This window comes from Ancylobacter sonchi (genome assembly GCF_018390695.1).
GTDB lineage: Bacteria > Pseudomonadota > Alphaproteobacteria > Rhizobiales > Xanthobacteraceae > Ancylobacter > Ancylobacter sonchi.
The window spans coordinates 1-56,262 of record NZ_JAHBGF010000046.1; the positions used below are offsets into that span (position 1 = coordinate 1).

Here is a 56,262-nt window from a genome sequence, read left to right on the forward strand (position 1 = left end):
CTCGCGGAAGTGGAAATCCTCGATCAGGCTAGGACCGCGCGGACCGACCTTCAGCGTGTTCTGGTCGTCGGCGACCGGCCCGCCCTGGGCGGTGGTCATGACCGGCGTGTCGCCCTCCGCCACTTGGTGCAATTCGCCGCCGATCCCTCGAAGAAGCGTCTGATCGTGAATCGCCGCCGCTGATCTTTGCGTTGCCGTAGCTTTCCGTGCCATGCGCGTGCGCTCCCTAAGCGTGCGGGGACGTCCGGCCGACCCCGCATCGTCCCACTAACCCTCGGGACCGGCTTTCGTTGCGCGGGGGGTGCCAACGCCATCGGGATGTGGGCGGGCGCCAGAAAACTCGCCGCGTCAGCTCGAGAGCACTTCGCTCACATAGGGCGGGCCAGGAGATCGGCGCGACGAAAGCCATGCTCAGACGAGCCTCGTAACCCAGGCGTCAGGCTCGGAGCGGCTTGTTGGAGATGCGGATACGCGATCAGCCGGCGACGTCTGCGCGAAGCGGACACGGGCTTTGTGATGCAAGACAATGGTACGAGATGCGATAGAAACCATCAGGAGGCCATGGCAGGTAACACTCTTTTCCGATCATCATTCTGATTACCGCCGCGGCGGCCCCCTCGGGTTTTATCAATGCCGACGAGCAACCCTCTGGCATGGGACGCCGACAGTCTGCGAAGGGCAATCCGCGCGGCCGGCGTGGCGCTCTGGTCATGGAACGTAGACAACGACCAGTTCGCAATGGACGAACAAGCGTTTCTGCTGTGGAGCGTACCGCAAAGCGACGAGGTGAAATTTGAGGACCTGTCGACCCATATTCACCCGGCCGATCGCGACCGTGTGTGGCGCCAGGTTGCCGACGCCGTTGCCGAGCGTCCCGACGAGATCAGTGATCGCGGCGAGGTTCGATTTATGGCCGTAGAGGTTGCACATGGGCCCTACGGTGACGCGCGCTCTCTGACACTACGGCTCGCGCGCATGCCGTCCAGCCATATCTCCACGGTGGGCATTATGCGCGAGACGATAACGTCTACCCCAGCAGCATTTGGGTGTATGCCGTCGCGAAGGTTCAATGAAGGGTTTGCCGCTACTCCGGCAAGGAAGAAGGGATAGAGCGCGACAGCGTGTTTTTCCGCCAAGCGTGGGTAGATGGCATGGAAATCGGCCATGAACAGCACCCCTCTGCTGGACGGTGCCCACATGCCCGCCAGCAGAACGGGAATTCCTCTCGCCTTCAATCGCGCAATGATCGCGTCAAGCGCACGTTCGGTCAGATGGACGTCAATCCCACGAAGTGCGTCGTTAGCACCAAACTCAACAATCACGCCGTCTGTGCCCTGGGGCACCGATCGGTCTAGCCGTTCGAGGCCAGAGGTCGCGGTATTGCCGGGCGCGCCAGCATTGGCCACGGTGACGTCGTATCCACGCGCCTTCAATGCCGCCTGCAATTTCGCAGGGAAGGAAGCCTCCGGCGGCAGGCGATATCCGGAAGTGAGGCTGTCGCCGAAAGCGACAATGCGAAGTGGCTCGGCCTCGGCGGTCGCAAGGGACAGAATGGCGATTATCATCAAGGCCGCGAAATGTCGGCAACAGAGCGCAGTCTTCAGCGCGCTGGATTGGTAGCCATAGGGACCGCACATGCGGATCAGCCGGGAGGCGCGCCGACGCTGTCCTTGACGCACTTGGTCGTGAAGCTGGTCTTGGCTGCGCCGGCCAGTTTCTTGGTTGTGGCCTGCGCATCGCATGCGGTCTGAGCATCGCGCTCGCACTTGCCAAGGAAGCTGGTGCGGGCCGCGCCCGCGAGCTTCTTGGCATCGGCATTCGCAACGCAGCTATCGGCGAGGGCGGGGCCGGCGAAGGCAACCAGAACGGCGAGAGTGATGAGCGACTTCATCGAACCGTCTCCTCTTCAGGTGCCGGGAGCTAAACATGGCTGAGGAGCGGCGTCGAGGTGGGCCCAGTATGAGTTTTCTCAGCAGCGAACCGGACCCGCCACGATGTTGTTGGCTTCCGCCCACCAGAGGAATGCGTTGCCCGCTTCAATGACATCGTCGTCATTTGCAGCGCTTTCCAGACGACGGATCAACCCGTCGTAGTCGCCTCCGGGATGCGGATTGGCCAGGGCGAAGGACAGTGCCTCATCGAGGGTGGCGATATCGAAGGTGGCGGAGCCGGCATGAACTCTGACGACCGGGATCGTCGCGGACTCGGCTGTGTACACATGATCGAGGATCGGCATGGTTATTCCTCCATTGCTCCGATTCCAACGCTCCGCACAGGCTCACGTTCCAAGCGTCTGCCCCTTACCCTCCGCCTCCCCGAGAGCGACGCGGCCGGCGGGGGTGATGCTGAAACGAGAACACACTGCCCACCACGTGCTCGACGTCACCTTCTCGATCCGGGCAACGACGGCATCGAGGCGCCCCCCTGGCCTGAGCTTGGCCCAGCCTCGCTGTAAATGGTTAAGCCACCAACAACCTGTAGACGCGCCGAGCATCCAATGCCACGTTAGTTGCGAGTGCAAGCCGCGAGAACGTAATGCTATGGCGAGAGGCTTCGGGAGCGGGCGTCTTCCGATCTTGAACGTATCGATTGTTTTTTCGGTTGTTCTCGTTGCCTGCCTTTTTGGCATTCTGACACGGCCCTATGGTTCACTCGCTGCCTTCTGGCCGGCCAATGCGGTACTCCTCGGGCTCTTCGTTCGGCATCCTCCATTGGTATCCCCGGCCGGCTGGTTCGCCGCAATCGCGGGCTATTTTACTGCTGACATCCTTACGGGCGGCTCTCTCCTGCTCACCATCTGGTTGACAGCAGGGAACCTGGCGGGCGTCGGCGTCGGGGTTTTGCTCTATGCTCGTATCAATGATGCTCATCGCACCTTGGGCCAACCGTCCTCCGTCCTTTACTTATTGGGGGTGCTCAGTTGTGCCGCCGCTGGGTCGGCCGTTGTTGGCGCGGGAGTCGCGCCCGTTTTCTTCGGTCGGGATTGGGTTTCCGGACTGGCATTCTGGTTCACGACCGAGTTGGTAAACGGCATCATCGTCCTGCCCGTCATCCTGACGGCGCCTGCCGGGCCATTCATCTCGGCGTTGGATCTACGACGCGGTGGGAAGGACAAGGCGGCTTTTCTCACAGGAGCTCCGATTGTTGCCCTCGCGCTCTCACTTGTCGTCGGGCACCTCGTAGGAGGAATGGGGGCACTTGCGTTCCCCTCGCCAGCACTCCTTTGGTGTGCCCTTGTTTACCCGCTGTTCCCCACCGTTCTGCTCACGATGCTGGTGAGCATATCCCATCTGATTGCCGTATCGCTCGGCGTGGTCGGCGAGCCCGCTGGGCATATCGATGCGATGACGATGACAGATCGCCTCAGCATCATGTTACTGGCCTTGGGTCCATTGACCGTCGCCAGCATCAACGCGGCGAGAGTGGAGCTGACGAGCACGCTTACTCGGCTCGCAACCTACGACGCATTGACGGGTGCCCTTACGCGAGCAGCATTCTCGGCACAGGCGAGCTCCGTGCTCTCGGCGCGGCCCGGTCCTCTTGCCGTCATGACCATCGACATCGATCACTTCAAGCGCATCAATGATACCCACGGCCATGCGGCAGGTGACAGGGCGCTCGCAGCCTTTGCAGACGTTGTGGGCAGGGCTCTCCGCAAAGACGATCTTTTCGGTCGCATCGGTGGGGAAGAGTTCGCGATCCTCACGCCAGCCGTAAGCGATCAGGGAGCGAAGGGTATTGCAGACCGCTTGCGAGCGGAGATCGAGGACCTGTCGTGTGCGCTTCCCAGCGGGGACATGCTGCGCTTCACTGTCAGTGTTGGCTTTGTACACGTGCAGGGCAATACGCAGCTATCTCTCGAGAACCTTCTCGCTGCAGCGGATGACGCTCTCTATCGGGCCAAAGGGGCGGGTAGAAACCAGGTCGTTGCCGCTTAGTGGCCAATATGCGCCAACCCTGTTCCCCTTGTTCCCCAAGCCCTATCGAGTTGGGGAACAGCCGGGGAGCGTCGCAAGTCATTGATTTTTCTAGTATCTGAGGCCTGTTCCCCCTGTTCCCCACCGTTCCCCTCGAAATGAATGTAGGCGAGAATGAAATGAGGGCGGTCGTGGGTGCGTGATGCGTCTAAAGTAGGTGAAAATAGACGCCGAGAGCAGCTCGAGACCAATGCGCACGAGCGCGGCGCTGGAAGCGACGGGATGGCGCCAAGGCTCATCCGCATAGCATTCTGTCCGCGGCAATACATGTTGGGCCGCGTAGGTCGTGTACTGGAGCAAATGGCTTGCGAGATCAGCGCGACAAATGAGGAGCCGGCCGAACTCTTCGGTGTCAACATCCACATCATTGCAAGATGGAAATCCGTTCATGACGAGTTTTGTCAGGCCCTAAAAGCCGGTAAGGGCGCTTTGATCAGCAATCAACCGAATCGAAGCCGATAGATCGAACCGCGGCCATCTTGAATAACAATCAAGAATTCAAGTCTGTGGCTAGGCGAGCGACGGATGGACGGGCATGCCCTGCATCGGTTGAAAACAATCATAGGAAATCAAAGGCTGGGCCGTTCTCGCCCAAACTTGAAAACAATCAAGATATTCAAGATGGGGTATCCTGGTCGCATTGGGCTCGTCAGCCCGGGTTCTGCTGCCGATGAAGACAGCACTCTCCTAGCGAGGCGGGGTAAAATACGAAACCGCAACGCCGCCAAGCGCCTACCGCACGAATGTTGACCTTCAAGTAGACGATCAACTCCTTTCCGAGTCCTTCTCTAGGCCGGCTTCTTTGGCTTGGTGGCAGGCTTCCGCTTCTTGGCTCGGCGAACCCGGGCGAGCGAAGGCGATGGCCGCAAGGGTGGGAGGCGCTCCAGCAATCGCACCAGATAGCTCCCACCACCCTCGCGCGACCGCTCCTCCCTCTGAAGGATGTACTGCTCGACTGCATGATCGAAGTCGCTTCGGCGCTGAGAGGCGCGGCCGCGAGCGAACCCATCCGTCGCGATGGTCTCCGCCGCTAGTCGTAGAGCGCTCTTCAACAGCCAGGGGAGTTCGTCGTCCCAATTATTGGGAGTGTCCGGCAGTAGCCGGCTGTTCGCACTTCGAAGGCCGGAATCCATGGTGGCATAGAGGCGCACTTTTATCGCTTCGGGCGTGAGGTGCTCATATAGATCCCGAACCGCGGTGCCCACGCGGTACGAGTTCTCGGGCCCACGAGCGACGCCGCGAAGAATCTCCACTGCAAGACGCTCCAACGCTTGAGCGGCCATTTCCTCTGCCCATTGCGCCTGCTTGTCGCCTCGTTCGCCACCGCCGCCGTCGATCACTCGTAAGTCAACCATGAAGGCCTCCTGCACGAGGGGAGCCTACATCAGTGCGCGAGCGACGGTCTAGTTAAACGGAGGGGTTGTATTGCAAGGGAGAGCGCTGCGTAGAAGGCGCCGCCATCGGCCCTACCGGCGTCAGCTGTTGGGGTGATTGTTGGGGTGAAGCTTCGATGGTTGATTTTTTCTTGAATAAAATCAACGATTTAGGCTAAAGATTTGGCGGAGAGAGCGGGATTCGAACCCGCGATACGGTTTCCCGTATACACACTTTCCAGGCGTGCGCCTTCAACCACTCGGCCACCTCTCCCCAGCATCCACCGTTGCCGATCGATGCACGTCGTCCCATGGGGACGGTGGCGCCGAATATAGTGAAGCGGGCCGCTTGGCAAGCCGTTCCGTGGAAACCGCGGCGCCCGCAGGTTCAGTTCGCCGCCGGGGCTGTGGACGAAATGGCGCAGCGGGCGGCGTCGGCCGTGCCGCCCATGAGATGGACCTGGTCCTTGCCGGTGCTGCCGGCGACGATGTTGTAGATCGTGGTGCTCGCCGTCCCCACGGATTTGCCCGCGGCGGTGAACTCGCAGGTTACCACCGCGGCACCGATCGTCGCGGATCCCTCATTCGCCACCGACACGTCCATCACCGAGCCGACCGGATCGGAGAAGATGTCGCCCTGCTTCACCTTGAGCGCCGGATTGGCGGCGGCGCACACCGTGCCGGCGCCGAGGGCGGCGAGGGCGAGCAGTCCCCGGACCCGCCGGTGCCGAATCGGAAGGGGACGGGCGGGCAGCTCGCGGGTGGAGGTCGTCGTCGTCATGCTGGGTCTCATGGTTCGGATGCCGTCCGGAGGATGCCGCAGCGTCGGCGGAAATCAATACGGTCTGCGCGCCGGCGATGCCAGAGAATAGCACGCGCCGCGCGGTCGCACGCCTTCCGGCCCGTGGCGGAGGTTCACGAAAAAGTTCAATAACTTCGGTAATCTAGACAAGCCCCATGTCCTCAATATAGTCCAATGGGTGGGGATAGTTTGCGGGGGTGGCCTATGAGGCCGATGAGGTGGCGCGTGACGGGGCCGGCGTTGATCGGTGCCGTGGGACTCGCTCTGGCAGTATCGGGCTGCACGGAGAAGAACGAGTACGTGCCGCCTCCGCCGCCCAAGGTCTCGGTGGCCGCGCCGTTCGAGCAGCCGGTCATCCGCTATCTCGAACTGACCGGCAACACGGCGTCCATCAATTCCGTCGACCTCGTCGCGCGCGTCGAGGGCTTCCTGATGTCGATCGACTACAAGGACGGCGCGACGGTGAAGAAGGGCGACCGGCTCTTCCTCATCCAGCAGGACACCTACCAGGCCGATCTCGACCAGGCCAAGGCGTCGCTCGCCTCCGCCAACGCCCAGCTCACCAACGCCCAGGCGGAATATCAGCGCCAGGCGACGCTCGGCCAACAGGACTTCTCCTCGCAGGCGGTGGTCGACAAGGCACGCGCCGCGCGCGACCAGGCGCAGGCGGCGGTAGATTCGGCCAAGGCGAATGTCGAGGTCGCCACCATCAATTATGGCTACACCACGGTGGTGGCGCCGTTCGACGGCATCGTCACCCGTCATCTCGCCGACGTCGGGCAGCTGGTCGGCCAGGGGCAGCCGACCAAGCTGGCGACCATCGTGCAGATGGACCCGATCTACGCCTATTTCAGCCTGAGCGAGAACCAGGTGCTGCGCATCAAGCAGGCGCTGGCCGAATCGGGCCGCACCATCGAGCAGGTCAAGGAGATCGAGATCGATATCGGCCTGCAGAACGAGGACGGCTACCCGCACCAGGGCCGGCTGGACTACGTCTCGCCGGAGGTCGATCCCTCGACCGGCACGCTGCTGGTGCGCGCATTGTTCGAGAACAAGGATCTCTCCTTGCTGCCGGGCCTGTTCACCCGGGTGCGGGTGCCGGTGCAGCGGCTGCCCAATGCGCTGCTGGTGCCCGATACCGCCATCGGCTCGGCGCAGCAGGGCAGCTACGTGCTGGTGATCGGCAAGGACAACGTGGTCGAGCAGAAGGTGGTCACCACCGGGCAGCTCGTCGGCTCCTACCGGGTGATCGAGAGCGGGCTCTCCGCCGGCGACAAGATCGTGGTGGGCGGCATCCAGCGCGCGGTGCCCGGTTCGAAGGTCGAGCCGGAACCCGCGCCGCCTTCCGCGCCTCCGCCTGCCGCCTCCGCGCCCGTGGCGCCCGCCGCAGCGAAGCCCGCCGCGCCTGCCGCCGCGCCGCCCGCCGCCAAGCCCTGATACGTTCCGGCACGTTCTCCGCCCGACGTCGGGCGGTACCTGACATCGCTACCGGCAGACCCGCAACAAGGCACGAGCCATGATCTCCCGCTTCTTTATCGAACGGCCGGTTCTGTCGAACGTCCTGGCGCTGGTCTTCGTGCTGATCGGCGCGGTGGCGCTGTTCAAGCTGCCGGTCTCGCAATATCCCAACGTCGTGCCGCCGACCGTGCAGGTGACGACGCTCTATCCCGGCGCCAGCGCCCGCACCCTGGTCGATACCGTGGCGCTGCCGATCGAGCAGCAGGTCAACGGCGTGCAGGGCATGCTCTACATGCAGTCGACCAGCGCGTCGGACGGCACCTACACGCTCACCGTCACCTTCGCCATCGGCACCGATCCCGATCTGGCGCAGGTGCTGGTGCAGAACCGGGTCGCCATCGCCATGGCCTCGCTGCCACAGGCGGTCCAGGTGCAGGGCGTGACGACGCAGAAGAAGTCCACCGCCATCCTGCAATTCGTGGCGCTATACTCGCCGGACGGGCGCTATGACAGCCTGTTCCTCGCCAATTACGGCATCATCAACCTGCAGGATGAGATCGCCCGCCTGCCGGGCGTCGGCAATGTCAACGTGTTCGGCTCCGGCCAGTATGCGATGCGCATCTGGCTGAATCCCGACGAGATGCAGGCGCGTGGGCTGACCCCGAGCGACGTCATCTCCATCGTCCAGCAGCAGAGCCAGGAGGTCGCCTCGGGCGTCGTCGGCATGCCGCCGGTGCCGAAGGGACAGAATTTCCAGTACACGCTGAACATCGCCGGGCGGCTCAACGACGCCGCCGACTACGAGAACATCATCGTCAAGGTCGACAACGCCAATGGCGGGCGGATCACCCGTCTGCGCGACGTCGCACGGGTGGAGATCGGGGCGCAGACCTACAGCCAGGTCTTCACCTTCAACGGGCGGCAGTCCGCCTCGCTCGGCATCTATCAGCTGCCCGAGGCGAACTCGCTGCAGGTGGCGGAGGAAGTCCGCGCCAAGATGGCGGAGCTCGCCAAGGACTTCCCGCCCGGCCTGGCCTACGCGGTGCCCTTCGATACCACGGTGTTCGTCAACGCCTCGATTACCGAGGTGTACAAGACGCTGTTCGAGGCTGGCATCCTGGTGCTGATCGTCATTCTGGTCTTCCTGCAGGACTGGCGGGCGACGCTGGTGCCGGCCACCACCGTGCCGGTCACCATCATCGGCACCTTCGCCGCCATGGCAGCGATGGGTTTCACGGTGAACCTGTCGACGCTGTTCGCCATCGTGCTCGCCATCGGCATCGTGGTCGACGACGCCATCGTCATCGTCGAGGGCGTGGCGCGGCATATCGAGCGTGGCCTACCGGGGCGGCAGGCGGCCGAGAAGGCGATGGACGAGCTGTTCGGCCCGATCATCGGCATCACGCTGGTGCTGATGTCGGTGTTTATTCCGGCCGCCTTCATGCCGGGCCTCACCGGACAGCTCTACCAGCAATTCGCCCTTGTCATCGCCGCCACCGCCTTCATCTCGGCGATCAACGCGATGACGCTGAAGCCGACGCAATGCGCGCTGTGGCTGCGCCCGCCGGTGCCGCCGGAGAAGCGCAACTTCTTCTATCGCGGCTTCAATGCAGTCTACGAACGTGCCGAGCATTGGTACGCCGGCCTCATCCGTCGCATGGTGAAGGTGAGCGCCTTCACCGCCCTTGTCGGGCTCATCCTGATCGGCGTCTCGATCTGGGGCATCACCCGGGTACCGACCGGCTTCTTGCCGACAGAGGACCAGGGCTATGTGCTGATCGGCGCGCAACTGCCCGACGCCGCTTCGCTCGAGCGCACCCAGGCGGTGATGGAGAAAGTCTCCAAGATCGCCCAGGACACGCCCGGCGTGGAGAACGTCATCACCATTTCCGGCGTCTCGGTGCTCGATAACAATGCCACCTTGCCCAATGGCGGTGTCGCCTATGTCATGCTCAAGGACTGGGACGTTCGCGACAAGGCCGGGCAGGGGCTGCTGGAGATCTACACCTCGCTGAACCGCGAGCTGCAGCAGATCCAGGAGGCGGCGACCTTCGTGCTGGTGCCGCCGCCGATCCAGGGCATCGGCAACGCCTCGGGCTTCACCATGATGGTGGAATCGCGCGATGGCAGCTTCGACTTCCCCAAGCTGCAGAGCGTCACCCAGCAGATCAGTGCGAACGCCGAATCGCAGTCGGCGATCCAACACCTGAGCACCTCGTTCCGTGCCAGCGTGCCGCAGCTCTTCATGACCATCGACCGGGTGAAGGCCGAGACGCTGGGCGTCACCGTCGGGCAGGTGTTCACCACCATCCAGGGCTATGTCGGGTCGAGCTACGTCACCCAGTTCAACCAGTTCGGCCAGACCTTCCAGGCCTATGTGCAGTCGGACAGCGAGTTCCGCCGTACGCCGGAACAGATCCTCGGCATGAAGATCAAGACGCCGTCCGGCGAGATGGTGCCGATCGGCACGCTGGCGACCATCAAGCCGGTGTTGGGCCCGCCGCTGATCACGCTCTACAATCTGTACCCGGCCTCCACCATCGTCGGCGTTCAGTCCACCGGCTTCTCGTCCGGCCAGGCGCTCGACATCATGAAGCAGGTGGCCGACGACACGCTGCCGCCCGGCATGGGCTTCAACTGGAGCGCCATGTCCTATCAGGAGGTGGTGGTCGGTAACGAGATCTACTTCGTGTTCGGCCTCGCCATCCTGCTGGTCTATTTCGTGCTGGCCGGCCAGTATGAAAGCTGGATCCAGCCGCTTTCCGTGCTGCTCGCCGTGCCGCTGGCGCTGCTCGGCACGGTGGCCGCTCTGACCGGCCTCGGAGTGGCCAACAACCTCTACACACAGATCGGCCTGATCCTCCTCATCGCATTGTCGGCCAAGAACGCCATCCTGATCGTCGAATTCGCCCGCGAGAAGCGCGCTGAAGGGATGGAGATCGCCGAGGCGGCGGTGGAGGCGGCGCGGCTGCGCTTCCGGCCGATCCTGATGACCTCCTTCGCCTTCATCCTCGGCGTGCTGCCACTGGTGCTCGCTACCGGCGCCGGCGCCAATTCGCGGAAGTCGATCGGCATCGCGGTGTTCTCCGGCATGCTGGCCTCGACCTGCCTCGCCGTGCTGTTCGTGCCGTCCTTCTACGCGGTGCTGCAGCGCTTCGAGGAGCGCGGCAAGCGCAAGGCCAAGCCGGGTGCCGTCCCGGAGGCGTCGGTCGGGCCGGAGCCGGGCGAGGGCGGGGCGAAGCCGGTCGCCTGAGCGGCATCGCAGTAGGGCAGGGCGCGGTATTGTTCGCCTGCCTTGATAACAGGCATGAGGCTGGTGCTTCCCTGGGCGTCCATGGCCGCCGAGAGTGCCATTGCCTGCCGTTGGGCCATGCCGGGCGCGGCACGATTCCTGCGTTGACGGTGCGACGGAAGCCGTTCGCCCCTTCCGGGCGGGCGGATCGTCGGCGTAGTCTGGCGTCCCGTGTCCGCGTTGTTAAAGTTCAGTTGGTGCCATGACCATTTTCGCCAGCCTGCATCACGTCACGGCCTACAAGTATGATCGCCCGGTCGTGCTGGGTCCCCAGATCATCAGGCTGCGTCCAGCGCCGCATTGCCGCACGCCGGTGAAGAGCTATTCGCTCAAGGTCACGCCCTCGAACCATTTCGTGAACTGGCAGCAGGACCCGTTCGGCAACTGGATGGCCCGCTTCGTCTTCCCGGAGCCGGCGACGGAATTCCGCGTCGAGGTCGACCTCATCGCCGACATGACCGTCTACAATCCCTTCGACTTCTTCGTCGAGGAATATGCCGAGACGCTGCCCTTCGCCTACACACCCGAACTCGCCAAGGAACTCATCCCCTATCTGGAGCCCGAGGAGGGCGGCCCGCTGCTCGACGCCTATGTCGAGAGGGTGCGGCCCAAGGATGGCGAGAAGACCGTCGACTATCTGGTGCAGCTCAACCAGCAGCTCCAGTCGGATGTGAACTATCTCATCCGCATGGAGCCCGGCGTGCAGGCGCCGGACGAGACGCTGGGCCTCAAGGCCGGTTCCTGCCGCGATTCCGGCTGGCTGCTGGTGCAGATCCTGCGCCGGCTGGGCCTAGCCGCCCGCTTCGTCTCCGGCTACCTCATCCAGCTCAAGCCCGATGTGAAGGCGCTCGACGGCCCGACCGGCACCGATGTCGACTTCACCGACCTGCACGCCTGGTGCGAGGTGTACCTGCCCGGAGCCGGCTGGATCGGCTTCGATCCCACCTCCGGCCTGCTCTGCGGCGAGAGCCATCTGCCGCTCTGCGCCACGCCGAGCTACCGCTCGGCAGCGCCGATCTCCGGCGGCTTCAGTGCCGAGGAGAATACCAAGACCGAGTTCGACTTCGAGATGAAGGTGACGCGCGTCGCCGAGAAGCCGCGCGTCACGCTGCCCTTCTCCGACACGGCCTGGACCGCGCTCGACGCGCTGGGCGACAAGGTGGATGCCGACCTCGCCGCGCAGGATGTGCGCCTCACCATGGGCGGCGAGCCGACCTTCATCTCCATCGACGACTATCAGAGCGCCGAATGGAACACCGCGGCGGTGGGCCCCACCAAACGCATGCGGGCGGACGACCTGATCCGGCGCCTGCGCAAGCGCTTCGCGCCTGGCGGCATGCTGCATTACGGCCAGGGCAAGTGGTACCCGGGCGAGAGCCTGCCGCGCTGGACCTTCTCGCTGTACTGGCGCAAGGACGGTAAGCCGATCTGGCGCGACCCGGCACTGATTGCCGCCGAAACGCTGACCGGTGCGGTGATCGATGAGGCCAAGTCCTTCACCGAGAATCTCGCCGAGCGGCTAGGCCTCGCCAAGGTCTATGCCCAGCCGGCCTTTGAGGACGCCGCGCACTGGATCCTTAAGGAAGGCGACCTGCCGGAGAATGTCGACGCGCTCGATTCCAAGCTGGAGAACCCGGAGGAACGCGCCCGGCTCGCGCGCGTGTTCTCGCGCGGGCTCGGCCGGGCGAGCGGCTACGTGCTGCCCATCCAGCGCTGGCAGGCGCGCGGCCATCTCGGCTGGATCAGCGAGCTCTGGCAGTTCCGGCGCGGCAAGCTGTTGCTGGTGCCGGGCGACAGCCCGGTCGGCTATCGCCTGCCGCTTGCCAGCCTGCCCTGGGTGCCGCCGGCGCTCTATCCCTATGTGAACCCGGCCGACCCGATGACCATCACCGGCGACCTGCCGGACGTCGAGGCGCTGCACCAGCGCTACCGGCGGGTCGACAATGAGGAGGGGCATCAGGAGAAGGTCGACCAGATCCTCACCGGTACCGGCTCGGTGCGCACGGCGCTTTCCGTCGAGCCGCGCGACGGCCGCCTCTGCATCTTCATGCCGCCGACCGAGCGGCTGGAAGACTATCTGGAGCTTCTGGCCGCCATCGAGGTGAGCGCCGCCGAGCTGAAGCTGCCGGTGCATATCGAGGGCTATGCGCCGCCGGTCGATCCGCGGCTGAACGTCATCCGCGTCGCCCCCGATCCCGGCGTCATCGAGGTCAACGTCCATCCGGCGGTGAACTGGAAGACCTGCGTCGAGATCACCCGCGATCTCTATGAGGATGCCCGCCAGACCCGGCTCGGCACCGAGAAGTTCATGGTCGACGGCCGCCACACCGGCACCGGCGGCGGCAATCACGTCGTGGTCGGCGGCGCCACCCCGGCCGACAGCCCGTTCCTGCGCCGGCCGGACCTGTTGAAGAGCCTGGTGCTCTACTGGCAGCGCCACCCCTCGCTGTCCTACCTGTTCTCCGGCCTGTTCATCGGCCCGACCAGCCAGGCGCCGCGCATCGACGAGGCCCGGCATGACAGCCTGTACGAGCTGGAGATCGCGCTTTCCAACGTGCCGGCGCCGGGCAAGGGCTATGCGCCGCCGCCCTGGCTGGTCGACCGGCTGTTCCGCAACCTGCTCACCGACGTCACCGGCAACACCCACCGCTCCGAGATCTGCATCGACAAGCTGTTCTCGCCGGACGGGCCGACCGGCCGGCTCGGCCTCGTCGAGTTCCGCTCCTTCGAGATGCCGCCGGACTGGCGCATGAGCCTCGTGCAGCAATTGCTGCTGCGGGCGCTGATCGCCTGGTTCTGGCGCGAGCCGCAGGACGGCGAGCTCACCCGCTGGGGCACCGCGCTCGCCGACCGCTTCATGCTGCCGCACTTCGTCTGGGCCGACTTTCAGGATGTGCTCGGCGACCTCGACCGTGCCGGCTACCACGTCGATCCGGCCTGGTTCGAGGCGCAGCGCGAATTCCGCTTCCCTTATTTCGGCCAGGTCGAGCACGGCGGCGTGCAGCTGGAGATCCGCCAGGCGCTGGAGCCGTGGCATGTGCTGGGCGAGGAGGGGGCGATCGGCGGCACGGTGCGCTTCGTCGATTCCTCGGTGGAGCGATTGCAGGTGCGGGTGGAGGGCTTCAACCCGACCCGCCATGTCGTCGCCTGCAATGGGCGCCGCATGCCGCTGATCCCGACCGGCCGCTTCGGTGAATATGTCTCGGGCGTGCGCTTCAAGGCGTGGCAGCCGGCCTCCGGCCTGCACCCGACCATCCCGGTGCATGCGCCGCTGACCTTCGACATCGTCGATCAGTGGTCGAACCGCTCGCTCGGCGGCTGCGTCTATCATGTCGCACATCCCGGCGGCCGCAATTACGAGACTTTTCCGGTGAATTCCTACGAGGCGCAGGCCCGGCGACTGGCGCGCTTCCAGGATTACGGCCACACTCCCGGCTATCTGTTCGTGCCGTCCGAGGAGCCGACGCCGGAATTCCCCGCCACCCTCGATCTCAGGAGACCGGCGCGGATCTGATGCCTCGCCGGTGGACGGGATGTGGCGTATCGGCGTGCGCGGCTCGCCGCGCGCCGCCAGGCCGTGTAGGACGTGCCGGAGTTCCTGAATCGGGGAGGCCATGGCAGGAGGGAGCGAGCTGCAGGCGTTGACGCGCCGCTTCGAAACCGAAGCGGCGGAATCGCTGCTGTCCGGTTATCGGCCGCTGCCTGGCGTGCATGACGAGCTCGTCGATGCCGACGGCAAGCTGCGCCCGCATTGGGGGCCGCTGCTCGCCGCGCTTGCCGAAATGGGGGTGGAGGAGGTCAACCGCCTCTTCACCGCCGCCGACCGCTATCTCTACCGTTCCGGCGTCTTCTATCGCGTCTATGACGATGCCGGCGGCGGCGAGCGGCCCTGGCCGCTGGCGCATCTGCCGCTGCTCATCGACGAAGGCGAATGGCAGGCGCTGTCGCGCGGCCTGATCCAGCGGGCACAGATGCTGGAATCTGTGCTGGCCGATATCTATGGCGACGGCGAACTGGTGCGCTCCGGCGCGCTGCCGGCGGCGGCGGTGGCCGGCAGCCCGGAATTCCTGCGCCCGCTCGTCGGCGTCGACCCGCATGGCGGCAGCTTCCTGCGCCTCTACGCCGCCGATCTCGGCCGCGGGCCGGATGGGCGCTGGTGGGTGTTGCAGGACCGCACGCAGTCGCCCTCCGGCGCCGGCTACGCGCTGGAAAACCGCATCGCCATCTCGCGCTCGCTGCCGGACCTGTCGCGCTCGATGAACGTCGTGCGGCTGGCCGGTTACTTCCAGGGCCTGCGCGCCGGCCTGACCCGGCTCGACCTATCCGGCGAGGGTCGGGTGGGGCTGCTGACCCCCGGTCCGCTCAACGAGACCTATTTCGAGCATGCCTATCTCGCCCGCTATCTCGGCTTCGTGCTGCTGGAGGGCGAGGACCTGACGGTGCGCGACAACGCCGTCTATGTGCGTACCGTCGCCGGGCTGAAGCGCGTCGACGTGCTGATGCGCCGCCTCGACGCCGATTTCGTCGATCCGCTTGAGCTCAACCCGCGCTCGCATCTCGGCGTACCCGGCCTGGTGCAGGCGATCCGCGCCGGCGGGGTGGCGCTCGCCAACGCGCTCGGCGCCGGGCTGATCGAAGCGCCGCTGATGATGAGCTTCCTGCCGAAGATCGGGCCGCGCGTGCTCGGCGAGGACCTCGCCTTGCCGAACGTCGCCACCTGGTGGTGCGGCCAGAAAGCCGAACGCGAGCGGGTGCTGGACGAGTTCGACGACCTCGTCATCGCTCCCGCCTTCGCCCGCACCCTGCCGGGGCTGCTCGACGACGGGCCGGTGATCGGCGCCGACCTCAAGCCGGCCCGCCGCGAGGCAATCATCAAGGCCATCCGCACCCGCGGGGTGGATTTCATCGGCCAGGAGACCGTGCGCCTCTCCACCATGCCGCTGTGGCGCGACGGCCAGCTGGAGCCGCGGCCCTTCATCCTGCGCCTGTTCGTCGCCGCCACCGAGAAGGGCTGGCAGGTGATGCCCGGCGGGTTCTGCCGGGTGTCCGACAGCGTCGATTCCCGCGCCGTCACCATGCAGCGCGGCGGGCGCTCGGCGGATGTCTGGGTGCTCGGCAGCGGTCCGGTCGACCAGACGACGCTGCTGCCGGCGCCCGGCGCGGCCGAGGTGCGACGGCAGATCGGCCCGCTGCCGAGCCGCGCCGCCGACAATTTCTTCTGGCTCGGCCGCTATGTGGAGCGTGCCGAACTCACCTTGCGGCTGCTGCGCACGCTGGTCGGGAGGCTGTCCTCCACCATTGAGGGCGACACCGCCTCGGTGGCCAAGCTCACCCAGTTGCTGCAGTCCTGGGGCGCGGTGCCGGCCGATCTCGCCTATACCCACACCACCCGCCACGCCTTCGCCGCGCTGTCGCGCCGGGACCTCGCCGGCGCCCTGCCGAGTATCGTCGAGGCGGCGCGCCAGACCGCCTCGGTGATCCGCGACCGCCTGTCGCCCGACGCCTGGCGCACCCTGGCCGACATGGCGCTGATGCTGGCGGAGCCGGTGCCCGCCAAGGGAGCGGAGGCCGAGGCGCATGAACGGCTGGAGCGCTCGTTGCGGGCGCTCTCGGCGTTTTCCGGCCTCGCCTCGGAGAATATGAACCGCCAGGCCGGCTGGCGCTTCCTCGATCTCGGCCGGCGCATCGAGCGCGGCATCTCCACCGCCCGGCTGGCGCGGACGCTGGTGGGCGAGACGGTGAGCGCCGCGACGCTCGACGTGCTGCTGGAGCTCTGCGACAGCCAGATCACCTACCGTTCACGCTATGTGATGACCGAGAGCCGGGCGCCGGTGCTCGACCTCGTGCTGCTCGACCCGGTCAATCCGCGCTCGCTCGCCTACCAGATCGACGCCATCGCCGAGCATCTCGACCAGCTGCCCGGCCATCATGGCGACGAGCCGCCGCTGCCCGAGGAGCGCCTCGCCGCCCGCCTGCTCGCCTCGATGAAGGCTTTCAGCGCCAATGAGTTCGACGATGCCCGCCTCACCGAGGTGGAGGGGCAGCTGATGGAGCTGTCGAACGACATCGCCGAGCACTATTTCATCCATCGCTCGCCGGTCGAGACCCCGTGGGATCTTCTGGCGTGAGCGTGGGTTCGTGGCAGCCATGAAATACGACATCCACCAGACCACCGCCTATCTCTATGCCTCGCCGGTGCCGGTGGCCCGACATATCGTGCGCATGGTGCCGGTGAGCCGTCCCGGCCAGCGAGTGACCGACAGCCATATCTCCGTCGATCCCGAGCCGGCGGAATGGGTGCAGACCCGCGATTTCTTCGGCAACCAGGTAGCGCATATCCGCCTCGAGACCGCCCATACCCGCTTCACCGTGCGCACCTCGGCGCGGGTCGAGGTCGATCCCTCCCCGGAATGCGACCCGGCCTCCGGGCCGAGCTGGGAGGAGGTGCGCGAGGCGGTGGGCGACAGCGAGGATCTGTCGCCGCTCTCGCCGGTGCATCACATCTACCCCAGCCCGGCGGTGGCGCTGAAGACGCCGATAACCGATTGGACGCGCAAGAGTTTCCCCGCCGGCCGCCCGATGCTGGCCGCCTCGATCGAGCTGATGCGCCGCATCTATGCCGACTTCGCCTATGACAGCCGCGCCACCGACGTCTCGACCCCGGCCATCGAAGCCTTCGAGATGCGGCGCGGGGTCTGCCAGGATTTCGCGCATATCATGATCACCGGCCTGCGCGGGCTCGGCCTGCCGGCGGCCTATGTCTCCGGCTTCCTGCGCACCGAGCCGCCGCCGGGCAAGGAGCGGTTGCAGGGCGCGGACGCCACCCATGCCTGGGTAAGTGTCTGGTGTGGCGAGCAAATCGGCTGGGTCGGGCTCGATCCCACCAACGCGCTGGTGGTCTCGACCGACCATGTGGTGCTGGCGGTCGGGCGCGACTACACCGATGTGGCGCCGATCGGCGGGGTGCTGGTGGGCTCCGGGCGGCAGAAGCTGTCGGTTGCCGTCGACGTCATCCCGATGCCGGAGGAGGGCGCTCCGGCGAAGCTGCGTCCCGCGCCGGCCGATGAGGCCGATGCGGTGGACGATGCGACCGAAAATCCCGGCTGACGCACCGATGCGTGAGCTCGCGCGGGGCCGGCGCGACAGCGCGATGACGGCGGGTTAGACATTTCCGGCGGCGCCGCGAATCGCCGCCCCCTTGTTCGCCGCCGACCGAGGCCTCGCCCATGACCGAGACCGCCAGCCGCGCCGCCCCCGCCGACGGGACCGACGGCTTCCTCGCCAGCCTCGCGGTGTATCTGCGGCCGCGGGTGCTGATCGTCATCCTGCTCGGCTTCTCCTCCGGCCTGCCGCTGGCGCTCTCCGGCGCGACGCTGACCATCTGGATGGCCGAGGCGAAGGTGAACCTCGCCACCATCGGCCTGTTCGCCCTGGTGGGGGTGCCCTACAACTTCAAATTCGTCTGGGCGCCGCTGGTCGACGCGCTCGACGTGCCCATCCTGTCGCGCCTGCTCGGGCGGCGGCGCGGCTGGCTGGTGTTCACCCAGCTGCTGCTGGTGGTCGCCATCCTCTGGCTTGGCCTTCAGGACCCGGTCTCCGCGCCCTGGCAGGTGGCGCTCGGGGCCTTCCTCGTCGCATGCGCCTCGGCGACGCAGGACATCGTCGTCGACGCCTTCCGCGTCGAGAGCCTGGAGACCCGCGAGCAGGCCGCCGGCATGGCCGGCTATGTCGCCGCCTACCGGGTCGGCATGCTCGCCTCCGGCGCCGGGGTGATCCTGCTGGTCGCCTGGTTCGAGGCGATCGGCGTCGCCCGCGCCGATGTCTGGGCCTGGGGCTATGCGGCGGCGGCTGCGATGGTGGGCGTCGGCCTCCTCGCCTCGCTGTTCGCCCGCGAACCCGGGGAGGGGGAGACTCGCGGGGAGGCGGTGCCGCGCGAGGCGAATGTGGCGCGGCGGATCTGGGATACCGCCATCGGCGCGTTTTCCGACATGCTGCTGCGCCGCGACGCCATCGCCATCCTGCTGTTCGTGGTGTTCTTCAAGTTCTGCGACGCCTTCGCCGGGGTACTCACCGGCGCCTTCGTCATCGATATCGGCTTCGACAAGGCGGCCTATGCCGGCATCGTCAAGGGCGTCGGCTTCGCGGCGGCGCTGCTCGGCGGCTTCGCCGGCGGGCTGATCGCCCGCGCCTTGCCGCTGGGGCGGGCGCTGTGGATCGCCGGCATATTGCAGATGGCCTCCAACCTGGTGTTCTCCTGGCAGGCTTGGGTGGGCGTCGACCTCGCGGCGCTGACGTTGACCATCGTGGTCGAGAACTTCACCGGCGCCATCGGCACGGTGATCTTCGTCGCCTATATCTCGGCGCTGTGCGGCGCGCGGGCGCATACGGCGACGCAGTACGCTCTCCTGACCGCGCTGGCGGCGGTGGGGCGCACCTTCCTCGCCGCCGGGGCGGGGTTCATCGCTGAGAGCACCGGCTGGGTGTGGTTCTTCGCGCTCACCGCGTTTGCCGCGCTGCCGGGGCTCGCTTTGCTGGCCTTCCTGCAGGCGCGCGGGCATTTCCGGGCGCTGGCGGCGCAGGCGGCCACCTGACCGCTACGCCGCCCGCTTCGCTCGGCCGTCAGTTGATCGCGTCGAGGCGGAATTCGCCCTCGTTCAGGAAGCAGGCCTTGCTGAACAGCGACAGGTCGAGCGGATTCGGCAGCCGCACATCGTCGAGATCCGGCAACGGCTTCAACGCCGGATCGTAGGAGCGGTCGATCTGCGCGATGAACACCAGCGTCAGCCCGCGCTCGCGGGCGAACGCCCTGAGCGTGCGGATCTGGTTCATCAGGTCCGGCTTGTCGCGCTGCTGGTCGAGCAGCTGGAGATAGTCGATCACCGCCAGCATGCCGGGCGGCGCCGCGGCCAAAACCGCCATGACATGGTCGGCGCTGATCGCGTCCGAGCAGTCGCAGGTGAACAGGCCGGCGAACGCGGCGGCCTCGACGCCGAGGGCGCGCAGCCGGCCGGCGACCTCCCGCTCGGCATATTCCAGCGTGAAGAAGGCGGCGGGCCGACCCTGCCGCATCGCCTCCACTGCGAGCTCGAGGGCCAGCAGCGTCTTGCCCTGGCCGGGGCGCGCGCCGATCAGCAGCAACTCGCCCGGTTCGAGCCGGGCGAGCAGGCGGCTCGCCCGCGACGCCCCGGCGGCCTTCGCCGCCAGCAGGCTCCAGCGGGCGAAGCCCTGTTCGGCGGCGACGCGGTCCAGCGCCGCGTGCAGCGGCAATTCCTCGCGCCGCGACATGAGGCGCGCCTGGCGTTTCAATCGATGGACGGGGGCGGAAAGCTTCATTGCGAACCTCCTGTGCGAGCCATGTTCGCAACCCCTCCTCATGCGCGCCCGACCGGATGGTCCGATGATTGGATTGCCCTGCCTGAAAGAGGCTTTCCCGGTGGAGGGGGGAGGCGCGGGCACGCCCGAATCGGAATCTAGCGGAAGGGTGGGGGCCGGGACAACGGGACGCCGCCAGCCGCGAGCGGGATTGGCGGTTCCCGTGCCGCCGCCTTAATCGGCTGTTAACCGAGGTGGCTCGAACGTTCCGCAAACCGCAGGCGCGCGGTGGCGATTCTCCGTGGCGCGCCTGCGCCGTCTTTCCGGGCATCCCCATCCCCGCATTCCATCGGAGCTACCCCGTGACCACCTCCTCGACCCGTCTGCGCATCGCGGTGCTTTTCGGCGGCCGTTCCGCCGAGCACGACGTCTCGGTGATGTCGGGCACCAATGTCATGCGGGCGCTGGACCCGGAGAAATATGACGCGGTGCCGGTGTTCATCACCCGCGACGGCCGCTGGCTCGCCAGCCGCTTCGAGGATGGCGAGCTGGAGCGGCCTGCGAGCGGCACCGAGCTCTGCCTGGTGCCGGGTGGCAACGGGCGCCTCGTCGCGCTGCCGGCCGGCGGCGTGCCGCACGAACTGCCCGCCATCGACCTGATCTTCCCGGTGCTGCACGGCCTGCCCGGCGAGGACGGCTCGGTGCAGGGGCTCGCCGAGGTGGCGGGGGTGGCGCTGGTGGGCTGCGGCATCCTCGGCTCGGCCACCGCTCTCGACAAGGACATCGCCAAGAAGCTCTATGTCGGCGCCGGGCTGGCCACCGCCCGCTCCGTCACCATCCATCCCGGCGCCGAGCCGAGCTTCGCCGAGCTGTCGGCGACGCTCGGGCTGCCGATCTTCATCAAGCCGGCGCGGCAGGGTTCCTCGGTCGGCGTGAGCAAGGTGACGAGCGAGGCGGACTACGCCGCGGCGCTGGTCGAGGGCTTCCGCCACGACCGCAAGCTGCTCGCCGAGGAGTTCATCGCCGGCCGCGAGATCGAGCTCAGCGTGCTGGAGCAGCCCGACGGCGAATTGTTCGTCTCGCGCCCCGGCGAGATCCGCCCGGCCGAGAGCCACGGCTTCTACAGCTACGACGCCAAATATATCGACGCCGACGGCGCGGCGATCATCGTTCCCGCCCAGCTGCCGGCCGAGGTCGAGGCGCAGCTTCAGGAAATGGCCGCCGGCGCCTTCCGCGCGCTCGGCTGCGACGGCATGGCGCGCGCCGATTTCTTCGTGACGCAGGACATGCGCATCCTCGTCAACGAACTCAACACCATCCCCGGCTTCACCAATATCAGCATGTATCCCAAGGCGATGGCGGCGAGCGGGGTGGGCTATCCCGAGCTGATCGACCGGCTGGTGGCGCACGGGCTGGCGCGGGCGGGGAAGTAGAGGCTTTCCCGCAGCGCGCGCAGCCGCTTCCGCCCGTCTGGAGCCTGTTGGGTTAGAGCACTTTCCTATCGATCAGGTGATTTCACCTGATCGGAAAGGGCTCTAGAGCGCGGTGCGGGCGCGGATCGCCGCGGTGAGCGTGCCCTCGTCGAGATAGTCGAGTTCGCCGCCCACCGGCACGCCATGGGCGAGGCGGGTGACCTTCACCCCGGTCTCGCGCAGGAGCTCGGTGACGTAATGGGCGGTGGTCTGGCCGTCCACCGTGGCGGGCAGCGCCAGCAGCACCTCCCCGACCGCGCCGCCATGCCCCTCGCGCACCCGGCCGATCAGGCCGGCAATGTTGAGCTCGTCCGGGCCGATGCCGTCGAGCGGGGAGAGCGTGCCGCCGAGCACGTGGTAGCGGGCGTTCATCGCCCCGGAACGCTCCAGCGCCCACAGGTCCGACACGTCGGCGACGACGATGATCAGTGTGGGGTCGCGGGTGGGATCGGAGCAGATCAGGCAGGGGCTCTTCACGTCGAGGTTGCCGCAGACCGGGCAGGTCTCGATCTTCGCCAGCACCTCCTCCATGGCTCCGGCGAGCGGAGCCATCAGCGCCTCGCGCTTCTTGATCAGTTGCAACGCCGCGCGGCGCGCCGAACGCGGCCCGAGCCCGGGCACGCGGGCGAGCAGCTGGACGAGGCGTTCGATTTCGGGACCGGCGACGGCGCGGGCCATGATTCATCCTCCCGATGGCCGGGCATGATTAGGCCGGCGGGAGCCGGACGCGCAAGTTCTTCGCCGTGCGATGATCCGGATTGACGCCAGGCTGACCCTAGGTAAATCGAAGGCCGCCGCCCCGGATTTCCTCGACAGCGCAAAGGCGGGTTGCTAACCGGGATGCCACGTCCTGAAGCCTCCCAGAAGCCGATTCCAGCGAGGAAACTGATGACGAAGCCGTTCGCGTTGCTGGCGGCGCTGTGCGCCCTGATGACCGCCAGCCCGGCGCTGGCCGCCGAGGGCGCCGGCCTCGACGGGGCGAGCCTGTCGCTGGCCTGGGGCATTCCCTTCGCCGGCATGCTGCTCTCCATCGCCATCATGCCGCTGGTCGCCGGGCATTTCTGGCATCACCACTATGGCAAGGTGGCGCTGTTCTGGGCGCTGGCGGTGCTGGTGCCCTTCGTGGCGTTCGCCGGCACCGGCGTCACCGTCTACGAGGTGATGCACGCGGCGCTGCTGGAATACATTCCCTTCATCATCCTCCTGTTCACGCTGTTCACCATTTCCGGCGGCATCCTCGTCACCGGCAACCTGCATGGCAGCCCAACGGTGAACACCGCGCTGCTGGCGATCGGCACCGTGCTGGCCAGCCTGATCGGCACCACCGGCGCCTCCATGGTGCTGATCCGCCCGCTGCTGCGCGCCAATGACGGGCGGCGGCACAATGTCCACACCGTGGTGTTCTTCATCTTCCTCGTGTCGAACATCGGCGGCTCGCTGACCCCGCTCGGCGATCCGCCGCTGTTCCTCGGCTTCCTGAAGGGCGTCGACTTCTTCTGGACGACCAGCCACCTGTTCCACGACACCGTGCTGGTGGTGGTGCTGCTGCTCGCCGCCTATTACCTGCTCGACCGCTGGTTCCACGCCCGCGAGGAGGGCCGGCCGCCCAAGCACGACCCGACCCCCACCACCGAGCGCATCGGCCTGCGCGGACTTGCCAACCTGCCGCTGCTCGCGGGCGTGATCGGCGCCATCCTGTTGAGCGCGCTGTGGAAGCCGGACATCGAGTTCAACGTCGCCGGCACCCCGCTGCCGCTGCCCTCGGTGCTGCGCGACCTGATCCTGCTGGCGCTGGCCGGCGTCTCGATCTGGATCACCCCGGCGTTCATCCGCGAGCGCAACGGCTTCGACTGGGAGCCGATCCGCGAGGTGGCCAAGCTGTTCGCGGCAATCTTCCTCACCATCATCCCGGTGATCGCCATATTGAAGGCGGGGGCGAACGGCGCGCTCGCCCCGCTGGTCGCGCTGGTGACGGACGCCAATGGCGAGCCGGTGAATGCCGGCTATTTCTGGATGACCGGCCTGTTGTCCGGCTTCCTCGACAACGCCCCGACCTATCTGGTGTTCTTCAACCTCGCCGGCGGCGACGCTCAGACACTGATGACCACCCATGCGGTGACGCTGGAGGCGATCTCGGCCGGCGCGGTGTTCATGGGCGCACTCACCTATATCGGCAACGCGCCGAATTTCATGGTGCTGGCCATCGCCCGCAGCCGCGGGGTGAGGATGCCGAGCTTCTTCGGCTACATGGTGTGGTCGGGCGTCTTCCTGCTGCCCTGCTTCGCGCTGCTTACCTTCCTGTATTTCCGCTGAGCGGGGCGAGCCCCCTCATCCCATCCCTCTCCCCGACGGGGAGAGGGCGCTTCGGCGGGCTGGCGGGCCGCGTTCAAAGCTTCAGGACGAGGTGCCGGCAAAGCGGGCGCGGAACCAGTCGGCGATCATCGCCCGCTCATAGCGCAGCGGCTCGCCGGAGCGCGCCGCGCGCGGGTTCATCAGGTAGTTCATCGAGCGCAGCGTCTCTTCGCCGCGCCCGACCACCCGGCCGTCGCGGACCAGCCGGTAGCGCAGGGTGAGCGAGGGCCAGGTGTCGGCGCGCATCACCCTGAGCTCGCCGGTGCGCGAGGCGAGGGGATCGATCTTGCCAGCGAGGTCGAGGGCGAGGATGTCGACCTCCATCGCGGTGCCCGGCGGCAGGGCGCGGCGGGCCTCGCGGTCGAAGATGCGCGACAGTCCCTCGAAGGTGAGGCGCTGGTCGACCGGCGACCATTCGAGATTGCCGTCGACATAGCCTTGCGGGGCGATGAAATTCACCCGCGCCGTGGCGGGGGCCGCCGCAGCGGCGGGCGAGATGCCGGCCGGGGTGGCGCTCGCGGGACCGGCGGCGACCAGCGCCGCCAGCAGCGTCAGGACGGAAAGGCGTGTCGGGCGCATCGGCTGTCCTCCGGCCGTCGTGCCCGACGCTCTCGCGCCGGGCCGGGCAGGGAACAGCCTGCCATCATTCGGCGGCGATGGCCATGCGCGGCTGGGCCTCGCGGACCTCCGGATCGACCTCGGCCTCGAAGCGGGCGAAGTTCTCCGCGAACATGCCGACGAGGCGCTTGGCGGCCACCGCGTGGTCGCGGCGATTGGCCCAGGCCCCGACGGGATCGAGCAGCTTCGCCTCGACGCCTTCGACTTCCACCGGCACCTCGAAGCCGAAATGCGGATCGGGGCGGAACGCGCCCGCCGCCAGCGAGCCGTCGAGCGCGGCGGCGACGAGAATGTGCGAGGCTTCCGACGGGATGCGGGCGCCGCGTCCGGCTTGGCCGCCGCTCCAGCCGGTATTCACCAGCCAGCAGACGGTGTCGCCGTCGGCGATCAGCTCGCGCAGCAGATGCGCGCCGGGCGCCGGGTGGCGGTCGGGAGCGAAGCGCGCGCGCGGCGCGCCGTCTTCGGCCGGAGCGGTGTAGCCCGACAGAAGGTGATAGACCGCCTGTTCCGGGCTGAGCCGGGCGATGGCCGGCAGCACGCCGAAGCCGTCGCAACTGACCAGGAACAGCGTGCGCGGCGCGCCGGCGCGGCCGGGCTCGACGCCGGGCAGCACCGCCCGCGCGGCGGGGGCGGCGGACAGGTCCGGCTCGCGGCTGTCGGCATCCAGCGGCACGTTCTCCAGTATGGTGCCGAAGCCGCCCCTGGCGTCGAGAGTGTGTATCCGCCGGCGGCGGCCGACGAACAGGCCGAACACGCCGTCCCGGCTCCAGCCCAGCGGGCCGTCGGCGATCAGGACGAAACGCGGATCGGCGGTGAGAGTGCCGGCCAGCGCGCTCTTGCCGCTGTCCGCCGGGCCGAGGAACAGGGTGAGCCCGCCCTCGGCATCAAGCGCGGCGGCACCGCTCAGCGTCAGCGCGCCGGCACCGGCCAGCACGTCGCCGGCCAGCACGTCGCCGACATGGGCGACCAGCGCCTGCTCGACATGGCCGAGATCGAGCGTGCCGGTGACCAGCAGCAGGCCGGCCTCCGTGTCCTCGGCGATCAGGCCGGGGCCGGCGATGCCGTGGCGGTCGGCATCCGGCCGGAACGCCGGCAGGCAGAACAGGGTGACGTCCGGCACGAAGCTACCGATGCTCTCGCGCTCGGACGCCTGCATCAGGTTGCGGATGGCGAGCGCGTGCCAGGCATGTTCGGTGAACACCCGCAGCCGGCGGATCCGGCCGGGGGCGATCGCCACATGCAGGTCCTGCGCGAACAAGGTGCGGCCGGAGGCATGGGCGAGCATGTCGTCGCGCAGCACGTCGAACGCCGCGCGACCGAGCAAGGCCGTGCCTTCCGACGCCGTGCCTTCCGGCGCCGCGCCTTCCGACGCTTCGGCCGGCTCGCCGACCCGATGCCGCGTCAGCGGCGCCGCGCCGGACGCGGTGCCGCTCTCGACCACCAGCGCGCCGGTGGCGGACAGACGGGCCTCGCCGCGGGCGATGGCGCGTTCGTAAAGCGTGGGGCCGGCAAGGTTCCAGAACACCTTGCCCGAACCGGAGAGACCCGCAGCGGCTGCCGCGTTCTCCTGGTTGCGCATGCCGGTTTCCAGCATGTGTTACTCCTTCTCGTCATATCCGCCGGGCGGCAAACTGACGGAGCACTCGGGCCATTTGTCTGTCATACAGGGTCGAAACCATGGCGAAACCGGGTCGCCGCGATGGCGACCCGTCTATATTTGGATACCGTTTCGCCGTCAGTGATGGTCGTGCTGGTGCTCGTCGGCGGGCGCGTCGCCGTCGCGGCGCCGGGCCGGCACGCCGGCGATTTCGCGAGCCTTCACCGCGAGTTCGACCAGGACGCGGTGGACGTCGTGGGCGCCCGTGATGCGCCGGCCGAAGGGCAGTCGGCGCGCCTCGTGGCCGCGGACGAGGTCGCAGCCTTCCGGGTCGATGCCGGTCATGCGCCAGTCGCCGGCCGCCGCGCCGAGCAGCGCCGTGGCGTAGAGGCCGATGGCGTCGGCATGGTCCTCGTTCATATGCGCGATGGCGCCTTCCTCGCTCGCCAGTGCCTCCCCGGCGCCGGACAGGTCGGTGAGGAAATCGGCAGCCGGCACCTCGGCGATGCGGCCGAAGCCGGCGACCAGATGCGCGCTCTCCAGCTCGATGCGGTAGAAGGCGAAGTCCTTGAAGTCGGCGAAGCCGGCCGAATCGGCGTGGCGGGCGAGGAAGCGGCGCCGGGCGGTGGCGATCTCAGCCTCGCCCTCGACGCGGAAGATGTGCCCCTTGAGGCTGGCGCGCGAGCCCTGCAGCTCGTCGCCCTCGCGGCGCTCGTCGACCAGAAGGCTGACGCGGCGGTCGCCGGCGATGTTGCGGGTGTGGCGGGCGAGCTGCGACAGCAGCAGCACCGGGGCGCCGTCATGCAGGCTCGCCACCTGCACCAGCGAGGCATAGGGCCAGCCGTCGCGATCGAGGCTGGCGAGCGCGCCGGTGCGGGCCTCGCGCAGCAGGCGCTTCACCGTGGCGGCGGCATCGAAACCGGAGGCGTTCATGTCGTTCATGGGAAGGTCTCCCGCGTGGCTTTCCCGGCCGACTGTCTCAGTGACGAAGCCCGGCCGCAGCGTCAAGTGCGAGCCCCTGCCACACGGGACCGGCGGGCATTTTCGCACGCCCGACACGGAAGTTTGCGCCCGTCATCCCCACCCCTGCGGGCCGGCGCATTGGCTAACCGCTTCGAAACGCGCTATTTCTATCTGAGTCTGCTTGCGTGTCACATTCTGGCCACGCCAGCACGGTTCACCGCCGGTTGCGACATCCGCCGCCGAACAGGAACATGTAGATGCCGACCATCGCTCTCGTCGACGACGACCGCAATATCCTGACTTCCGTCTCGATCGCCCTCGAATCCGAAGGTTACCGCATCCAGACCTATACGGACGGCGCCACCGCGCTCGACGGCTTCAAGAGCAACCCGCCCGACCTCGCCATCTTCGACATCAAGATGCCGCGCATGGACGGCATGGAGCTGCTGCGCCGCCTGCGCCAGAAGAGCGACATGCCGGTGATCTTCCTCACCTCCAAGGACGACGAGATCGACGAATTGTTCGGCCTGAAGATGGGCGCCGACGACTTCATCAAGAAGCCGTTCTCGCAGCGCCTGCTGGTCGAGCGGGTCAAGGCGGTGCTGCGCCGCGTCGCCCCCAAGGACGGCACCGCGCCGCGCGAGACCGACAGCGCCAAGGTGCTGGAGCGCGGCCTGCTGCGCATGGATCCCGAGCGCCACACCTGCACCTGGAAGGGCGAGAACGTGACGCTGACCGTCACGGAGTTCCTCATCCTGCAGGCGCTCGCCACCCGCCCCGGCGTGGTAAAGAGCCGCAACGCGCTGATGGACGCCGCCTATGACGATCAGGTCTATGTCGACGACCGCACCATCGACAGCCACATCAAGCGGCTTCGCAAGAAGTTCAAGGTGACGGACGACAATTTCGAGATGATCGAGACCCTGTACGGCGTCGGCTATCGCTTCAAGGAGTAGGCGGCTCGTGCTCGACCCGGAGCAGACGCGCAACCTGCCGCCCGGCGAGGACCCGGAGGAGCAGGATGACGGCGCGCCCGAGACGTCGATGCCGGCCGAGGCGCGCCGGCGCGGCGGCGTGGCGGGCGCGCTCGGCGCCGGCCTGCTCAGCGGCCTGCGCCGGCTGAAGCATTTCGTCGAGCAGAAGAGTTCGTCGAGCCTCACCCGCCGCATCGTGTTGCTCAACCTCGCCGGCATGGGCGCGCTGGTGGCGGGCATCCTCTATCTGTCGGAGTTCCGCGCCGGGCTGATCGACGCGCGGGTGCAGAGCCTGCTGGTGCAGGGCGAGATCATCGCCGGCGCCATCGCCGCCTCGGCGCAGGTCGATTCCAACGCCATCACCATCGATCCCGAGCGGTTGCTGGAATTGCAGGCCGGCGAGAGCTACGGGCCGGGCGAGGAAGGCTTCGCGCCGCTGGAGTTCCCGATCAACCCGGAGCGGGTCGCCCCGGTGCTGAAGCGTCTCGTCGAGCCGACCGGCACCCGCGCCCGCATCTATGACCGCGACGGCATCCTCCTGCTCGATTCGCGCTCGCTCTATTCGCGCGGCGAGATCCTGCGCTTCGAATTGCCCGAGCCGACCGCGCGCCAGCCGAACTGGATGGAGCACGGCTGGAACAGCATGAAGATGTGGTTCGAGCGCGGCGACCTGCCAGTCTATCACGAGCTCGGGCCGAACAACGGCAAGGGCTACCCGCAAGTGGTGGACGCGCTGCTCGGCCAGAAGGCCAGCGCCGTGCAGGTGAATGAGCGCGGCCAGATCATCGTCTCGGTGGCGGTGCCGGTGCAGCGCTTCCGCGCCATCCTCGGCGCGCTGCTGCTCTCCACCCAGGGCGGCGAGATCGACGAGGCGGTGGCGGCCGAGCGGCTGGTCATCGTGCGGGTGTTCGTCGTCGCCATGGTGGTGATGGTGGTGCTGTCGCTGCTGCTCGCCGGCACCATCGCCGGCCCGGTGCGCCGGCTCGCCGATGCCGCCGAGCGCGTGCGGCGCAGGACGCGCCAGCGCGTCGAGATCCCCGACTTCACCGGCCGCTCCGACGAGATCGGCCATTTGTCGGGCGCCCTGCGCGACATGACCGACGCACTCTATTCGCGCATTGAGGCGATCGAGAGCTTCGCCGCCGACGTCTCGCACGAATTGAAGAACCCGCTGACCTCGCTGCGCTCCGCCGTCGAGACGCTGCCGCTCGCCAAGAACGACAATTCGCGCGGCCGGCTGATGGAGGTGATCCAGCACGACGTGAAGCGGCTCGACCGGCTGATCACCGACATTTCCGACGCCTCGCGCCTCGATGCCGAATTGCAGCGCCAGGAGGCCGAGGCGGTCGATTTGCGTCGCCTGCTCGGCACGGTGTGCGGCGTGCAGAACGACGTGGTGCGTGGCGACGACGTGAAGGTGAAGCTCAGCTTCGAGCCGGAGGTCGAGGGCGGCAAGCCGGTGCCCTTCGTGGTGCAGGGCCACGATTCCCGCCTTGGGCAGGTGATCAACAACCTGATCGACAATGCCCGCTCCTTCTCGCCCAAGGGCGGCGAGGTGCGGGTGGCCTGCCACAAGGTGAAGGGCGGGGTGGAGATCATCGTCGACGACGAAGGGCCGGGCATTCCCGAGCACGCGCTCGCCCGCATCTTCGAGCGCTTCTACACCGATCGGCCGGAGGAGCAGGGCTTCGGGCAGAATTCCGGCCTCGGCCTGTCGATCTCCAAGCAGATCGTCGAGGCGCATGGCGGGCGGATCTGGGCCGAGAACCGCGCCCCCGCCCCGCCGCCGCCGGAGCCCGAGCCGGCCGAGGGCGCGCCGCCGCGCAAGCGCCGCCGCCCGGCGAAGAAAGGGGCGAGCGGCGGGGCGCGCTTCATCGTAAGGCTGCCCTGCACATGAGGACATAAGGGGAGGGAACCTGGATGACCGAGGACGGACCGATCGCCGGTACCCATCGCAGTTCCACCCACCACGCCTCCTGCGTGCGGGTGGGCGAGGCCGGGGTGCTGATCCGCGGGCCGTCCGGCGCCGGCAAGTCGCATCTCGCTTTCGCGCTGATCCTCGCCGGGCGTACCGGCCTCATCCCGGAGACGGTGCTGGTCGGCGACGACCGGCTGGTGCTGGAGCGGCGCGGGGATGGGCTGTTCGCCGCCCCGGTGCCGGCGCTCGCCGGCCTCCTCGAGGTGCGCGGCGCCGGGCTGCGCCGGCTGCCCTATGTCGCGGAAGTCGAGGTGGCGCTGGTGGTCGACCTCCACACGCCCGACGGCGCGCGGATGCCGCGCCCGGAGGATTGCCGCCTCGCGATCGGCGGCGTCACGCTCACCCGGCTACCGGTCTACGACCGCGGCGATGCGGTGCACCAAGTGCTGGCGATGCTCTCCACCGAGGCCGCGCTTCAGGAAACTTAAAGCATATCCGGTGGAAATTACCGACGCTTTTCGGCAGGCGTTGCCGCTGTTCCGGCGAAACATTAGTTGTTTCCGTGGCTTAGGCCTTGTTCGCGCGCGGCGCCGCCTGTCCCCCGTCATCCCCAGGCTTTCGCGCGGCGTACTTGCCAATTATGTGCAGCGCAACGATGATGCTTCCCCCACGGGAGCGGGGGGTCGGCCCGCTTGTCTCGGAAATCCTGGCAGCGTCGTACGGACGCGCCGGGGATCGTGCCGGTCAGCCGCACGGCGGAGCAGAATGATAGGGCTTGTACTCGTCACCCACGGACGCCTTGCCAGCGAGTTCCGTGCGGCGTTGGAACATGTGATGGGACCGCAGTCCCAGATCGAGGCCGTCACCATCGGGCCCGATGACGACATCGAGCAGCGCCGTCTCGACATCGTCGCCTCGGTGAAGGCGGTCAACACCGGCCATGGCGTGGTGATCCTCACCGACATGTTCGGCGGCACGCCGTCCAACCTCGCCATCTCGGTGATGACCGAGCCGGACATCGAGGTGGTCGCCGGCATCAACCTGCCGATGCTGGTCAAGCTCGCCACCGTGCGCGCCGAGGTGCCGATGGACGTCGCCGTGGCGCAGGCGCAGGAAGCCGGGCGCAAATACATCAACATCGCCAGCCGCGTGCTCGCGGGGAAATGACGGGCGGGGACATCAGCTTGGCTACCGCCTCCGCCAACCTGCAGCGCGAACTGCCCATCCTCAACAAGCGCGGCCTGCATGCCCGCGCCTCCGCCAAATTCGTGCAGACGGTGGAGCGCTTCGACGCCGTGGTGCGGGTGACGCGCTGCGGCGAGACGGTGAGCGGCACCTCGATCATGGGGCTGATGATGCTCGCCGCCGCGCCGGGAACCTCCATCCTGGTGGAGGCGGAGGGCCGCGAGGCCGAGGCGGCGATCACCGCGCTGGCCGATCTGGTGGGCGACCGCTTCGGCGAGGGCGAGTAGCGGCTCGGGCGGCGGCTCGACCGGGAGCGCAGCCTTCTTCCTTATCGTTCTCAACGATCATCCCCTCGGGAGCCGGCAGGGTCGGACCTTTCCGGGACGGCGACCCATGGCCGGGCGCGGCTTCTCCCCCTCTCCCCGAGGGGAGAGGGGTGGGGCGAGGAAGCGCTACGCTTCCTGATGTCGTTCCCCGTCACCGTCCCGCCGAACGGTCCTGCCTCTCCGCCGAACCCCGTCGTTGCCGGAACCGCGTCCGGCAGCAGCCGGGTTCGGATGGGGAGAGGGAAGTTAAGGGGCGGCCCGGAGGTCTACCGGGACCGCCGCTGCCTTCTTGGCTGCCTTCTTGCCCTGCCCTTTCCGAGTAGCCTTTTGAGATGTGGGGCCGGGTCGAACCCCTGCGGGACCGGCGCCCTATGGCTTGGTGCAGAGTCTTTACCATCTTCCCTTGGGGAAGGGGTTGGGGTGGGCGGGCTCTACGCTTCCCGATGTCGTTCCCCGACATCGCGCCGCCGAGCGGTCCACTTCTCTGCCGAAGCCGGCTGTTGCTGGAACCGAGCCCGGCGGCAGCCGGGTTCGGGCGGAGAGGGAAGTTAAGGGGCGGCTCGCAGGTGCCCGGCCCCGGCGTCGGTTGAAAGAGCGACGGGCCTGTCGAGCGCGGCCGGCGGCATTTCGGAGGCGGCCGCCCGTGTGCGGCGGGCCGCATTTCAGGCTTCGTTTTCGCCTGTCATATAAAGACATCTTTATATCGTTATTGAAACCTCCCGTCGGGACTGCTATCAACCCGACCGAGCTTCGATCCATCGGGCCGGAGCCGCTTCGTCCATGCCGTCGGCATGGCGGCGGCGCGCGGCTCGTCAGGCAAAAGGAACCGACCATGGCCACCGCCAGCGACTACATCGTCAAGGACATCAGCCTCGCCGGCTTCGGCCGCAAGGAGATCGATCTCGCCGAGACCGAGATGCCGGGCCTGATGGCGATCCGCGCCGAATACGGCCCGTCGCAGCCGCTGAAGGGCGCGCGCATCGCCGGCTCGCTGCACATGACCATCCAGACCGCCGTGCTGATCGAGACGCTGGTCGCGCTCGGCGCCGACGTGCGCTGGGTGTCCTGCAACATCTTCTCGACCCAGGACCACGCCGCCGCCGCCATCGCGCAGGCCGGCGTGCCGGTGTTCGCCTATAAGGGCGAGACGCTGACCGAGTACTGGGACTACACCGCCAAGCTGTTCGACTGGCATGGCGGCGGCGTCCCTAACCTGATCCTCGACGATGGCGGCGACGCCACCATGCTGGTGCATTACGGCCTCAAGGCCGAGGGCGGCGACACCGCCTTCCTCGATACCCCCGGCTCGGAAGAGGAAGAGATCTTCTTCGCGCTGATCAAGCGCCTGCTCGCCGAGAAGCCGAAGGGCTGGTTCGCCGAGGTCGCCAAGTCGATCAAGGGCGTGTCGGAAGAGACCACCACGGGCGTGCACCGCCTCTACAAGCTGGCCGAGCAGGGCAAGCTCCTGTTCCCGGCGATCAACGTCAACGACTCGGTGACCAAGTCGAAGTTCGACAACCTCTATGGCTGCCGCGAGTCGCTGGTGGACGCCATCCGCCGCGGCACCGACGTGATGCTGGCCGGCAAGGTCGCCTTCGTCGCCGGCTTCGGCGATGTCGGCAAGGGCTCGGCCGCCTCGCTGCGCCAGGCCGGCGCCCGCGTCATCGTCTCCGAGGTCGATCCGATCTGCGCGCTGCAGGCGTCGATGGAAGGCTATGAGGTGGCGACCATCGAGGATGCCTTCACCCGCGCCGACATCTACGTCACCTGCACCGGCAACAAGGACATCATCACCGTCGACCACATGCGGCAGATGAAGGACCGCGCCATCGTCTGCAACATCGGCCACTTCGACAACGAGATCCAGGTCGCCGGCCTGCGCAACTTCAAGTGGACCAACATCAAGCCGCAGGTCGACGAGATCGAGTTCCCGGGCGGCAACCGCATCATCCTGCTGTCGGAAGGCCGGCTGGTGAACCTCGGCAACGCCATGGGCCACCCGTCCTTCGTGATGTCGTCCTCGTTCTCCAACCAGACGCTGGCGCAGATCGACCTGTGGGTGAACCCCGGCAAATACGACAAGAAGGTCTACACCCTGCCGAAGGTGCTCGACGAGAAGGTGGCGGCGCTGCACCTGGAAAAGCTCGGCGTGAAGCTGACCAAGCTCTCCCCCGAGCAGGCCGACTATATCGGCGTGACGGTCGACGGCCCGTTCAAGGCGGATCATTACCGCTACTGAGAGCGGCGCCGCGGCGCGATCGATGAATAAAGGAAGGCCGGGTTCGTCCCGGCCTTCGTCGTTTCACGCGGGTTGTCGGGCGGCCGGCGGGCGGCTGGGGGCGCTCACAGCTCCTTCTGCATCAGCACCAGGTCGAGCCGCTGGCCGAACTTGATACCGATGCCGCGCATATAGCCGGACTGTTCGAAGCCGAGCCGGCGGTGCAGGGCGATGGAGGCGTCGTTGCCGGCGGTGATGCCGCCGATCATCACCTTCTTGCCGATGGTGCGTGCCGGCTCGAACAGCGACCCGACCAGCTGCGCGCCGATGCCGCGGCCACGGGCGCCCTCCGCCACATAGACCGAATGCTCGACGCTGATGCGGTAGCCGTCGAAGGGGCGGAAATCGCCGAAGCTGGCATAGCCGAGCACGGAGCCGTCCTCGCTCTCCTCCACCGCCACCATCACCGGGTAGCGCTTGGAGACGCGGTCGATGAGCCAGGCGCGGCGGTTGGCGAGGTCGACGAGGCCATCGTTCCAGATGGCGGTCGAGGTGAGGACGGCGCGATTATAGATGTCGAGGATGCCGACGAGGTCGCGCTCCTCCGCATGGCGAAGCAGCATGGTGGTTCTTTCGCTCCGGCGGTCCCCGGAGCCGTCCCGGCCGCCGGCGGCGCCGCCATGGCAACGGTCTAACGCGGCTTCGCCCCCGCGCGCAATGTCGCGCCCACGGGAATTTCAGCGGCGCTCGTCTGGAACCCCGCCGCATTCTTCCCATATCACCCGGGCACGGGGCGACCGTGAGCCAGGGAAGGAACCGGAATGAACGCGAACGATCCGTTCGGCCAGATGCGATTTACCGTGCAGCGGGTGAGCTGGTGGCAGGTGGCGATCGTCGTCGCCGTGGCACTGGCCGTCGGCACGGCTCTGGCGCTGGTGGCGGCAAGCGTGTTCATCGTGGTGGCGCCGGTGCTGCTGATCGCCGGCCTCGCCTACAAGCTGTTCGGCACCAAGCCGCGCCGCCCCGAGGGTGGCCCCACGGTGATCGACGCCGAATACCGCGTGCTGTCGCCCGAGGAGGCCGCGCGCGACCGCGACGGCCGAAACAACGGCTACGATCCGCGCGGCACGTCCGGCCGGCTACGCTGAGAGCGGGCCGATGGGATTTGTCGGCCCGCTGCTGCGTCTGGTGGACTACCTGCTGAGGCGCGTGGTGAACGCCCTCACTTCTCCACGAACGCCTTCTCGATCACGAAATCGCCGGGCTCGGTCGTCGAGCCCTCCTCGAAGGCGAGATCCTTGAGGATGACGCGCATGTCGTCGAGCAACTGCGGGCTGCCGCACAGCATGACGCGGTCGTCTTCCTTGTCGAGCGGCGGCAGGCCGAGATCGGCGAACAGCTTGCCCGAGGTGATCAGGTCGGTGATGCGGCCCTGGTTGCGATAGGGCTCGCGAGTCACGGTCGGGTAGTAGACCAGCTTCTCGCGCACCAGCTCGCCGAAATACTCGTTGTCCGGCAGCTCCTTCTCGATGAAGTCCTGATAGGCGAGCTCGCCCACCGTGCGCACGCCGTGCACCAGGATGACCTTCTCGTAGTTCTCGTAGGTCTCCGGGTCCTTGATCAGGCTCATGAACGGCGCAAGGCCGGTGCCGGTGGACAAGAGATAGAGCCGGCGGCCCGGGACGAGATAGTCGACCAGCAGCGTGCCGGTCGGCTTCCTGCCCACGATGACCTCGTCGCCGACCTTCAGGTCCTTCAGCCGCGAGGTGAGCGGGCCGTTCGGCACCTTGATCGAGAAGAACTCCAGCGTCTCCTCGTAGTTGGCGCTGGCGATGGAATAGGCGCGCAGCAGCGGCTTGCCGTTCACGGGCAGGCCGATCATCACGAACTGGCCGTTCTTGAACCGCAGCGCCGGATCGCGCGTGGTGGTGAAGGTGAACAGGTTGTCGGTCCAGTGGTGCACCGATAGGACCCGCTCGTGATGCATATTGCTCATTTACGAACCGTTCTTGTGAAAACTTCCAAACTGGTCGGAAGCCATGTAATTCTCTGCGGCGGGGTTTACTGCGCAACGGCGCCGCTGTCGAGAAGTCCGTGACGTTTCCGCGTCGCGGCGTGCGAGCGTCGCCGCTTGCGCGGGGCGCGTCCCTCGGCCTCAATGGCGCGCGATCCGCAGCGGCGAGGGCGCCTCATGTTCACCCACATCATTCTCGGCGCGCGCGACCTGCCGCGCCTGACGGCGTTCTACGACGCGGTGCTGGCGCCGCTCGGCCTCGTTCGGGTCGAGGTCGCCGAGGATGGCGGCCCGCCGGGGGCGATGTGGGCGATGCCCGGGCGGCGCTGGCCGCAATTCTTCGTGCAGCTGCCGTTCAATGGCCTGCCGGCCACCTGGGGCAACGGCACGCAGGTGAGCTTCGCCGCGCCCTCGCCGGCGGCGGTGGACGCCGCCTGGCGGGCTCTGGTCGCCAATGGCGGCATCGACGAGGGTGCGCCGGGCCTGCGCCCGCATTACGACCCCGACTATTATGGCGCCTATGGCCGCGACCCGGAAGGCAACAAATTGTGCTTCGTGCATGCCGGCGGGCTGGAGAGGCTGACCGTGGCGTGAGCGGGCGCCACGTAAGCAGGCGCCACGTACCCCGGGACGGCGCGCGGCGGTGATCAGCCGCGCGGTTCGGTCTCCTGGTTGCGCTTGTTCTCGTACATGTGCAGGTCGGCGCGCCGGACCACCGCCTCGAGGCGCTCGCCGGGCGTGCTGGTCGCCATGCCCATGGAGACGCTGAGCGCCTGCGACGAATAGAACTGGTTGTTCACGGTGATCAGCTCGCCGATCGCCTCCATGACGCCGGCGCCGCCCTCGACGTCGACCCCCGGCAGCAGCACCGCGAACTCGTCGCCGCCGATGCGCGCGGCGACATTGGGCTTGTCGACCGCCTTGCCGAGCACCTCGCCGGCCCGGCGCAGCAGCGCGTCGCCGACGGCGTGGCCGAGCTGGTCGTTGACCAGCTTGAGGTCGTTGAGGTCGATCATCAGCACGGTGACCGGGAACGGCCCGCGCCGCTCCAGCCGGTTCAGCTCGTCGACATAGAAGGAGCGGTTGTACAGCTTGGTCAGCACGTCGTGATTGCCGAGATATTCGAGATAGGCCTCGGCCTTCTTGCGGGCAGTGATGTCGGTGAGCGCCACCTGTACCAGCGACCAGTCGTGCTCGCGGCCCGGCAGCACCGAGAATTGCAGCAGCACGTTGATTTCGTCGCCGGCCAGCGAGTAGTTCACCACCTCGCGCTGGTGCATCAGCTTGCCATTCCACAAATCGATCAGCTGCTCGCGGAAATGCCGGTGCATATCCTCGCGGAACACCCGGCCCATATTAGCGAACAGCGTCTTCTTGTCGGCGGCCTGGAACATGTCGAGCGTGTGCTGGTTCACGTCGATCACACGCACCTCGCTGATGCAGCGCTGCACGAAATCCGGATGCACGTCGGTAAACACCCGCAGATCCTCGATGCCGCGATGGCGGAGGTCGTCGATCAGCTGCTTGATGGTGGAGAAATCCTCCACCCACAGCGACACCGGCGAATGCTCGAACAGGCCACGGGCATATTCCTCCGCCTTGCCGGCGGCGCGGCGGGCGTTCTCGCGGTCGGTGACGTCCTCGGTCGAGAGCAGCACGCGGTCGAGCCGCTCCTCGTGGCCGGGCAGCACGTGGCCCTTGAGCTGCACGTCGAGCCGGCGGCCGCCGAGCGTGTAGTTGCTGGTGTGGCTGGAAAACTGGGTCTTGCCGTCCCACAGCTGCGCCAGCTCCTCGACATGGGTGCGCAGCATGTCGCCGCGGAACACCTTGTCGAGATTGGCGACGAGATGCGACAGGCTGTCGGCCTCGAACAGGTCGAGCGTGGCCTGGTTGACCTTCAGCACGCGGATGCGGCTGGCGCAGGCCACGACCCGGCTCTCATCCTCCCACAAATGGTCGCGCAGCGAGGTGACGCCGGCGGCGCGCCAGCCGTCGAACAGCGCCTTGACCTCGCTGAAATCCTCCAGCCACATCGGGATCGGCGCCAGCTGGAACATCTGGCTGTCGTCGAGCCCGGGGGTATGGTCGGTCGTCTGCGGGAGGGTTTGCTGGTGCAGCATCCGCGCTTCACTCGTCTGTACGGCTAGATCGCATCGCAGAGGACGTCCCGATACCGGCGGCATCATGTCCGGTTGCGACAGACCTCAACGAGCATTTACCACGTTTGGCGCCCAAGCGAACATATTCGGTTGGCGCGGCGGCTATTGGCGATAAGTTTCGATATTGTGCCAATAGTCGAGGTATCATGATCGGGAAACCGAAGAAGGGGCAGCCGAAATGACCATGCACGAGTTCACCGCCCGGCACTGGATCACCGTCGCGGTGATTCTCCTGCTGGCTGTAGGGGCGTTCCTGTTCAGCTGGACGTAGTTTCGCGCGGGCGTCCGATCCGGGTTCTGGTCCGGGGGTTCTGGTCTTTGTCACAATCGCTGCCTATCTGTGGACGGTCGCGGCAGCCGCCGCCGGCAAGCCGAGGGAGCGTTTCAGGTCGTGCAGGGCGATGAATCGACGGGTGGCGCCACCGCCGACGAGACGATCGATCTCGACAACGAGGCCACGCGGCTGTCGGACGTCCTGGTCAGCATCGCTTCCGACGAGACCCGCGAGCGCATCGCCATCGGCGACCTGCTCACGGCGATGCAGGAGCGCGCCTTCGGGCCGCTGATGCTGGTCTTCGCGCTGCCCAACGTGCTGCCCACCCCGCCGGGCACCTCCACCGTGCTCGGCGCGCCGCTGATCTTCCTCACCGCCCAGCTGGCCTTCGGCCTCAGTCCCTGGCTGCCGCCGCTGATCTCCCGCCGTTCCATCGCCCGCAAGGATTTCGCCGCCTTCGTCGGCAAGGCGGTGCCGTGGCTCGCCAAGGCGGAGAACCTGCTGCGCCCGCGCTTCGGCTTCCTCGCCCATCCGCCGGCGGAGTATGTCGTCGGGGTGGTGAGCCTGATCCTCGCCGTGGTGCTGGTGCTGCCGATCCCGCTCGGCAACATGCTGCCGGCGCTGGCGATCTGCGTCATGGCGCTTGGCATATTGGAGCGCGACGGCATCTGGGTGATGGCCGGCATCGTCATCGCCATCGCCTCGCTCGGCGTGGTGTCCGGCGTGGTATGGGGCTTCGTCGAGGCCGGGCTCTATCTGCTGAAGAGCTTCTTCGGCTGAGCGCAGGGGCGCCGCCAGAGCGGCGGCGCGGGGCCTCAGCCGGCGACCGCCTGCGCGTTGGCCAGGGCCCGCGCCAGCATTTCCAGGCACTCCTCGGCCTGTTCCTGCCCGACCGCGTCGCCGCGCAGCCGGTGCGCGAGGTCGCGCAGGTCGCGGATGGCGACGTCGACGGCGGTCATCAGGTCGATCTCCGGCTCCGCGTCGGCAAGCGGCACCCGGACGGGGAAGGGAATCACATTACTCATCACGGCACTCGGCTGGGCGAATCACGCTTGGGCGCGTTTCCCGAACCTTGCCGGCAATTGGTTAACGCCATCCTCCACTTACCACTCCGCTCGCCGCCGGATCGACCGCCGGCCGCGCAACGGAATGGGCGGGCACGGAAGGAGGAAACTCCGTGCCCGCCCGCTACCGGCCGGGGAGGGGGCGGCCCCCGGCGGGATGGTTAACCGCCGTCAGGCGTCGCAGCGCGCCGGCCGGCGGGCCGGCTTGTCGTCGCGGGCGATGTGCCCGGCCGAGAAGGTGGCGAGCGCGATGAAGGCGGCGAAGGCGGTGATGATCGTGGCGTTCAGCATGACGCGGGCTCCTCGATGGCGGCGATCGGCCGGCGCGGGGGCCGTTCCGATCCGGTGTTGGCGATATGTATCGCACACGATATGATCCATGACGATATGTTTTTTCACGCGGGCGGATGTGAGGTCATGCACGAGCGTGTGATCGGGCAAGGTCGATCCGGTGCCTCAGGCCCCGCTCTGCGCGAACGCGGCGAAGCCCTGCGGCGGGCGCGGATCACAAGCGCCGTGTTTGGTGCTACTCGTCGGGCCAACATGGTGCCGGCCGGCTGATCCCCTGCGTCAGTCGCACCCAGAAGCCCCCAAGGAGACCGACATGAGCAACGCCCCCGCGCCTTCCTCCATCGCCGCCTTCGCCAGCTGGGACAAGGACGACCAGGGCCGGCTGAAGATGTGGCCGCTGCAGGCCTTCACCACCGCGTTGATGAACAACGAGACGGTGGGGCTGCGGCTCGAGATCGGCACCAGCAAGCCCAAGCCGGGCGAGCCGGTGCCGGCATTGCAACTGGTGCTGCGCCCCGAGCAGGTGCGCGAACTCGCCAATGCGCTGGCCGAGGCGGAGGCGCGTCTGGCCGACGCGCATTTCTCCACCGTCGGCCGTGCGTGATCCTTCCTTCCTTTCAGCCTTCCTTTCAGCAGAACGGTAGCTTCATGACCAAGCTCGCGGATATCGGTGTCTATGGCCTTGCCACCATGGGCGCGAATCTCGCCCGCAACGCCGCCGGCAAAGGCTTCACGGTGGCGGTCGCCAACCGCAATCACGAGCGGACCGACGAACTCATCGCCGAGCACGGCGCGGAAGGCAGCTTCGTGCCCTCCCGGTCGATCGCCGATTTCGTCGCCTCCATCGCCAAGCCGCGGCCGATCCTGATCATGGTGAAGGCCGGCGCGCCGGTGGACGCGGTGATCGAGGAACTGCTGCCGCATCTCGATCCCGGCGACATCATCATCGACGGCGGCAATTCGCTGTTCACCGACACCGCGCGCCGCAACACCTATCTCAAGGACAAGGGCTTCCGCTTCGTCGGCATGGGCGTGTCCGGCGGCGAGGAGGGGGCGCTGATCGGCCCCTCCATGATGCCGGGCGGCGAGGTCGAGGCCTATGAGCGCGTGGCGCCGATGTTCACCCGCATGGCGGCGCAGGTCGATGGCGAGCCCTGCTGCACCCATATCGGCCCGGACGGCGCCGGCCACTATGTGAAGATGGTGCATAACGGCATCGAATATGCCGACATGCAGCTGATCGCCGAGGCCTACGACCTCCTGAAGACCCTGCACGGCTTGGAGGCCCCCGCCATCGGCGAGATCTTCGCCGAGTGGAACAAGGGCGAGCTCGATTCCTACCTGATCGAGATCACCGCCGAGGTGCTGAAGAAGACCGACGCCGCGACCGGCAGGCCGCTGGTCGACCTCATCACCGACGAGGCCGAGCAGAAGGGCACCGGCCTGTGGACCTCGAAGTCGGCGCTCGATCTCGGCGTGCCGCTGACCGCCATTACCGAGGCGGTGTTCGCCCGCGTGCTGTCGAGCCGCCGTGGCCAGCGCATCGAGGCGGAAGGGCTGCTCACCCACGCCAAGCCGGCGGTGCCCCCGGCGACGCCTGAGGCCATCGAGGCGATCCGCGCCGGGCTCTACGCCTCGAAGATCGTCGCCTATGCCCAGGGCTTCCAGCAGCTGCAGGTGGCGTCCGAGGAATATGGCTGGAACCTGAAGCTCGGCGACCTCGCCACCATCTGGCGCGGCGGCTGCATCATCCGGGCGCGCTTCCTCAACCGCATCCGCGAGGCCTATGGCGACGGGGCATCAGTGTCGAGCCTGCTGTTCGAGCCGTATTTCCGCGAGGCGGTGCTCGCCGCCGAGCCGAAGTGGCGCAAGCTGGTGGGCGAGGCGGTGGCGGCGGGCGTGCCGACCCCGGCCTTCTCCTCGGCGCTCGCCTATTATGACGGGCTACGCCGCGCCCGTGGCCCGGCCAACCTCCTGCAGGGGCTGCGCGACTATTTCGGCGCCCACACCTATGGGCGGCTCGACAAGCCCGGCAAGTACCACACCCGCTGGGCGCAGGATGGTAACGAAGTGAAGGCGTGAGGGGAGGGGCGGACACTCTTCGCTCCCCTTTGTCGTCCAAGTGACTGCGGATAGAAAATATCTCAGTCCAAAGAAAAACGCCCCGATTTTCGTTTAGCTTTCTAAAAGAAAATCGGGGCGTCGGGGTGCCACTTTCCCTCTTTTGGTAGTATTAGCTTGCGAGGCAGCGGCGGCTTAATAGGCATTTCAGCTTCCAATGCTCCAACGCGGATATGGGTTGATTTGCTCATCGTTAGAGCGATGTATCTATTTACCCTCCAGGCAAAATCAGTCATTTCTAATATTGAATCGCAAATTCCGCGAAATTCTTTAAGGCTTATCGAGTATATTTTGTAATCAAACGGAAATTTTTTCCTGATGCTAGTAAAATGAAAATGTGTAGATCCCAAATGCCCATTTGCATGCATTGCGATATTTCTATTTTCTGTGCAGATGGAAAATCCTTTCTGAAAATGAATTAACAATTCTTTTATTTCTTTTTTTGTTTCCATCTCAGATGCTATTTGATATAGTATTTCTATTCTTTGATTATTATTTAGCGGAAATAGTAATTGGTTTAATATTTTTTCGGGAATTGCGGCTAAGTATCGTTCTATCAATCGAATGAGAGCGAGCTGAAGTCTGTCGTATCGAAGTGATAGCACTCCCAATGCTTCAAGGAAGTCGCGAGCTCCAGCTTCGCCCCACTCGTCTTTTGGCCAATCGGTCATCGTAATTCGCTTCAGTTTTCCCGCGAATCTCAAATCTGACCCTATCCTTCGAGGGCCGGGTCTCGCGAATAGTGCTTCCTATGACCGAGGCAATTGGGGGCGATCCAGCCCCTCACGCCGCGATGTACTGCGCGTCGGACTGGTCGAGGCGACGGCGCATCTGGGTGACCACCAGCGCCTCGTCGGGGGCGCAGTTCTCATAGGTCAGCCGCTCGCCGGTGCGGATCGGCTTCAGCACCCGCGCCTTCTCGGCGAGGCCGAGCGGCAGGGCGAAGCTGTCGCGCGCCTCGCGCCATTCCATCGCGAAGCCGCGATAATCGTACTCGCCGATCTTGCCCAGCACCTGTCCCACCGCGAGGTCGCGCTTGGCCACCGCCGTGCACTCGGCCACCGGATGGTCGAGCACCTCCATGTCCGGCCGGCCGTGCAGCACGGCGCGGACCGCCGACAGCGGCACTTCGAGGCTGGTGAGGTGATAGGGGCGCAGCAGCGCGAAGCACGGGCCCGGCCCCACCTTGAGGTCGGCCATGCGCTCCAACACGCGCGGGTGGCGCGGCTTCACCACGCAGAACACGCCCGGCGCCACGCCCTTGCCGATGGAATAGTCGACCACGCCGGAGCGCGAGAGGATGCCGCCATCCTCCCTGGTGCACAGCACCTGGGCGAGGTCTTCGCGGGTGGCCGCCGGGCCGTGCATGCCCGGCACGTCGGGGACGAGGCCGGTGGCATTGGCCAGCGCGGTCATCTCCACCATGGTCTTGGAGCCGTCGACGAACTCGACCAGCATGCGCGGGTTCATGTTGCGCGCCCGCGCCTCGGCCTCGAACTCGTCGGGGATGGCGTCGAACTTCAGCGGGTTGTTCTTGCCCTTGCCGGCGGCGACGATCTCGAAGCCGAGCGACTGGGCGAAGCCGATCAGCTCGATGGTGGCGGCCGGCTCGTCGCCGGCGGCGCCGGTGAGCACCACGCCGGCCTTGCGGGCCTCCTGCTTCAGCCAGCGGCCGATGGTGATGTCGGCCTCGACATTCAGCATCACCACGTGCTTGCCGTGGCGCATGGCGTCGAGCGCCACCTCGGTGCCGACATTGGGATTGCCGGTGGCGTCGATGACGACGTCGATGCGGCCGGCGGCGCAGAAGGCGCGGAAATCGTCGGTGATGGCGATCTGGCCGGCCTCGATGGCGCGGTCGACGGCGGAGGGGGTCGAGGCGGAGACGAGATCGCCACGCGCATGGCCGGCCATCAGCGCCGCGTCGATGGCGGCCTGGCCATCGATCTCCGAGATCGCGCCGATGCGCACGCCCGGCATCAGCGCCACCTGCACCACGAGATCGGTGCCCATCTGCCCGGCGCCGGCGAGGCCGATGGTGACCGGGCCATGCGCCTCGGTCCACCGCTCCAGTTCGGCGGCGAGACCCGACCGCGCGATCCTGTTATCGACGTACATGGCAAACTCCCGGGGCGGCGCGGCTTGAGCCGCACATCAGCGCCCTTCGGTTACCCGACATTTGTTCCGTGTCAAATGCGGATGTGACTTTCGCGCTCAGAAATGCGCACCCGCTGCCGTCAGGACACGTGCCGCCGTGGCCTCGTCGGTGATGAACACGGTGGGACGGAGCAGTCGCAGGGCACCGAGAATGGCGTCCGTCTTGCCCGGTCCGCCGGAGGTGAGGATGCGCTGCGGCGTGGCGCACAGCGTCTCCAGCGGGATCGACATCACCCGCGAATTGATGGGGTGGTCGACCGGGCGGCCCTCTATGTCGATGAAGTTATAGGCGATGTCGCCGACCGCGCCAGCCGCCACCAGCGTTTCCCAATCCGCCGGCGAGAAGAAGCCGAATCGCAGCGAGGTGCTGGTCTCCTCCATCTCGCCGACGCTGAGCACCACCGCGTCCATTTCACGCGCCCGGCTGTAGACGTTGGACAGGCCGCAGCGCTCGATCAGCGCCCGCTTGGTCTCGATGCTGTCGACGATGGCCGGGGCGGCGATTAGGTGGCAGTCGGCCTGGAACAGCCGCGACAGCTGCCAGGCGAATTCGGAGGGGTTGTACTGCTTGGCCTTGGTGATGCCGCCCAGCAGCGACACCACCGACAGGTTGCTGACCGGCTTCTCGTCGATGAAGCCCAGCGCGCGCATCAGCGTGCGGCCCCAGCCGAAGCCGATGGTCATGTCCGAGCGGATCAGCTCGGAGATGAACTGGCCGGTGGCGGCGCCGATGGCGTGGGTGGCGTCGGCGTCCGGGCCGGAGACCGGCGCCACGATGGCCTCCTTGAGGCCGAAGGTCTTCTGCAGCCCCATTTCGAGGCGCGGCAGCTCGGCGATCTCGCGCGACAGCGAGATCTTCACCTCGTTGAGACTGCGGGCATCGGCGAGCAGGCGCACCACGGTGACGCGGCCGATGTCCAGCGCCTCGGCGATGGCGCTCTGCGTCATGCCCTCGACGTAATACATCCAGGCGGCGCGCAGCCGCAGCCGCGCCGAGCGCCGGCCGGTGGCGCTGAGGCCGGCATAGGCGTCGATGGAGGAGGGGGCGTTGCTCGCTTTCGCCTCGCCTTCTGACATATGTCCTCATTCTCCTTCGCGCTGCCCCGGATGCTATAGAGGAGCGGCCCGGCATCTTCAAATGCCGCCCGCAGGGCGGGTGCGATTTCCGCCCGGCGGAAAAACCGGGGACGATCGCCGACAATCGGCGGCGCGGCGCGTCGAATAAGCGAAATCCCGCTTGAGGTACTCTCGGATCGGAGGCAGAGTCCGCCTCCATGCCCGACACCTCAGAGAAGCTGAAGCTCGACGATTTCCTGTGTTTCGCCGTCTATTCGGCGAACCACGCGTTCAACCGCGTCTACAAGCCGCTGCTGGACCGGCTGGGTCTCACCTACCCGCAATATCTCGCCATGGTGACGCTGTGGGCGCAGGACGGTCTCACCGTCGGGCAGATCGGCGACAGGGTGCTGCTGGAGACCAACACGCTGACCCCGCTGTTGAAGCGGCTGGAGATCGCCGGGCTGGTGCGCCGGGTGCGCGACGCCCAGGACGAACGGCAGGTGCGCATCTATCTCACCGAGAAGGGGCGCTCGCTGAAGGCCGAGGCGCTGGCGGTGCCGAAGGAGATGGGCATCTGCCTTGCCCGCGACCGCCAGGCGGTGGAGCGGCTCACCGGCGAACTCGCGGCGCTGCGCGACACGCTGCTCGCCAAGGTGAAGAGCTGAGCCTCGGTGAAGAGCTGAGTGTCACGCGGCGGTGTCGGCGGGCGCGGCGACCGGCGCCTCCAGCGGCAGGCCGCTGCCGCCCTCGATAAAGCGGCGGTGCCGGCCGATCTGCTCGGCGAGGAAATCGAGAAAGGCGCGCACCCGCGGCGAATGGCGCAGGTCGGGATGGGTCAGCAGCCACAGATCGGCGGCGAATTCAGGTACCGGCGGGGTCAGCCGCACCAGTGAGGGGCGGGCATCGCCGATCATGCAGGGGATGTGGCCGATGCCGAGCCCGGCCTCCACCGCCTCGGCGAGGCCCAGTACGGTGTTGACGCGGTAGCCGAGATTTTCCGGCGGCACGTGCTTCTCGACATATTTGACCGCCTTGAGCGCCCCCATGGTCTCGCCGAGCGCCACCCAGTTGCAGCGGTGCAGGCTCGCCTCGTCCACCGCCGCCGGGTCGGGGAAATCCTCCGCCCGCCCGTACAATGCCCAGGCGATGCGGGCGAGGCGGCGGCCGACCAGGTTCTCCGGCGGGTTGTCGGTGGCGCGGATGGCGACGTCGGCGTCGCGCCGCGACAGGTTCAGCGCCTGGTTCGACAGCACGATGTCGAGCTGCACCTGCGGGTAGCGGGCGCGGAAATCCGCCATCATCGGGATCAAGAGGTGGATGAGCAGCGAATCCGGCGTGGTGATGCGCAACTCGCCGCAGGGCGCCGGCTCGCGCCCGGCGATGCGCCGGCCGGTGGAGGTGATCTCGTCGTCGAGCCGTTGCGCCAGCGCCACCAGCTCCTCGCCGGCGGGAGTGAGCGCGTAGCCGGTGCGGTGGCGCTCGAACAAGGTGGTGCCGAGCGCCTCCTCGATCTGCTTCAGCCGCCGGAACACGGTGGAGTGGTTGACGCCGATCTGCGCCGCCGCCGCCGGCAGGCCCTTGGCATCCGCGACCGCCTTGATCAGGCGGAAATCGTCCCAAGCGAGATTCTTGAACGGATCGGCCATGGCGGGTGCCCTCATTGCAACGCACCCTACATATCAGCAGAGCGTAGATTGCGTCAATGCAATTGAAATGACGTGGCAAGCCGGAGTTGCGGGCATATTTGTAGTGCCACGAGAGGGCGCCGACACAAACCCCAGCGGCGCACCGGAGAGGGCAAGACCATGATCCGCAACGGCATCCACCACGTCACCGCGATCGCCGGCAACGCGCGTCGCAACGTCGAGTTCTATACCCGCACCCTCGGGCTGCGGCTGGTGAAGAAGACCGTCAACTTCGACGATCCCGGCACCTACCACTTCTATTATGGCGACGAGGTCGGCTCGCCCGGCACCATCCTCACCTTCTTCCCGTGGGACCATGTGGCGCCCGGCCGGCTCGGCATCGGCGAGACGCAGGAGACCGCATTCCGTGTGCCGGAGGCCTCGATCGGCTACTGGACGCACCGCTTTACCGACAAGGGCGTCGCCTACCAGGCGCCGGTGAAGCGCTTCGGCCAGACCGTGCTGAGCTTCAAGGACCCGCACGGCATGCGCCTCGCGCTGATCGGCGTGGCCGGCAGCGAGAACGAGCCGGCCTGGCTCGGCACCGACGTGCCGGCCGAGCACGCGATCCGCGGCTTCCACTCGGTGAACCTGCTGCTCGCCGAGGCGGCGCCCACCGGCGCCATCCTCACCGACGTGCTCGGCTTCAAGGAGGTCGGCCGCGAGGGTTCGCTGGTGCGCTTCCAGGCGGAGGGCACCGAGATCGGCGGCATCGTCGACATCCATGAGGCCGGCGGCTTCCTGCCGGCCCGCATGGGCGGCGGCTCGGTGCACCACATCGCCTTCCGTGCCGCCGACGACGCGGCCGAGTTCGAGATGGTGAAGAAGCTTCAGGAGAACCACGGCATCCGCACCACCGAGCAGAAGGACCGCAACTACTTCCGGTCCGTCTACTTCCGCGAGCCTGGCCACGTGCTGTTCGAGATCGCCACCGACGTTCCCGGCTTTGCCGCCGACGAGCCCGTGGCCCATCTCGGCGAGGCGCTGAAACTGCCGGACTTCCTGGAGAGCCGCCGCGCCAATATCGAGGCGGTGCTGCCGGACGTCGCCTGACCTCGTCTCCCCTGCCTTGCCCCGCCTCCCCCCGGAGGCGGGGCCTTCCTTCACCTTCGCACGACAGGAGGCTCACATGAACGCCGATCCTCGCGTCGCCGCCTCTCACGCGGCCGCTTCCACCCCGAGCTTCATCCACCGCTATGTGCCCGCCACCGCGCCGGGCCGGCCGCCGATCCTGCTGCTGCACGGCACCGGCGGCAGCGAGGACGACCTGCTCGGCCTCGGCGAGCGGGTGGCGCCGGGTTCCGCGTTGATCTCGCCGCGCGGCAAGGTTCGTGAGGGCGGGGCCAACCGCTTCTTCCGCCGCTTCGCCGAAGGGCTGTTCGACGAGGAGGATCTTGTCGCACGTACCCACGAGCTGGCCGATTTCATCGCGGCGATCCGCGCGCAGGAAGGCTTGCCGGCGCCGGTGGCGGTCGGCTTCTCCAACGGCGCCAACATCGCTGCGTCGATGCTGCTGCTACGCCCGGAGGTGCTGGCCGGCGCGGTGCTGCTGCGGGCAATGTCGCCATTCCGCGCGCCGCCCGAGGCGACGATCCCCGGCACGCCGGTGCTGTTGCTCTCCGGCGATGCCGACCCGATCGTGCCGGCGGAGAACGCCGCCCGCCTCGCCGCCACGCTGAAAGGCGCCGGCGCCGAGGTGACGCATCAGGTGCTGCCGACCGGCCACGGCCTGTCCTCGCCGGATCTCAGCCTGACGCATCGTTTCCTCGCCGGGCTTTCCGCCCCGGCGGCGTGACCGGATTCCCTCTCCCCACGCGGGAGAGGGAACATCCGCGTGTGCGGGCCCGCCTCGCCTCCGCACCATGGAACCGGCGCGGCCTCGTGTGAATTGCCGGTATGCCGCGGCTTTATCCCCGGCGCCGCCCCTATTATGGTCCGGGTGACGGACCGTGATGGCCGACGGGTGACGGGTTCAGGAGGCGACCATGCGGTGGGAAGATTTCCGGCGCAGCGACAATGTCGAGGACCGGCGCGGCAGCGGCGGCTTCGGCGGTGGCGGAGGCAGGATCCCCGGCGGACGCGGCGGGCTTGGCATTGGCGGGCTGATCATCGTCGGCCTCATCGCCTGGGCGACCGGCATCAACCCGGCGCTGCTGATCGGCGGCGCCGAGATCCTGATGGGTGGCGGCAGCGGCCAGAGCCAGCAGCAACAGACCCAGCCCCAGACCACCAGTCGCAGCGCGCCGCAGGACCAGCTCGGCCAGTTCGCCAGCGCCGTGCTCGCCCAGACCGAGGATGTGTGGACCGAGATCTTCAAGCAGCAGGGCAAGACCTACAAGGATCCCGGCATGGTGCTGTTCTCCGGCTCCACCCGCTCGGGCTGCGGCGCCGCGCAATCGGCGATGGGCCCGTTCTATTGCCCGCTCGACCAGAAGGTCTATCTCGATCTCTCCTTCTTCCAGGAGATGAAGACCCGCTTCCGCGCCTCGGGCGACTTCGCCGCCGCCTATGTGATCGCGCATGAGGTCGGCCACCATGTCGAGAACCAGATCGGCCTGCTTTCCAAGGTGCAGGAGCGCCAGCGCCAGGTGTCGCGCGCCGAGGCCAACCAGCTCTCCGTGCGCGTCGAGCTGATGGCCGACTGCCTTGCCGGCGTGTGGGCCAATCACGCCGATGCGCGCTTCAAGATCCTCGAGGACGGCGACATCGAGGAGGCGCTGAACGCCGCCTCGGCGATCGGCGACGACCGGCTGCAGAAGCAGTCGCAGGGCTATGCGGTGCCGGACAGCTTCACCCACGGCACCTCGGCGCAGCGCGTCAGCTGGTTCAAGCGCGGGCTGCAATCCGGCTCGCTGCAGCAGTGCAACACCTTCGGCAACGGCAATTTGTGACGCGGGACGGGGGCTGGATTGCCGGCTCATCCCGCCGCTGGTAGCGGCAATATCTGAGAAGGGACGGGCCGGATCGCCGGCCCATTCCGCCGCTGGTAGCGGCAATATCTGAGAAGGGACGGGCCGGATTGCCGGCCCGTCGGCGCCGCCGGGCCTCGAAACCGCGTGACGGCGTCCACATATCGGTGTCCCCGTCGCTTCCGAGGTTGTTTCCATGTCCCAGCCGACGCCTGCCGCCGAGCGGCCCTTCGTGCCGCTCGCCATCGCGGTGCTGACCGTCTCCGATACCCGCACCCCGGCCGACGACCGCTCCGGCGACACGCTGGCGGCCCGCATCGAGGCGGCCGGCCATCGCCTCGCCGACCGCGCCATCGTGCCTGATGATGTCGAGGCGATCCGCGCCCGCGTCGGTGCCTGGATCGCCGATGCCGGCATCGACGTGGTGATCACCACCGGCGGGACCGGCTTCACCGGCCGCGACGTGACGCCCGAAGCGCTGGAGCCGCTGTTCGAGAAACGGATGGAGGGCTTCTCCACCGTGTTCCACATGGTGTCCTTCGCCAAGATCGGTACCTCGACGCTGCAAAGCCGGGCGACGGCAGGGGTGGCCAACGCCACCTACATCTTCTGCCTGCCGGGCTCGCCGGGCGCCTGCCGCGACGGCTGGGACGAGATCCTCGTCAAGCAACTCGACATCCGCCACCGGCCCTGCAATTTCGTCGAGATCCTGCCCCGGCTCGACGAGCACCTGAAGCGCGACAAGGCGAAGAGCTGAGGCAAGGCCGGGGGCGAGGAGGCAGGTCGCGCCCGCCTATTCCATCGGCAGCAGCATCTGCGAGCGCAGCATGACGAGGCGTCGCCGCCCGATGCGGCCGAGCAGCCGCGCCGCCGCCCTGCCGCCGTCCTCGTGGCGGCCGAGCCGCTCGTAGAGGCGCTGGTGAAGCAGCAGGCCCTGTTCGGGCCGTGGGCGTCCGGTCACCATCTGCCGGAGCGCCGCCGCGCTCTCCTGCAGCCGCGGGCCGAAGCCGAAGCCGTCGAGCGCCAGACGGAAGCTTGCGGCGTGCCGATCGGCGGCGCCCGAGCGCTCGGCCTGGTCGATGAAGCTGCGCACCTCGCGCGTCCAGCCTTCCTGCAGCAGCCCCACCGGTTCGATGAACATCAGCCACGGTCCGCGCGCTGCCTCAGCACCGATGCGCAGCCGGACGCCGACATCGGCCGGCCCGGCGAGATACTCGCAGCCCGCCGCATCGGCGACCTCAGCGGTTTCATTGGAACCCTGCGCGCTGCCATCGACCAGCAACACCTCGCGCACCAGCCCGACCGCGGCGCCGGGCACCAGCGCCGCCAGGGTCGGTATCAGCAGGCCGCCCGACTCGCGCGTCGGAATCACCACCGAGATCACGCGGCCGGCCCATCCCTCTTCCTGCGCCGGCATCGATCCGGTCGCTGTTCCCCACCGCCAGCGCCCGGAGGCGACGTGCGGCAAACCCTTGACGTGCCTACAGCACAAGGGGGGAGAGGTGAAGCCGGCGCCTCGATGTTTTTACATGATGTTCTTGATATGTTCTTATGTCCGCGCTAGCTTGAGGGCATGGAACGCCGCATCGTCGCCCCGACCGATCCCTCAGCCGCCCTCCGGTCGCCGGCCGACCCGAAGCATCTCGGGCGGCTGGCGGAGGAGCGGCGCGCCCGCCGCGCGGCGGAAGACAAGGCGGCGCGGCGCGATCTCGACGCCGTCTCCGACATCGACATGCCGGTGGCGGGCGACGGCGGCACCGTTGCGGTGGAGGCCGAGCGGCGGCGCGGGCGCGGCGCGTCCTCCAACGCAGCCGGCCGTTTCGAGCCGCATGCGCGCGAGGCCTTCGACGATGGCTGGCAGAGCCTCGACGAACTGCCGGCCTTCAAGACCACGGTGACGGCGGAGAAGGCCCGCACCATCATCACCCGCAACACGTCCCCCGATGTCGGCTTCGACCGCTCGATCAATCCCTATCGCGGCTGCGAGCATGGCTGCGTCTACTGCTTCGCCCGGCCGACCCATGCCTATCAGGGCTATTCCGCCGGGCTCGACTTCGAGACCAAGCTGTTCGCGAAGCCGGACTCGCCGGAACTGCTCGCCAAGGAGCTCTCGAAGCCCGGCTACGAGCCGCGCACCATCGCGCTCGGCATCAACACCGACAGCTACCAGCCGATCGAGAAGGAATGGCGGCTGACCCGGCGCATCCTCGAAGTGCTCAGCGATTTCGGCCATCCGGTCGGCATCGTCACCAAGTCGGCGCTGATCCTGCGCGACCTCGACATTCTCGCGCCGATGGCCGAGCGCGGGCTGGTGAAGGTGGCGCTGTCGGTGACCTCGCTCGACCACAAGCTGGCGCGGGTGATGGAGCCTCGTGCGGCGACGCCGATGCGGCGCATCGAGACGATCCGCCGGCTGTCCGAGGCCGGGGTGCCCACCGCGGTGCTGGCGGCGCCGATGATCCCGGCGATCAACGATTCCGAGCTGGAGCGCATCCTCGACGCCGCCGCCGCCGCCGGGGTGGGCGAGGCCGGCTATGTGATGCTGCGCCTGCCGCTGGAGATCCGCGACCTGTTCAAGGAATGGCTGCTGGCGAATTTTCCCGACCGCTACCGCCATGTGCTGTCGCTGGTGAAGGAACTGCACGGTGGCAAGGAATATGACGCCCAGTTCGGCCAGCGCATGAGCGGTTCCGGTCCCTATGCCTGGACGGTGGCGCGGCGCTTCGAGATTGCCACCCAGCGGCTGGGGCTGAACCAGCGCAGCGTGCGGCTCACCACCCGGCATTTCCGTCGCCCGCCCCGCCGGGGGGAGCAATTGTCGCTGTTCGGCGAGGCGGGGTGAGCGGCGACCGGCGCAGTCGGCGAAGGTGGATAGCCGGCCGGTCGGGGTGGGGCAGTGGCGGCGTGAAGAAGGTGTCGATGGCTTCGGCCTCGGCGGGCATTCGGATGTCGGGGGCGGTGGAGCAGGTCGGTAGCTGTCCAGGCCGTCGGTCGCCCGTGCTGCCAACGGGCGTGCCGTGGGGTGGCGTCGAGCGGGCTAGTTGTCGGCTTCGGTCTCGGCGGGCAGCGGGGCTGCGGCGCGGGTGTCGGTGGAGGCCGTCGGCAGTCGCCCATGCCATCGGTCGCCATGCCATCGGTCGTCCATGCCGTCGCTGGCCCGTACCCTCGCTGGCTTATGCCGTCGCTCGGTCCGTCGCGAACCGAACTGCCATTCACCAGTCGTGGGGTCGGGCAACCAGGGCGGCGGAACCGGGCGGTGGGCCGGGCATTGGAAGCGGCAAGGCGGAGAACATGCTGCCAATAGCTGACAGGAGCGGGAGGCAGTCTGTCGTGCGGGCCGTTCCCTCGGCGAAGGATGTGGAGCGGTCCGGCATGTGCAGGCGTCGCGGTGGGGAAACGCCGTGGTTGAGAACGCGGCGGCGGCAAGCGCGAGGAGGAGAGGACGATGGGTGTGGTCGATCGAATTACGGGGGCTGACAGTCGGAGGGAGGCCGGGGACGGCGCGCTGCCGCTGGCGCTCTCGCTGGTGACGCTGGGCGTCGCGGATCTCGCAAGGGCGTCGGCGTTTTACGAGGCGATGGGCATGGTGCGGCGCGACCGGGCGACAACCGGCGTGGCGTTCTACCAGGCCGACGGACACCGGCAACCCGGCGCCGGCGGGGTGGTGCTGGCGCTCTATCCGCGCCACGAGCTTGCCGCCGATGCCGGCGTGATCCCCGGCCGTGCCGGCAGCTTCGGCGGCATCGCGCTCGCCTGCAACCGGCCGAGCCGGGCGGAGGTCGACGCGACGCTGTCCAAGGCGGTAGCGGCGGGCGGCCGGGCCTTGCGCCCGGCGCAGGAAACCTTCTGGGGCGGCTATTCCGGCTATGTCGCCGATCCCGACGGCTTTCCTTGGGAGGTCGCCTACAATCCCGGCTTCGCGCTTGATGCCGAGGGGCGGGTGGTGCTGCCCGAGTGAGGGTAGGGCGGCAGATCCTGTCGCGCGGTGGCGACGATCTGTCAGGAGGATCCGTCAGCCGGACGGCACGAGGAGGCGCGACACATCGAGCCGGATCGGGGTGAGGGCGGTGTTGGCGGTGGCGATCAACCCGCCACAGGGCGGCTCAGGGCGGCGCTCCACGGGGCCGATCGCGTGTCGATACGCCGGGTGTCATTGATGGCGCGCCGCCACGTCGGCGTCGCCGCCGATGGGCAGGGATCTGTCGGACGCGGCGACCCGCCGGTCTGACGGTACGAGGAGGCGCGATACATCGAGCCGAATCGGGGCGAGGGCGGCGTCGGCGTCGGCGTCGGCGATCATCCCGCTACGGAGCTGTGCTACCCAGAGCGGCTCTGCACGGGTCGCGATCGCGCGTCGATACGCCGGGCGCCATGGTGGCGCGCCGCCACGCCACCGCCGCCGCCGATGGGCGGCGACCCGCCGGTCTAACGGCACAAGGAGGTGCTGCACATCGAGCGGGATCGGGGCAAGGGCGACGCCGGCGATCATCTCGCTACGGGGGGAGGCTCTCAACAGGGAGGCTCTCCACGGGTGGATCTTGTGCCGATATGCCGGGCGTCATGATGGCAGGCCGCCACGTCGGCGTCGCCAGGACGTTGCCGGCCGATGGACACATATCCGCCGGAGGCGGCGACGGCATCGCCGACCCGCCACGTCGCCGACGCCCCGCCCGTATGACGCCTGTGTCACTGCCACTGCCGGAAGGGCGATCAGGCGTGTCTGCGATCTCTTGTAGGGACGCGTACGCCCAAACCGGTGCGGCGAAACCCCCCGGAGCGGGCGCCGACGGGAGGCACGGCGTATCGGCGCCGGGATTCCGGCGCCCGCCAGCGCTCTCCCGCGCCGTGCCTCAGTTGGCGCCGAGCAGCGGCGCCAGTTCCTTGTCCAGCTCTTCCGGGCTGATGGCGCCCGGCACCTTCTTGCCGTTGATGTAGAAGGTCGGGGTCGAATCGACGCCGAAATCGTCGGCGCCGCGCTTGGCGGTCTGGTCGATCTCGCCGGCGAGCTTGGCATCGGAGAGGCAGGCGTTGAACTGCTGCTCGGTCATGCCGCTCTGCTTGGCGATGGCGAGAAGCGCCTGCGCCGGGTTGTTGGTGAAGGCCCAGTTCTTCTGGTTGTCGAACAGCGTGTCAACCATCGGGTAGTACTTCCCCTCGCCGGAGCAGCGCGCCAGCATGAAGGCGGCCTTGGCGACGATGTCGAGCGGGAATTCGCGCAGCACGAAGCGCACCTTGCCGGTGTCGATGTACTTTTCCTTCAGCACCGGCCAGGTGGTGGCGTGGAAATGCGCGCAGTGGCCGCAGGTCATCGAGGCGTATTCGACGATGGTGACCGGCGCGTCCGCCTTGCCGAGCCACTGGTCCGGCAGCGGGCCGGCCTCGAGCAGCTTGGCGGCGTCGACCGTCTGCGCGTCGGCCTGGCCGATGAAACCGAGCTCGCCAAGGCCGAGCCCGCGCGGGCCGGAGAGCGCCAGCAGCGCCGCCGCGGTGAGAAGGGCGGTGCCCGTGCCTTCGAGGAAGCGGCGGCGGTCGATCATGAGTCTCTCCAGATCGGAGGCGGCCGCTGCGGCCGCCCGAACAAAGCATGCGCGTACAGCGAGCCTGCGATCATGGCAACGGTACGGCAGCCGGGCATTTGGTCACTGCTGCGTGAAGCTTTTGCGCGTTTTCCAACGCTCGGCCGCCCGATGTCAGCTCCGGCCGCGATCCCGCGCCACCAGCGCGCCGAGCCGGGCCAGCGCGGCGGCCAGCGCCGGATCCTCGAAATCGCCGAACCGGCCGATGCGCGCGCCGACGCGGGCGCATTCCTCGGCGCCTGGCTCCTCGCGCCGCCGGCGGGGACGGACGAGCGAGGGCACCGGTCCCTGCTTCAGGCTGAGCCGGCCGATGCAGCGCCAGCCGAAATAGCGGTTCACCCGCTCGATCACCACCGGCGCCAGATGCTGCAATTCGATGGCGTAGCCGCCCTCCACCCGCACATGCAGCACGCCGGGCTCCTCGCTCTCCGGCCGCGAGGGCCAGGCGAGCTTGATCGGCTGCGCACGGCAGGCGAGGTCGTCGCCGATGATGTCCGCCCAGCGGGTGACGATCTCCACCGAGGCGAGGCCGCGCTGCTTGCAGCTCGCCGCGATGGTCGCGTCGATGAGGTCGGCTAGCGGCTTGGGATGGGAGCGGGGCGGCATGGCGGTCAGCTGAAGCGGGCTCGAGGAGGTCGGGGAACGACGACCGGCTCGTGCGAGCCGGATAGGCTGTGGGCGGCGGTGCGTGCGGGCTTGCCGGGGGCGATGCCGGCGCCCACCTTGGGCGGACATCCGAGGGAGCTTCCGCACCGCACCCATGCCCGCACGCGCGAGCCTAGCATCCGTTTCGCCGCCGACAAAGCCGGCCGGCCCCGGCCGGGGCGTCGTCGCCCTCGCCGCGCCGGATCCGCGCGCGCTGCTGCGCTGGTACGACCGGCATCGTCGCGAGCTGCCCTGGCGCGCCCCGCCCGGCGTGCGGCAGGACCCCTACAAGGTGTTCCTGTCCGAGATCATGCTGCAGCAGACCACGGTGGTGACGGTGCAGCCCTATTACGCCGCCTTCCTCGCCCGCTGGCCCTCGGTGACGGCGCTGGCGGCGGCGAGACTGGAGGAGGTGCTCTCCGCCTGGGCCGGGCTCGGCTATTATGCCCGCGCCCGCAACCTGCACGCCTG

Annotated in this window: 50 protein-coding genes, 1 tRNA gene and 1 pseudogene (1 of these 52 only partly in view); 28 read left to right on the top strand and 24 right to left on the bottom strand. The window is 67.6% G+C overall.

Features of this window, described 5'->3' with window-relative positions:
* From KHC28_RS27585 to KHC28_RS24270, 5 genes and pseudogenes are all read right to left on the bottom strand, one after another.
* A pseudogene (locus KHC28_RS27585) lies at nt 1–213 on the bottom strand (catalase); the annotation flags it as partial.
* A gap of 495 nt (nt 214–708) precedes the next feature.
* Complete coding sequence (locus KHC28_RS27925; protein ID WP_312893331.1) at nt 709–930, bottom strand: hypothetical protein; 222 nt, start codon at nt 928–930, stop codon at nt 709–711.
* Nucleotides 931–935: 5 nt separating this feature from the next.
* The gene (locus KHC28_RS24260; protein WP_214010960.1) at nt 936–1,637 is read right to left on the bottom strand and encodes an arylesterase; all 702 of its coding nucleotides are present in this window, start codon (nt 1,635–1,637) and stop codon (nt 936–938) included.
* Between the two features lie 5 nt (nt 1,638–1,642).
* Nucleotides 1,643–1,891, bottom strand: a complete 249-nt coding sequence (locus tag KHC28_RS24265; protein ID WP_214010961.1) for a hypothetical protein — start codon at nt 1,889–1,891, stop codon at nt 1,643–1,645.
* A 78-nt stretch (nt 1,892–1,969) separates the two neighbouring features.
* Nucleotides 1,970–2,236, bottom strand: a complete 267-nt coding sequence (locus KHC28_RS24270; protein ID WP_214010962.1) for a hypothetical protein — start codon at nt 2,234–2,236, stop codon at nt 1,970–1,972.
* 340 nt (nt 2,237–2,576) lie between these two features.
* Here KHC28_RS24270 and KHC28_RS24275 point away from each other — a divergent pair, with 340 nt between their 5' ends.
* The gene (locus KHC28_RS24275; RefSeq protein WP_214010963.1) at nt 2,577–3,938 is read left to right on the top strand and encodes a GGDEF domain-containing protein; all 1,362 of its coding nucleotides are present in this window, start codon (nt 2,577–2,579) and stop codon (nt 3,936–3,938) included.
* An 827-nt stretch (nt 3,939–4,765) separates the two neighbouring features.
* Here KHC28_RS24275 and KHC28_RS24280 read toward each other — a convergent pair.
* From KHC28_RS24280 to KHC28_RS24290, 3 genes are all read right to left on the bottom strand, one after another.
* Nucleotides 4,766–5,332, bottom strand: coding sequence for a hypothetical protein (locus KHC28_RS24280; RefSeq protein WP_214010964.1), 567 nt, complete (start codon nt 5,330–5,332; stop codon nt 4,766–4,768).
* Nucleotides 5,333–5,534: 202 nt separating this feature from the next.
* Nucleotides 5,535–5,624 (bottom strand) — tRNA-Ser (locus tag KHC28_RS24285).
* A 114-nt stretch (nt 5,625–5,738) separates the two neighbouring features.
* Entirely contained in the window at nt 5,739–6,131 is a 393-nt protein-coding gene (locus KHC28_RS24290) for a hypothetical protein (protein WP_214010965.1), read from the bottom strand.
* A 234-nt stretch (nt 6,132–6,365) separates the two neighbouring features.
* Between KHC28_RS24290 and KHC28_RS24295 the strand changes: the two genes are divergently transcribed.
* The 6 genes from KHC28_RS24295 (at nt 6,366) to KHC28_RS24320 (ending at nt 19,493) form a co-directional block, all read left to right on the top strand.
* Nucleotides 6,366–7,589 (top strand): efflux RND transporter periplasmic adaptor subunit, encoded by a 1,224-nt coding sequence (locus KHC28_RS24295; protein WP_214010966.1) that lies wholly within the window; start codon nt 6,366–6,368, stop codon nt 7,587–7,589.
* 79 nt (nt 7,590–7,668) lie between these two features.
* Entirely contained in the window at nt 7,669–10,863 is a 3,195-nt protein-coding gene (locus tag KHC28_RS24300; protein ID WP_214010967.1) for an efflux RND transporter permease subunit, read from the top strand.
* A gap of 241 nt (nt 10,864–11,104) precedes the next feature.
* Nucleotides 11,105–14,416, top strand: a complete 3,312-nt coding sequence (locus tag KHC28_RS24305; RefSeq protein ID WP_214010968.1) for a transglutaminase family protein — start codon at nt 11,105–11,107, stop codon at nt 14,414–14,416.
* 100 nt (nt 14,417–14,516) lie between these two features.
* Nucleotides 14,517–17,030 carry a circularly permuted type 2 ATP-grasp protein gene (locus KHC28_RS24310; protein WP_214010969.1) on the top strand — a complete coding sequence of 838 codons (2,514 nt, stop codon included), beginning with the start codon at nt 14,517–14,519 and terminating at the stop codon, nt 17,028–17,030.
* A gap of 19 nt (nt 17,031–17,049) precedes the next feature.
* A complete protein-coding gene (locus tag KHC28_RS24315; RefSeq protein ID WP_214011478.1) occupies nt 17,050–18,009 on the top strand; it encodes a transglutaminase family protein in 960 nt (319 codons plus the stop codon).
* A 119-nt stretch (nt 18,010–18,128) separates the two neighbouring features.
* On the top strand, nt 18,129–19,493 hold the full coding sequence (locus tag KHC28_RS24320; protein ID WP_214010970.1) for an AmpG family muropeptide MFS transporter: 1,365 nt from the start codon (nt 18,129–18,131) through the stop codon (nt 19,491–19,493).
* A 28-nt stretch (nt 19,494–19,521) separates the two neighbouring features.
* Here KHC28_RS24320 and KHC28_RS24325 read toward each other — a convergent pair whose 3' ends face one another.
* Nucleotides 19,522–20,235, bottom strand: coding sequence for a DNA helicase (locus KHC28_RS24325; RefSeq protein WP_214010971.1), 714 nt, complete (start codon nt 20,233–20,235; stop codon nt 19,522–19,524).
* A gap of 341 nt (nt 20,236–20,576) precedes the next feature.
* Between KHC28_RS24325 and KHC28_RS24330 the strand changes: the two genes are divergently transcribed.
* Nucleotides 20,577–21,647, top strand: a complete 1,071-nt coding sequence (locus KHC28_RS24330) for a D-alanine--D-alanine ligase family protein (RefSeq protein ID WP_214010972.1) — start codon at nt 20,577–20,579, stop codon at nt 21,645–21,647.
* 102 nt (nt 21,648–21,749) lie between these two features.
* On the opposite strand, the gene recR is transcribed toward KHC28_RS24330, so the two are convergent.
* Complete coding sequence (gene recR / locus KHC28_RS24335; protein ID WP_214010973.1) at nt 21,750–22,364, bottom strand: recombination mediator RecR; 615 nt, start codon at nt 22,362–22,364, stop codon at nt 21,750–21,752.
* A gap of 210 nt (nt 22,365–22,574) precedes the next feature.
* Here recR and KHC28_RS24340 point away from each other — a divergent pair, with 210 nt between their 5' ends.
* Complete coding sequence (locus KHC28_RS24340; RefSeq protein WP_214010974.1) at nt 22,575–23,999, top strand: sodium:proton antiporter; 1,425 nt, start codon at nt 22,575–22,577, stop codon at nt 23,997–23,999.
* 81 nt (nt 24,000–24,080) lie between these two features.
* On the opposite strand, the gene KHC28_RS24345 is transcribed toward KHC28_RS24340, so the two are convergent.
* The 3 genes from KHC28_RS24345 to KHC28_RS24355 form a co-directional block, all read right to left on the bottom strand.
* Nucleotides 24,081–24,617, bottom strand: coding sequence for a DUF3016 domain-containing protein (locus KHC28_RS24345; protein ID WP_214010975.1), 537 nt, complete (start codon nt 24,615–24,617; stop codon nt 24,081–24,083).
* 64 nt (nt 24,618–24,681) lie between these two features.
* Complete coding sequence (locus tag KHC28_RS24350) at nt 24,682–26,250, bottom strand: phosphoenolpyruvate carboxykinase (ATP) (protein WP_214010976.1); 1,569 nt, start codon at nt 26,248–26,250, stop codon at nt 24,682–24,684.
* A 141-nt stretch (nt 26,251–26,391) separates the two neighbouring features.
* A complete protein-coding gene (locus tag KHC28_RS24355) occupies nt 26,392–27,195 on the bottom strand; it encodes a HugZ family pyridoxamine 5'-phosphate oxidase (RefSeq protein WP_246565174.1) in 804 nt (267 codons plus the stop codon).
* A 278-nt stretch (nt 27,196–27,473) separates the two neighbouring features.
* Between KHC28_RS24355 and KHC28_RS24360 the strand changes: the two genes are divergently transcribed.
* From KHC28_RS24360 to ahcY, 6 genes are all read left to right on the top strand, one after another.
* Nucleotides 27,474–28,172, top strand: a complete 699-nt coding sequence (locus tag KHC28_RS24360) for a response regulator transcription factor (RefSeq protein ID WP_213365125.1) — start codon at nt 27,474–27,476, stop codon at nt 28,170–28,172.
* Nucleotides 28,173–28,260: 88 nt separating this feature from the next.
* The gene (locus KHC28_RS24365) at nt 28,261–30,087 is read left to right on the top strand and encodes a sensor histidine kinase (RefSeq protein WP_214011480.1); all 1,827 of its coding nucleotides are present in this window, start codon (nt 28,261–28,263) and stop codon (nt 30,085–30,087) included.
* A 23-nt stretch (nt 30,088–30,110) separates the two neighbouring features.
* A complete protein-coding gene (locus KHC28_RS24370) occupies nt 30,111–30,596 on the top strand; it encodes an HPr kinase/phosphorylase (RefSeq protein WP_214010977.1) in 486 nt (161 codons plus the stop codon).
* A 277-nt stretch (nt 30,597–30,873) separates the two neighbouring features.
* The gene (locus KHC28_RS24375) at nt 30,874–31,275 is read left to right on the top strand and encodes a PTS sugar transporter subunit IIA (protein WP_214010978.1); all 402 of its coding nucleotides are present in this window, start codon (nt 30,874–30,876) and stop codon (nt 31,273–31,275) included.
* A gap of 17 nt (nt 31,276–31,292) precedes the next feature.
* A complete protein-coding gene (locus tag KHC28_RS24380; RefSeq protein WP_246565175.1) occupies nt 31,293–31,580 on the top strand; it encodes an HPr family phosphocarrier protein in 288 nt (95 codons plus the stop codon).
* 871 nt (nt 31,581–32,451) lie between these two features.
* Nucleotides 32,452–33,858 carry an adenosylhomocysteinase gene (gene ahcY, locus KHC28_RS24385; protein ID WP_214010980.1) on the top strand — a complete coding sequence of 469 codons (1,407 nt, stop codon included), beginning with the start codon at nt 32,452–32,454 and terminating at the stop codon, nt 33,856–33,858.
* 104 nt (nt 33,859–33,962) lie between these two features.
* On the opposite strand, the gene KHC28_RS24390 is transcribed toward ahcY, so the two are convergent.
* A complete protein-coding gene (locus tag KHC28_RS24390; RefSeq protein WP_214010981.1) occupies nt 33,963–34,460 on the bottom strand; it encodes a GNAT family N-acetyltransferase in 498 nt (165 codons plus the stop codon).
* A 198-nt stretch (nt 34,461–34,658) separates the two neighbouring features.
* Here KHC28_RS24390 and KHC28_RS24395 point away from each other — a divergent pair, with 198 nt between their 5' ends.
* Nucleotides 34,659–34,985 carry a hypothetical protein gene (locus KHC28_RS24395; protein WP_214010982.1) on the top strand — a complete coding sequence of 109 codons (327 nt, stop codon included), beginning with the start codon at nt 34,659–34,661 and terminating at the stop codon, nt 34,983–34,985.
* Nucleotides 34,986–35,059: 74 nt separating this feature from the next.
* On the opposite strand, the gene KHC28_RS24400 is transcribed toward KHC28_RS24395, so the two are convergent.
* Complete coding sequence (locus KHC28_RS24400; RefSeq protein ID WP_214010983.1) at nt 35,060–35,833, bottom strand: ferredoxin--NADP reductase; 774 nt, start codon at nt 35,831–35,833, stop codon at nt 35,060–35,062.
* Nucleotides 35,834–36,028: 195 nt separating this feature from the next.
* Between KHC28_RS24400 and KHC28_RS24405 the strand changes: the two genes are divergently transcribed.
* Entirely contained in the window at nt 36,029–36,445 is a 417-nt protein-coding gene (locus KHC28_RS24405; protein ID WP_214010984.1) for a VOC family protein, read from the top strand.
* Nucleotides 36,446–36,498: 53 nt separating this feature from the next.
* Here the strand turns inward: KHC28_RS24405 and KHC28_RS24410 are convergent, their stop codons facing one another.
* A complete protein-coding gene (locus KHC28_RS24410) occupies nt 36,499–37,971 on the bottom strand; it encodes a sensor domain-containing diguanylate cyclase (protein ID WP_214010985.1) in 1,473 nt (490 codons plus the stop codon).
* 430 nt (nt 37,972–38,401) lie between these two features.
* Between KHC28_RS24410 and KHC28_RS24415 the strand changes: the two genes are divergently transcribed.
* Entirely contained in the window at nt 38,402–39,064 is a 663-nt protein-coding gene (locus tag KHC28_RS24415; RefSeq protein ID WP_312893332.1) for an exopolysaccharide biosynthesis protein, read from the top strand.
* Between the two features lie 35 nt (nt 39,065–39,099).
* Here the strand turns inward: KHC28_RS24415 and KHC28_RS24420 are convergent, their stop codons facing one another.
* Nucleotides 39,100–39,309 carry a hypothetical protein gene (locus KHC28_RS24420; protein ID WP_214010986.1) on the bottom strand — a complete coding sequence of 70 codons (210 nt, stop codon included), beginning with the start codon at nt 39,307–39,309 and terminating at the stop codon, nt 39,100–39,102.
* 643 nt (nt 39,310–39,952) lie between these two features.
* On the opposite strand from KHC28_RS24420, the gene KHC28_RS24425 reads away from it, so the two are divergent.
* Both KHC28_RS24425 and gnd read left to right on the top strand, forming a co-directional pair.
* On the top strand, nt 39,953–40,243 hold the full coding sequence (locus KHC28_RS24425; RefSeq protein ID WP_214010987.1) for a hypothetical protein: 291 nt from the start codon (nt 39,953–39,955) through the stop codon (nt 40,241–40,243).
* A gap of 44 nt (nt 40,244–40,287) precedes the next feature.
* Nucleotides 40,288–41,721 (top strand): NADP-dependent phosphogluconate dehydrogenase, encoded by a 1,434-nt coding sequence (gene gnd, locus KHC28_RS24430; RefSeq protein ID WP_214010988.1) that lies wholly within the window; start codon nt 40,288–40,290, stop codon nt 41,719–41,721.
* Between the two features lie 101 nt (nt 41,722–41,822).
* Here gnd and KHC28_RS24435 read toward each other — a convergent pair whose 3' ends face one another.
* From KHC28_RS24435 to KHC28_RS24445, 3 genes are all read right to left on the bottom strand, one after another.
* The gene (locus tag KHC28_RS24435; protein WP_214010989.1) at nt 41,823–42,431 is read right to left on the bottom strand and encodes a hypothetical protein; all 609 of its coding nucleotides are present in this window, start codon (nt 42,429–42,431) and stop codon (nt 41,823–41,825) included.
* A 112-nt stretch (nt 42,432–42,543) separates the two neighbouring features.
* A complete protein-coding gene (locus KHC28_RS24440) occupies nt 42,544–43,878 on the bottom strand; it encodes an NAD(P)H-dependent oxidoreductase (protein ID WP_214010990.1) in 1,335 nt (444 codons plus the stop codon).
* Nucleotides 43,879–43,974: 96 nt separating this feature from the next.
* Nucleotides 43,975–44,994, bottom strand: coding sequence for a sugar-binding transcriptional regulator (locus KHC28_RS24445; protein ID WP_214010991.1), 1,020 nt, complete (start codon nt 44,992–44,994; stop codon nt 43,975–43,977).
* Between the two features lie 197 nt (nt 44,995–45,191).
* On the opposite strand from KHC28_RS24445, the gene KHC28_RS24450 reads away from it, so the two are divergent.
* Nucleotides 45,192–45,641, top strand: a complete 450-nt coding sequence (locus KHC28_RS24450; RefSeq protein ID WP_214010992.1) for a MarR family winged helix-turn-helix transcriptional regulator — start codon at nt 45,192–45,194, stop codon at nt 45,639–45,641.
* A gap of 21 nt (nt 45,642–45,662) precedes the next feature.
* On the opposite strand, the gene KHC28_RS24455 is transcribed toward KHC28_RS24450, so the two are convergent.
* Entirely contained in the window at nt 45,663–46,622 is a 960-nt protein-coding gene (locus KHC28_RS24455; RefSeq protein ID WP_214010993.1) for a LysR family transcriptional regulator, read from the bottom strand.
* Between the two features lie 159 nt (nt 46,623–46,781).
* On the opposite strand from KHC28_RS24455, the gene KHC28_RS24460 reads away from it, so the two are divergent.
* From KHC28_RS24460 to moaB, 4 genes are all read left to right on the top strand, one after another.
* Nucleotides 46,782–47,714, top strand: coding sequence for a ring-cleaving dioxygenase (locus KHC28_RS24460; RefSeq protein WP_214010994.1), 933 nt, complete (start codon nt 46,782–46,784; stop codon nt 47,712–47,714).
* A gap of 76 nt (nt 47,715–47,790) precedes the next feature.
* Complete coding sequence (locus tag KHC28_RS24465) at nt 47,791–48,456, top strand: alpha/beta hydrolase (RefSeq protein ID WP_214010995.1); 666 nt, start codon at nt 47,791–47,793, stop codon at nt 48,454–48,456.
* 190 nt (nt 48,457–48,646) lie between these two features.
* Nucleotides 48,647–49,552: a KPN_02809 family neutral zinc metallopeptidase gene (gene ypfJ / locus KHC28_RS24470; RefSeq protein ID WP_214010996.1), complete on the top strand. Its 906-nt coding sequence runs from the start codon at nt 48,647–48,649 to the stop codon at nt 49,550–49,552.
* Between the two features lie 214 nt (nt 49,553–49,766).
* Nucleotides 49,767–50,327 carry a molybdenum cofactor biosynthesis protein B gene (gene moaB / locus KHC28_RS24475; protein ID WP_214010997.1) on the top strand — a complete coding sequence of 187 codons (561 nt, stop codon included), beginning with the start codon at nt 49,767–49,769 and terminating at the stop codon, nt 50,325–50,327.
* A gap of 36 nt (nt 50,328–50,363) precedes the next feature.
* Here the strand turns inward: moaB and KHC28_RS24480 are convergent, their stop codons facing one another.
* Nucleotides 50,364–50,987 (bottom strand): glycosyltransferase family protein, encoded by a 624-nt coding sequence (locus KHC28_RS24480; protein ID WP_246565176.1) that lies wholly within the window; start codon nt 50,985–50,987, stop codon nt 50,364–50,366.
* 315 nt (nt 50,988–51,302) lie between these two features.
* Between KHC28_RS24480 and KHC28_RS24485 the strand changes: the two genes are divergently transcribed.
* Entirely contained in the window at nt 51,303–52,412 is a 1,110-nt protein-coding gene (locus tag KHC28_RS24485) for a PA0069 family radical SAM protein (RefSeq protein ID WP_214011483.1), read from the top strand.
* 603 nt (nt 52,413–53,015) lie between these two features.
* Nucleotides 53,016–53,528, top strand: coding sequence for a VOC family protein (locus KHC28_RS24490; RefSeq protein WP_214010998.1), 513 nt, complete (start codon nt 53,016–53,018; stop codon nt 53,526–53,528).
* Between the two features lie 892 nt (nt 53,529–54,420).
* Here KHC28_RS24490 and KHC28_RS24495 read toward each other — a convergent pair.
* Together KHC28_RS24495 and KHC28_RS24500 are read right to left on the bottom strand one after the other, a co-directional pair.
* Complete coding sequence (locus KHC28_RS24495) at nt 54,421–55,107, bottom strand: DsbA family protein (protein ID WP_214010999.1); 687 nt, start codon at nt 55,105–55,107, stop codon at nt 54,421–54,423.
* 153 nt (nt 55,108–55,260) lie between these two features.
* Nucleotides 55,261–55,752 (bottom strand): DUF721 domain-containing protein, encoded by a 492-nt coding sequence (locus tag KHC28_RS24500; protein ID WP_214011000.1) that lies wholly within the window; start codon nt 55,750–55,752, stop codon nt 55,261–55,263.
* A 154-nt stretch (nt 55,753–55,906) separates the two neighbouring features.
* Between KHC28_RS24500 and mutY the strand changes: the two genes are divergently transcribed.
* Nucleotides 55,907–56,262 carry the start of an A/G-specific adenine glycosylase gene (gene mutY, locus KHC28_RS24505; RefSeq protein ID WP_214011001.1) on the top strand. The gene runs 757 nt beyond the window's last position, so the window shows 356 of its 1,113 coding nt (coding positions 1–356); it begins with the start codon at nt 55,907–55,909; its stop codon lies off the right edge, out of view.

Coding starts and splice junctions, on each gene's coding strand:
- KHC28_RS24450 (WP_214010992.1), top strand. CDS start 45,192: ATGCCCGACACCTCAGAGAAGCTGAAGCTCGACGATTTCCTGTGTTTC.
- KHC28_RS24360 (WP_213365125.1), top strand. CDS start 27,474: ATGCCGACCATCGCTCTCGTCGACGACGACCGCAATATCCTGACTTCC.
- KHC28_RS24480 (WP_246565176.1), bottom strand. CDS start 50,987: ATGCCGGCGCAGGAAGAGGGATGGGCCGGCCGCGTGATCTCGGTGGTG.
- ahcY (WP_214010980.1), top strand. CDS start 32,452: ATGGCCACCGCCAGCGACTACATCGTCAAGGACATCAGCCTCGCCGGC.
- KHC28_RS24340 (WP_214010974.1), top strand. CDS start 22,575: ATGACGAAGCCGTTCGCGTTGCTGGCGGCGCTGTGCGCCCTGATGACC.
- KHC28_RS24355 (WP_246565174.1), bottom strand. CDS start 27,195: ATGAACGACATGAACGCCTCCGGTTTCGATGCCGCCGCCACGGTGAAG.
- KHC28_RS24490 (WP_214010998.1), top strand. CDS start 53,016: ATGGGTGTGGTCGATCGAATTACGGGGGCTGACAGTCGGAGGGAGGCC.
- KHC28_RS24365 (WP_214011480.1), top strand. CDS start 28,261: ATGCCGGCCGAGGCGCGCCGGCGCGGCGGCGTGGCGGGCGCGCTCGGC.
- KHC28_RS24445 (WP_214010991.1), bottom strand. CDS start 44,994: ATGTCAGAAGGCGAGGCGAAAGCGAGCAACGCCCCCTCCTCCATCGAC.
- KHC28_RS27925 (WP_312893331.1), bottom strand. CDS start 930: ATGTGCAACCTCTACGGCCATAAATCGAACCTCGCCGCGATCACTGAT.
- KHC28_RS24320 (WP_214010970.1), top strand. CDS start 18,129: ATGACCGAGACCGCCAGCCGCGCCGCCCCCGCCGACGGGACCGACGGC.
- KHC28_RS24500 (WP_214011000.1), bottom strand. CDS start 55,752: ATGCCGCCCCGCTCCCATCCCAAGCCGCTAGCCGACCTCATCGACGCG.
- KHC28_RS24370 (WP_214010977.1), top strand. CDS start 30,111: ATGACCGAGGACGGACCGATCGCCGGTACCCATCGCAGTTCCACCCAC.
- KHC28_RS24315 (WP_214011478.1), top strand. CDS start 17,050: ATGAAATACGACATCCACCAGACCACCGCCTATCTCTATGCCTCGCCG.
- KHC28_RS24375 (WP_214010978.1), top strand. CDS start 30,874: ATGATAGGGCTTGTACTCGTCACCCACGGACGCCTTGCCAGCGAGTTC.
- KHC28_RS24395 (WP_214010982.1), top strand. CDS start 34,659: ATGAACGCGAACGATCCGTTCGGCCAGATGCGATTTACCGTGCAGCGG.
- KHC28_RS24305 (WP_214010968.1), top strand. CDS start 11,105: ATGACCATTTTCGCCAGCCTGCATCACGTCACGGCCTACAAGTATGAT.
- KHC28_RS24455 (WP_214010993.1), bottom strand. CDS start 46,622: ATGGCCGATCCGTTCAAGAATCTCGCTTGGGACGATTTCCGCCTGATC.
- gnd (WP_214010988.1), top strand. CDS start 40,288: ATGACCAAGCTCGCGGATATCGGTGTCTATGGCCTTGCCACCATGGGC.
- KHC28_RS24425 (WP_214010987.1), top strand. CDS start 39,953: ATGAGCAACGCCCCCGCGCCTTCCTCCATCGCCGCCTTCGCCAGCTGG.
- KHC28_RS24350 (WP_214010976.1), bottom strand. CDS start 26,250: ATGCTGGAAACCGGCATGCGCAACCAGGAGAACGCGGCAGCCGCTGCG.
- KHC28_RS24270 (WP_214010962.1), bottom strand. CDS start 2,236: ATGCCGATCCTCGATCATGTGTACACAGCCGAGTCCGCGACGATCCCG.
- KHC28_RS24345 (WP_214010975.1), bottom strand. CDS start 24,617: ATGCGCCCGACACGCCTTTCCGTCCTGACGCTGCTGGCGGCGCTGGTC.
- ypfJ (WP_214010996.1), top strand. CDS start 48,647: ATGCGGTGGGAAGATTTCCGGCGCAGCGACAATGTCGAGGACCGGCGC.
- KHC28_RS24410 (WP_214010985.1), bottom strand. CDS start 37,971: ATGCTGCACCAGCAAACCCTCCCGCAGACGACCGACCATACCCCCGGG.
- KHC28_RS24435 (WP_214010989.1), bottom strand. CDS start 42,431: ATGACCGATTGGCCAAAAGACGAGTGGGGCGAAGCTGGAGCTCGCGAC.
- KHC28_RS24440 (WP_214010990.1), bottom strand. CDS start 43,878: ATGTACGTCGATAACAGGATCGCGCGGTCGGGTCTCGCCGCCGAACTG.
- KHC28_RS24310 (WP_214010969.1), top strand. CDS start 14,517: ATGGCAGGAGGGAGCGAGCTGCAGGCGTTGACGCGCCGCTTCGAAACC.
- KHC28_RS24265 (WP_214010961.1), bottom strand. CDS start 1,891: ATGAAGTCGCTCATCACTCTCGCCGTTCTGGTTGCCTTCGCCGGCCCC.
- KHC28_RS24260 (WP_214010960.1), bottom strand. CDS start 1,637: ATGTGCGGTCCCTATGGCTACCAATCCAGCGCGCTGAAGACTGCGCTC.
- KHC28_RS24280 (WP_214010964.1), bottom strand. CDS start 5,332: ATGGTTGACTTACGAGTGATCGACGGCGGCGGTGGCGAACGAGGCGAC.
- KHC28_RS24405 (WP_214010984.1), top strand. CDS start 36,029: ATGTTCACCCACATCATTCTCGGCGCGCGCGACCTGCCGCGCCTGACG.
- KHC28_RS24495 (WP_214010999.1), bottom strand. CDS start 55,107: ATGATCGACCGCCGCCGCTTCCTCGAAGGCACGGGCACCGCCCTTCTC.
- KHC28_RS24325 (WP_214010971.1), bottom strand. CDS start 20,235: ATGAAGCTTTCCGCCCCCGTCCATCGATTGAAACGCCAGGCGCGCCTC.
- KHC28_RS24290 (WP_214010965.1), bottom strand. CDS start 6,131: ATGACGACGACGACCTCCACCCGCGAGCTGCCCGCCCGTCCCCTTCCG.
- KHC28_RS24460 (WP_214010994.1), top strand. CDS start 46,782: ATGATCCGCAACGGCATCCACCACGTCACCGCGATCGCCGGCAACGCG.
- KHC28_RS24400 (WP_214010983.1), bottom strand. CDS start 35,833: ATGAGCAATATGCATCACGAGCGGGTCCTATCGGTGCACCACTGGACC.
- KHC28_RS24295 (WP_214010966.1), top strand. CDS start 6,366: ATGAGGTGGCGCGTGACGGGGCCGGCGTTGATCGGTGCCGTGGGACTC.
- KHC28_RS24390 (WP_214010981.1), bottom strand. CDS start 34,460: ATGCTGCTTCGCCATGCGGAGGAGCGCGACCTCGTCGGCATCCTCGAC.
- KHC28_RS24465 (WP_214010995.1), top strand. CDS start 47,791: ATGAACGCCGATCCTCGCGTCGCCGCCTCTCACGCGGCCGCTTCCACC.
- KHC28_RS24420 (WP_214010986.1), bottom strand. CDS start 39,309: ATGAGTAATGTGATTCCCTTCCCCGTCCGGGTGCCGCTTGCCGACGCG.
- KHC28_RS24300 (WP_214010967.1), top strand. CDS start 7,669: ATGATCTCCCGCTTCTTTATCGAACGGCCGGTTCTGTCGAACGTCCTG.
- recR (WP_214010973.1), bottom strand. CDS start 22,364: ATGGCCCGCGCCGTCGCCGGTCCCGAAATCGAACGCCTCGTCCAGCTG.
- KHC28_RS24485 (WP_214011483.1), top strand. CDS start 51,303: ATGCCGGTGGCGGGCGACGGCGGCACCGTTGCGGTGGAGGCCGAGCGG.
- moaB (WP_214010997.1), top strand. CDS start 49,767: ATGTCCCAGCCGACGCCTGCCGCCGAGCGGCCCTTCGTGCCGCTCGCC.